This window comes from Dyadobacter sp. CY351 (assembly GCF_021502625.1).
Classification (GTDB): domain Bacteria; phylum Bacteroidota; class Bacteroidia; order Cytophagales; family Spirosomataceae; genus Dyadobacter; species Dyadobacter chenhuakuii.
Genome location: NZ_JAKFFU010000001.1, coordinates 461,372 through 503,760, shown reverse-complemented (window position 1 = coordinate 503,760; position 42,389 = coordinate 461,372). Strand labels below are relative to the sequence as shown.

The 42,389-nt window shown below is 45.8% G+C and carries 38 protein-coding genes and 1 tRNA gene (1 of these 39 cut by a window edge); 26 read left to right on the top strand and 13 right to left on the bottom strand.

The features are described 5' to 3' along the window. Positions 1-103 precede the first annotated feature (103 nt). The 3 genes from L0660_RS02125 to L0660_RS02115 all read right to left on the bottom strand — a co-directional run bounded on the left by L0660_RS02125 (position 104) and on the right by L0660_RS02115 (position 4,384). Positions 104-1,399, bottom strand: coding sequence for an adenylosuccinate synthase (locus L0660_RS02125; protein WP_235157364.1), 1,296 nt, complete (start codon positions 1,397-1,399; stop codon positions 104-106). 75 nt (positions 1,400-1,474) lie between these two features. Beyond that, positions 1,475-1,975, bottom strand: coding sequence for a Fur family transcriptional regulator (locus L0660_RS02120; protein ID WP_026630576.1), 501 nt, complete (start codon positions 1,973-1,975; stop codon positions 1,475-1,477). A gap of 117 nt (positions 1,976-2,092) precedes the next feature. Beyond that, a complete protein-coding gene (locus L0660_RS02115; RefSeq protein WP_233795332.1) occupies positions 2,093-4,384 on the bottom strand; it encodes a bifunctional (p)ppGpp synthetase/guanosine-3',5'-bis(diphosphate) 3'-pyrophosphohydrolase in 2,292 nt (763 codons plus the stop codon). A gap of 171 nt (positions 4,385-4,555) precedes the next feature. Between L0660_RS02115 and L0660_RS02110 the strand changes: the two genes are divergently transcribed. Further along, positions 4,556-4,637 (top strand) — tRNA-Leu (locus tag L0660_RS02110). A gap of 164 nt (positions 4,638-4,801) precedes the next feature. Next, positions 4,802-6,151, top strand: a complete 1,350-nt coding sequence (tig, locus tag L0660_RS02105) for a trigger factor (RefSeq protein WP_235157363.1) — start codon at positions 4,802-4,804, stop codon at positions 6,149-6,151. A gap of 56 nt (positions 6,152-6,207) precedes the next feature. On the opposite strand, the gene L0660_RS02100 is transcribed toward tig, so the two are convergent. Continuing rightward, complete coding sequence (locus tag L0660_RS02100; RefSeq protein WP_026630573.1) at positions 6,208-6,588, bottom strand: helix-turn-helix domain-containing protein; 381 nt, start codon at positions 6,586-6,588, stop codon at positions 6,208-6,210. Between the two features lie 247 nt (positions 6,589-6,835). On the opposite strand from L0660_RS02100, the gene L0660_RS02095 reads away from it, so the two are divergent. The 5 genes from L0660_RS02095 (at position 6,836) to L0660_RS02075 (ending at position 12,116) form a co-directional block, all read left to right on the top strand. Continuing rightward, on the top strand, positions 6,836-7,510 hold the full coding sequence (locus tag L0660_RS02095) for a ClpP family protease (RefSeq protein ID WP_026630572.1): 675 nt from the start codon (positions 6,836-6,838) through the stop codon (positions 7,508-7,510). 255 nt (positions 7,511-7,765) lie between these two features. Beyond that, a complete protein-coding gene (gene clpX / locus L0660_RS02090; RefSeq protein ID WP_233795329.1) occupies positions 7,766-9,010 on the top strand; it encodes an ATP-dependent Clp protease ATP-binding subunit ClpX in 1,245 nt (414 codons plus the stop codon). Positions 9,011-9,116: 106 nt separating this feature from the next. Continuing rightward, a complete protein-coding gene (locus tag L0660_RS02085; protein ID WP_235157357.1) occupies positions 9,117-9,893 on the top strand; it encodes an SDR family NAD(P)-dependent oxidoreductase in 777 nt (258 codons plus the stop codon). 134 nt (positions 9,894-10,027) lie between these two features. Continuing rightward, the gene (locus L0660_RS02080) at positions 10,028-10,987 is read left to right on the top strand and encodes a 1-phosphofructokinase family hexose kinase (RefSeq protein ID WP_233795327.1); all 960 of its coding nucleotides are present in this window, start codon (positions 10,028-10,030) and stop codon (positions 10,985-10,987) included. 67 nt (positions 10,988-11,054) lie between these two features. Further along, complete coding sequence (locus L0660_RS02075) at positions 11,055-12,116, top strand: 6-bladed beta-propeller (protein WP_235157355.1); 1,062 nt, start codon at positions 11,055-11,057, stop codon at positions 12,114-12,116. Positions 12,117-12,143: 27 nt separating this feature from the next. Here the strand turns inward: L0660_RS02075 and L0660_RS02070 are convergent, their stop codons facing one another. Then, positions 12,144-12,869 (bottom strand): hypothetical protein, encoded by a 726-nt coding sequence (locus tag L0660_RS02070; RefSeq protein ID WP_235157352.1) that lies wholly within the window; start codon positions 12,867-12,869, stop codon positions 12,144-12,146. A 207-nt stretch (positions 12,870-13,076) separates the two neighbouring features. On the opposite strand from L0660_RS02070, the gene L0660_RS02065 reads away from it, so the two are divergent. Both L0660_RS02065 and L0660_RS02060 read left to right on the top strand, forming a co-directional pair. Next, entirely contained in the window at positions 13,077-15,398 is a 2,322-nt protein-coding gene (locus L0660_RS02065) for a TonB-dependent receptor (protein ID WP_235157350.1), read from the top strand. Between the two features lie 43 nt (positions 15,399-15,441). After that, positions 15,442-15,990 (top strand): hypothetical protein, encoded by a 549-nt coding sequence (locus L0660_RS02060; protein WP_235157347.1) that lies wholly within the window; start codon positions 15,442-15,444, stop codon positions 15,988-15,990. On the opposite strand, the gene L0660_RS02055 is transcribed toward L0660_RS02060, so the two are convergent. Beyond that, positions 15,991-16,401 carry a Fur family transcriptional regulator gene (locus L0660_RS02055; RefSeq protein WP_026630564.1) on the bottom strand — a complete coding sequence of 137 codons (411 nt, stop codon included), beginning with the start codon at positions 16,399-16,401 and terminating at the stop codon, positions 15,991-15,993. It abuts the gene before it with no gap. Between the two features lie 251 nt (positions 16,402-16,652). Here L0660_RS02055 and L0660_RS02050 point away from each other — a divergent pair, with 251 nt between their 5' ends. Beyond that, positions 16,653-17,045 carry a MerC domain-containing protein gene (locus L0660_RS02050; RefSeq protein ID WP_235157345.1) on the top strand — a complete coding sequence of 131 codons (393 nt, stop codon included), beginning with the start codon at positions 16,653-16,655 and terminating at the stop codon, positions 17,043-17,045. Positions 17,046-17,047: 2 nt separating this feature from the next. On the opposite strand, the gene L0660_RS02045 is transcribed toward L0660_RS02050, so the two are convergent. Beyond that, positions 17,048-18,262 (bottom strand): serine hydrolase, encoded by a 1,215-nt coding sequence (locus L0660_RS02045; protein WP_235157343.1) that lies wholly within the window; start codon positions 18,260-18,262, stop codon positions 17,048-17,050. Positions 18,263-18,413: 151 nt separating this feature from the next. Between L0660_RS02045 and L0660_RS02040 the strand changes: the two genes are divergently transcribed. Then, a complete protein-coding gene (locus L0660_RS02040) occupies positions 18,414-20,132 on the top strand; it encodes an IlvD/Edd family dehydratase (RefSeq protein WP_235157341.1) in 1,719 nt (572 codons plus the stop codon). Positions 20,133-20,174: 42 nt separating this feature from the next. Then, complete coding sequence (locus L0660_RS02035; protein WP_235157338.1) at positions 20,175-20,972, top strand: SDR family NAD(P)-dependent oxidoreductase; 798 nt, start codon at positions 20,175-20,177, stop codon at positions 20,970-20,972. Here the strand turns inward: L0660_RS02035 and L0660_RS02030 are convergent. From L0660_RS02030 to L0660_RS02015, 4 genes are all read right to left on the bottom strand, one after another. After that, entirely contained in the window at positions 20,969-21,685 is a 717-nt protein-coding gene (locus tag L0660_RS02030) for a hypothetical protein (RefSeq protein ID WP_233795316.1), read from the bottom strand. The two genes, L0660_RS02035 and L0660_RS02030, sit on opposite strands and share 4 nt — an antisense overlap. 73 nt (positions 21,686-21,758) lie before the next feature. Beyond that, positions 21,759-22,343: a gliding motility lipoprotein GldD gene (gldD, locus tag L0660_RS02025; RefSeq protein ID WP_235157337.1), complete on the bottom strand. Its 585-nt coding sequence runs from the start codon at positions 22,341-22,343 to the stop codon at positions 21,759-21,761. 138 nt (positions 22,344-22,481) lie between these two features. Continuing rightward, complete coding sequence (gene glmS / locus L0660_RS02020) at positions 22,482-24,320, bottom strand: glutamine--fructose-6-phosphate transaminase (isomerizing) (protein ID WP_235157333.1); 1,839 nt, start codon at positions 24,318-24,320, stop codon at positions 22,482-22,484. Between the two features lie 221 nt (positions 24,321-24,541). After that, positions 24,542-25,348, bottom strand: a complete 807-nt coding sequence (locus L0660_RS02015; protein WP_026630556.1) for a glycogen/starch synthase — start codon at positions 25,346-25,348, stop codon at positions 24,542-24,544. A 205-nt stretch (positions 25,349-25,553) separates the two neighbouring features. On the opposite strand from L0660_RS02015, the gene panC reads away from it, so the two are divergent. Next, positions 25,554-26,396, top strand: a complete 843-nt coding sequence (gene panC / locus L0660_RS02010) for a pantoate--beta-alanine ligase (RefSeq protein WP_235157330.1) — start codon at positions 25,554-25,556, stop codon at positions 26,394-26,396. A gap of 252 nt (positions 26,397-26,648) precedes the next feature. Here panC and L0660_RS02005 read toward each other — a convergent pair whose 3' ends face one another. Then, on the bottom strand, positions 26,649-28,121 hold the full coding sequence (locus L0660_RS02005) for a Gfo/Idh/MocA family protein (protein ID WP_233795312.1): 1,473 nt from the start codon (positions 28,119-28,121) through the stop codon (positions 26,649-26,651). Positions 28,122-28,313: 192 nt separating this feature from the next. On the opposite strand from L0660_RS02005, the gene panD reads away from it, so the two are divergent. The 4 genes from panD (at position 28,314) to L0660_RS01985 (ending at position 31,007) form a co-directional block, all read left to right on the top strand. Continuing rightward, a complete protein-coding gene (gene panD / locus L0660_RS02000; protein WP_233795310.1) occupies positions 28,314-28,664 on the top strand; it encodes an aspartate 1-decarboxylase in 351 nt (116 codons plus the stop codon). A 46-nt stretch (positions 28,665-28,710) separates the two neighbouring features. Next, a complete protein-coding gene (locus tag L0660_RS01995; RefSeq protein ID WP_235157329.1) occupies positions 28,711-29,748 on the top strand; it encodes a lysylphosphatidylglycerol synthase transmembrane domain-containing protein in 1,038 nt (345 codons plus the stop codon). An 82-nt stretch (positions 29,749-29,830) separates the two neighbouring features. Continuing rightward, a complete protein-coding gene (gene rfaE2 / locus L0660_RS01990) occupies positions 29,831-30,319 on the top strand; it encodes a D-glycero-beta-D-manno-heptose 1-phosphate adenylyltransferase (RefSeq protein WP_235157327.1) in 489 nt (162 codons plus the stop codon). Between the two features lie 7 nt (positions 30,320-30,326). Then, entirely contained in the window at positions 30,327-31,007 is a 681-nt protein-coding gene (locus tag L0660_RS01985; protein ID WP_026630550.1) for a zinc metallopeptidase, read from the top strand. A gap of 63 nt (positions 31,008-31,070) precedes the next feature. Here L0660_RS01985 and L0660_RS01980 read toward each other — a convergent pair whose 3' ends face one another. Continuing rightward, complete coding sequence (locus L0660_RS01980; protein WP_235157323.1) at positions 31,071-32,240, bottom strand: FG-GAP and VCBS repeat-containing protein; 1,170 nt, start codon at positions 32,238-32,240, stop codon at positions 31,071-31,073. Positions 32,241-32,398: 158 nt separating this feature from the next. Between L0660_RS01980 and gcvT the strand changes: the two genes are divergently transcribed. From gcvT to L0660_RS01935, 9 genes are all read left to right on the top strand, one after another. Continuing rightward, on the top strand, positions 32,399-33,481 hold the full coding sequence (gcvT, locus tag L0660_RS01975; protein WP_235157316.1) for a glycine cleavage system aminomethyltransferase GcvT: 1,083 nt from the start codon (positions 32,399-32,401) through the stop codon (positions 33,479-33,481). A gap of 41 nt (positions 33,482-33,522) precedes the next feature. Further along, positions 33,523-34,233 carry a 2-phosphosulfolactate phosphatase gene (locus L0660_RS01970; protein ID WP_026630547.1) on the top strand — a complete coding sequence of 237 codons (711 nt, stop codon included), beginning with the start codon at positions 33,523-33,525 and terminating at the stop codon, positions 34,231-34,233. 22 nt (positions 34,234-34,255) lie between these two features. Next, positions 34,256-36,265 carry a hypothetical protein gene (locus L0660_RS01965; RefSeq protein ID WP_235157314.1) on the top strand — a complete coding sequence of 670 codons (2,010 nt, stop codon included), beginning with the start codon at positions 34,256-34,258 and terminating at the stop codon, positions 36,263-36,265. Positions 36,266-36,304: 39 nt separating this feature from the next. Then, complete coding sequence (locus L0660_RS01960; protein ID WP_235157311.1) at positions 36,305-38,122, top strand: T9SS type A sorting domain-containing protein; 1,818 nt, start codon at positions 36,305-36,307, stop codon at positions 38,120-38,122. A gap of 51 nt (positions 38,123-38,173) precedes the next feature. After that, a complete protein-coding gene (locus L0660_RS01955; protein WP_026630544.1) occupies positions 38,174-38,821 on the top strand; it encodes a uridine kinase in 648 nt (215 codons plus the stop codon). Between the two features lie 121 nt (positions 38,822-38,942). After that, positions 38,943-39,443 carry a hypothetical protein gene (locus L0660_RS01950; RefSeq protein WP_233795302.1) on the top strand — a complete coding sequence of 167 codons (501 nt, stop codon included), beginning with the start codon at positions 38,943-38,945 and terminating at the stop codon, positions 39,441-39,443. A gap of 83 nt (positions 39,444-39,526) precedes the next feature. Beyond that, on the top strand, positions 39,527-40,225 hold the full coding sequence (locus L0660_RS01945; RefSeq protein ID WP_235157308.1) for a hypothetical protein: 699 nt from the start codon (positions 39,527-39,529) through the stop codon (positions 40,223-40,225). Between the two features lie 108 nt (positions 40,226-40,333). Then, the gene (locus L0660_RS01940; protein ID WP_157486698.1) at positions 40,334-40,495 is read left to right on the top strand and encodes a lasso RiPP family leader peptide-containing protein; all 162 of its coding nucleotides are present in this window, start codon (positions 40,334-40,336) and stop codon (positions 40,493-40,495) included. Between the two features lie 172 nt (positions 40,496-40,667). Next, positions 40,668-42,389, top strand: the 5' portion of a protein-coding gene (locus L0660_RS01935) for an asparagine synthase-related protein (RefSeq protein WP_235157306.1). It continues 54 nt past the right edge of the window; only the first 1,722 of its 1,776 coding nucleotides appear in the window; the start codon lies at positions 40,668-40,670; its stop codon lies beyond the right edge, outside the window.

Here is a 42,389-nt window from a genome sequence, read left to right as displayed (position 1 = left end):
GGGGGGCGGGTTCGTGGGGCGGTCTCTTCTCACCTCTGCCCCCCTTCGGCTCCGCTCAGGCTGACAGGGCTGTATTCAAGCTGACAAGCTAGCAACTCTTATTCTAAACCGACAACGCCGAGGCTTCTCTGCTAATCAACGCCTCTCTATCCGGCCCGGTCGAGATAAAGGTAATCGGCAGCTTCAACTCTTCTTCCAAAAACTTCACATAAGCCAGCAACTCCTCTGGAATGGCATCGAAATCGTGGATTCCGTCTAATGACTGCTGCCATCCTTTGAAATCTTTGTAAACCGGCTCCACCGTTTCGTCACACAGGTCGTATGGCAAATGATCGGTTAATGTGCCGTCTGGCAGGCGGTAGTTGGTGCAGACGCGGATGTTGTCAAAAATAGTTAACACATCCACTTTCATCATAATCAATTGCGTAACGCCGTTGATCATGATCGCATATTTCAATGCAGGCAAATCAAGCCAGCCGCAGCGGCGTGGGCGTCCGGTTGTGGCGCCGAATTCGCGGCCTTCCTGACGCATTTTTTCACCTGTTTCTTCTAATAATTCTGTTGGGAATGGGCCGCTTCCCACGCGTGTGCAGTAAGCTTTGAAAATCCCGAAAACCTCTCCTACCTGGCTCGGCGCGATACCCAAACCTGTGCAGGCACCAGCCGTCATTGTAGTAGAGCTTGTTACAAAAGGATAAGAACCGAAATCGATATCCAGCAATGATCCTTGTGCGCCTTCTGCCAAAACAGTTTTCGAAGCTGCTAATGCTTCATTGACAACATATTCGCTATCAACCAGCGTGAATTGCTTCATGAATTCGATCGCACCGAAGAAGTTCTCTTCCGATTTTGGAAGCACTTCTGAGTAATCGAATGCATAAAAATCAAGGATGGTTTTATGTGCGTCAACCAGCCTTTTATATTTATCAGCAAAGTTTGGAGAAAGCACATCGCCTACGCGAAGGCCCAATCTTGCCACCTTATCCTGATAAGCAGGACCAATTCCTCTCAATGTTGAACCGATCTTGGAATCACCTTTCGAGCGCTCATAAGCAGCGTCAAGCAGCGAATGGGTAGGAACAATAATCGATGCTTTTTTAGAAACAAAAAGATTACTGATCAGGTCAAGATTGTATTTTCCAAGATTTTCAATTTCTCTTTTGAAGACGATCGGGTCCAAAACAACGCCGTTCCCGATAATGTTCTGGATATCGCTGCGGAAAATGCCCGATGGAATTTGGTGCAAAACGTGCTTGATCCCGTCAAACTCCAAGGTGTGTCCCGCATTAGGTCCTCCCTGAAAACGGGCTACAACCTGATAACGTGGCGCGAGAACGTCCACAATCTTACCTTTTCCCTCGTCTCCCCATTGAAGACCAAGTAATACGTCAACTTTCATTCAATTTATGATTACTGAAACTAATATGGTGTAAGGTTGGCCAGGCAAACGAATGCTGCCCGGCCCAATGTTTTATTATCTGTCTTCGTAAACCGCAGAAGTTTCCCGAACCTCGTTCCGGTTCTGGCAGTTTTCTTTGGTGCAGTTGCCGTAAAAAATAAGTGAGTGATGCATCACACTGAAATTCAGCATTTCACCCACCATATTCTGGATCGACTGAATGCGCGGGTCGCAGAATTCCATCACTTTATGGCAATCCGTGCAGATCAGGTGATCGTGCTGCTTGTTACCATAAGATTTTTCAAACTGCGCCAGATTTTTACCGAACTGATGCTTGGTAACCAGGTCACAATCCACGAGAACATCCAATGTATTGTAAACAGTCGCGCGGCTCACCCGGTAACGCTTGTTTTTCATGCTGATGTAAAGCTCGTCTACATCGAAGTGATCTTCCCTGGTGTAGATCTCTTCCAGGATCGCAAAACGCTCAGGCGTTTTGCGCAGTCCTTTATTTTCCAGGTAAGCCGTTAAGATTTTCTTTGCGGCTTCAAAATTCGGTTTGCTGGCTTGTGGCATATCTCTGATATTCTTGCGCGAAAATACGCTTTTTTACTTAAATCACAGTCACTTTCACAGTCTTAGTTCTGACCATCCAGTTTTATAACACCTTAGTATGTGAATGGTTCCTTGCGGCTATTTGCCGTTCAGGTTGGTGTCAAAACGCTGCACATTGTACACACCCTCCACCTGCTCTAACTTCCCGATCAGAATGTCCAAGTGCTTGGTATCCTGCACATAAAGCTTAATATCCCCATTAAAAACGCCATCCTTTGTGTCAATGGTCAGGCCTCTCATGTTAATGTGCAGCTCGTTGGAAATGATCCTGGTTACGTCGTTAACCAAGCCCACGCGGTCGGTTCCGGACAGATATAGACCTGCCAGGAACGCTTCATCCTTACCCGATTCCCACTTGGCCTTAATGATGCGGTTTCCGTGCTTGGACATCAGTTCCGCGGCATTCGGGCAGGTCGTCCTGTGAATCTTGATGCCTTCGTTAATCGTTACAAAACCAAAAACGTCATCTCCGGCGATCGGATTGCAGCATATGGCAAGTTTGTAATCGATTTTATCCATGTCGTCGCCGATCAGGAGCGTGTCGCTGTCTGCGCGGTCGCCATGAATGTGTTTGAGAAATTTGGTAAGCGTTTTGCCGTCGCCCGCATTTGTTGCCGGTGAGGGAGCCGCCGGATTGCTGTCCGTTGCTTTGCGCTCTTTTGCTTCCTTATCTCTTTTAAACCGCTTTAATTCATCCAGATGAATGTATCCTTTCCCGATCCGGTAGAAGAAATCACTTGTCGTTTTACATTCAAAAAATGCTCTCAATTGGTTCACCACCTCAGCCGTAAGCTCCATTCCGAGGATTTTCAGCTTTTTCTCGACCATCTGCCGCCCGTCTGTTTCATAACGGCGGTTGTCTTCTTTCAGAAAATCCTTGATCCTGGCCCTCGCTTTCGAAGTTACTACGATCCGCAGCCAGTCCTCATTCGGTTTCTGTTTGCTGGATGTAATAATTTCGATCTGATCCCCATTATTAAGCACATAACTAATCGGAACGAGGATCCCTCCTACTTTCGCGGCCATGCAATGCACGCCTACTTCCGAGTGTATATCAAATGCAAAATCCAGCGCCGTGGCACCGCTTTGCAGCACTTTAAGTTCTCCTTTTGGTGTAAAAACAAAAACCTCTTCATTGAATAAATTGCTCCTGAACTCATCCAGGAACTCAATAGCAGCGGTTTTATCCCCAAAACCATTCTCCAATGTCTCCCTCACCTGGGTGATCCATTGCTCAATGTTACCGCGGACTTTGGTATCATTGCCCTTGTATTTCCAGTGCGCCGCATATCCTTTTTCCGCAATTTCGTCCATCCGCGAAGTCCGGATCTGCACTTCCACCCACTGTCCGCTTTTGCTCATCACCGTCGAGTGGAGCGACTGATAACCATTGGCACGCGGCGTACTCAAAAAGTCTTTCAGACGATCCGGGTTGGGCTTATAATGGTCGGTAACAATGGAATACGCCTGCCAGCAAATCGCTTTTTCCCTGTCATTCTCCGCCGAAGATTCCAGAACAATGCGAATGGCAAAAAGATCATAAATTTCTTCAAAAGGCTTGTTCTGCTTTTTCATTTTGTTCCAAATCGAATAAATCGATTTGGGGCGGCCTTTCAGGATAAAATTTAATCCCGCAGATTCCAGATCCTGCGCAATCGGCTCCATAAACTTCGAGATGAACCGGTCACGGATGCCTTTGGTTTCTCTCAGTTTCCTGGCAATAGCACGGTATTCCTGGGGTTCGGTATATTTCAGGTAAAGCTCTTCCAGCTCCGACTTAATGCTGTAAAGTCCAAGCCGGTGCGCCAGGGGTGCGTAAATGAAAATGGTTTCGGAAGCAATTTTCAGCTGTTTGTCGCGCGGCATGCTATCCAGCGTCCGCATGTTATGCAGCCTGTCGGCAAGTTTCACGAGAATTACGCGCACATCGTCAGACAATGTGAGCAGCATTTTCCGGAAGTTTTCAGCTTGTTGGGAGCTGCCATATTCGAACCTTCCGGAAATTTTGGTTAGTCCGTCGATGATTTTTGCTACTTTTTTGCCAAAAAGCCGCTCAATGTCTTCGATACGCATATCCGTATCCTCCACTACATCGTGCAGCAAGGCGGCCACAATGCCCGTCGTACCCAATCCGATCTCTTCAACTACGATCTGGGCAACGGCAAGCGGGTGGTAAATATAGGGTTCTCCCGAGCGGCGACGCATGTCCTTATGCGCGTCCACGGAAGTGTAAAAGGCTTTTTTGATTAGTTTGGCATCATTATCCTTTAAGAAGGGCTTGGCTGTTCGTAATAACCTCCGGTATTTTTTGAGAATATCCTTCCGCTCCTGTTCCAGATCAATGGTGAGGGGTTCAACGAGTTGCTCCACTGCTATATTTTAATTGGTATGCTTCACCAAAATAACAAATTCCGGCGACATTTTTCAATTTAATTTTACCCAAAGATAAAATTTTCAAAAAAGTTTGCATCTATCTAAAAAATAAGAATACCTTTGCACTCCCAATTCGACAAAAGGTGTCGAAAACGGGAAAATAAGTGAGCGGGCGTGGCGGAACTGGTAGACGTGCTAGACTTAGGATCTAGTGCCGCAAGGCGTGGGGGTTCGATTCCCTCCGCCCGTACGATTAACAAGGGAATGACGGGGCGTCAGGATTCCTATCTCGATAAGAAAAATGAGCTGCTCCGAAGTAAAACCCGTCAAATGCCCTCAGGACTTAGTTTTGAGGGCATTTTTGTTTTTCTTTTCTATTTAATCTAAAAGTTTTACCCATAGCATAAGCGACACATGGAAGTTGTATTAGAACAAAATTCGCCGACATTAGCCTCTCTTAAAGTAACGTTGACGAAAGACGATTATCAGCCTAAAATTGATAAGACGATCAAGGATTACTCAAAAAAGGTTAACCTGAAAGGCTTTCGTCCTGGCAAAGTGCCATCCCATGTGATTCAGCGCATGTATGGTAAAAGCATTCTGGTTGACGAGGTGAACAACCTCTTGAGCACTGCCGTAAGCAGCTATATCAGAGAAAATAAATTGCAGGTTGTTGGCGACCCTGTTCCCAACCGCGAAAAAGCTGCCGAAGTTAATTGGGACAGCCCAAGCGAGCTGGAATTCATCTATGACCTGGGTGTTGCTACGGATTTCGAAATCAACTTCTCAGAGCTTCCAGCAGTAAAACGTTACACGATTAATGTTGACGATACAGAATTGTCTAAAACAATCGAAAACCTGCGTGAGCGCTTTGCAGAAAACATTCATCCGGAAGTGAGCGAAGAAGGTGATATGATCTTCGGAGAGCTGAAACAGGAATCTTCCGAATTCACAACCCGCACTGCGATCCCTACCAAACAAGTGAAAGCAGATGCACTGGCGAAGTTCATCGGTGTTAAGAAGGGTGACGAAGTCGTTTTCGACATTCAAAATACATTTGCCGACGAAGCAGCGATTGCACACGTTACCGGCAAGAAAAAAGAAGATGTAGCGACGCTTTCCGGCGACTATACATTGGTTGTTGAAGATGTAACGCGTTCAGCAGCATCGGAACTGAACCAGGATCTTTTTGACAAAGTTCTGGGACCAGGCCAGGTTGAAAACGAAGAGCAGTTCAACGAAAAGCTTCTGGAAATCATCAAAGGAAACTACGAGCGCGAAACAGAAGCATTGCTTCGTCGCGATATCGAGAATGCTTTGCTGGACAGCATTGCCATCGAACTTCCGGGCGATTTCTTGAAAGACTGGCTGGAGCGCACCAACGAAGGCAAATTCACCCGCGAGCAGATCGAAGAGCAATTCGAAGATTTTAAAAAATCATTGAAATTGAGCTTGATCAAAAATAAAGTGGCTGACAAAGAAAGTGTTAAAGTGGAATATCCTGAAATCCTTGAATTTACCCGCAATATGGTAAAAGGACAGTTTGGAATCTACGGAGACGATGACAACATGAAAGAAACCATTGACCGCGTGGCTCAGGGTTACCTTGCTGATAAAGAGCGTGACAACTACACACAGGTTTTCAATCAGGTTTTTGACAACAAAGTAATGGAGATCATCCGCAGCCAGGTTTCTACGGACGAGCAGACCATTGAAGTAAGCGAATTTGAAAAACTGGCGAAAGGCGAAGAAGTAGCCGCGTAACCAGTTCTGATAATATTTTTTTTTCACCGTTCATTGCATTTGCATGAACGGTGTTTTTATTTAAAACCAATGCGTTCGCGTTCTTCACCAATATGCCGAATGATCCCATCGCCGAACCATTGCTTGAATTTCATCTTCCATTGATCGAGCTCGTTCTGCATTCGGCGGTTTTCCGAGAGTAACCGTGTATTTTCCTGACGTAGCCACTCCGTTTCTGACATAGTTAAGCCGTCGAAGCCCAATAATTCCGGGAGCGGAACGTCGAGCAGTTTGGCAATGTTTTCGACTCTGGAAACAGAAAGCTCAGTCCGGCCACGCTCCAGATCGCCGTATGCCGTTGTGGAAAGGCCGAGCATATCAGCCATATTTTCCTGAGAAAGCCCTTTTTGCAGCCGGATCAGGCGAATTTTTTCAGACAAGTTTGATGTAACATTCATAGCCACCGCGTTTTTCATGCCGATTTATCATTTGTTATGCAATGTAATAAAGACCTTCTTCGCTGACTCTCGCAATTTTCGATAATTTATCGCTTGAATAGACAAGGATTATTCAATGAAATAATCAATTTTGTGAAATCCAAAGAATAAAGAGGCCGGATTATTAACAGAAACTAACAGATAGCGCTTTTTGTTCTTTTACTTATTTGCCCTTTAATATTACTTCAATTAAAATTTAAATTGATCGATGAACCACGGAAATGAATTTAGAAAATACGCCGTTCACCACCTTGGGATGAATGGTCTTACAGTTGACGGCTACGTAAACCACACAGTTGAAAATATGACGCGTTCAGTCATTGAAGAGCGTCCGATGAACTTCCGTGAAGTAGATGTTTTCTCGCGCCTGATGGCCGACCGCATTATTTTTATGGGAACCGGTGTTGATGACAACATTGCCAACATTATCGTTGCCCAGCTTTTGTTCCTTGAATCGGCTGATGCGAAAAAAGATATTTTAATGTATATCAACAGCCCGGGCGGTTCTGTGTATGCAGGTTTGGGAATTTATGACACGATGCAATATGTGCGTCCGGATGTGGCAACGGTTTGTACGAGCCTTGCAGCTTCTATGGGTGCAGTGCTTCTGGCAGGCGGCGCGGCAGGAAAAAGATCCGCACTTCCACACGCCCGTGTAATGATTCACCAGCCATCAGGCGGTGCGCAGGGAACGTCGGTTGACATTGAAATCACCACGCGTGAAATTGTTAAACTGCGTCACGAGTTGTACGAAATCCTGGCAAACCACACAGGTCAGACACCTGAGCAAATCGCTATCGATTCCGATCGCGATAAGTGGCTAAAAGCTTTGGAAGCAAAGGATTACGGCCTGATTGACGAAGTTTTGACAAGAGACAAATAAGGTCTGAATGCTTTTTCTTTAACCGCCCGGATAGGTCCCCTGTCCGGGCGGTTCTTATTATAAGGGCCGGGGCCGATTTGGTAACCCCGACAAAAAACCGGAAATTTGTAATATTGTCTCTACACAGGTCAACATCGGTAAGATTTTTTGAAACATTAATTTCAGTCTTCTTGTTAATGTGGCTCCTGGTTTGTAATCACACAGCAAGTTCAAGTTGGCGACAAACCTGCAATTATTTAAAATACAGCGAAATCAATGGCACAAGTTAGTTGTTCGTTCTGCGGACGTAAGAAAAACGAAGTAGATTTATTACTTTCCGGAATCGATGCACATATATGTAATCACTGCATCGCGCAGGGACATCAGGTAATAACAGAGGAGTTGGGATCCAAAGAAGATAAAAAGGAAAAAAAGACCAAGTTACCCAAGCTGAAACCCATTCCCCCGCAAGAAATTAAGCATTTCCTCGAACAATATGTGATTGGCCAGGACGAAGCAAAACGCTCATTGGCAGTTGCCGTTTACAATCATTACAAGCGCCTCAACCAGCCGACTTCCGAAGATGATGTTGTGATCGAAAAGTCGAACATTATAATGGTAGGCGAAACGGGAACCGGGAAAACCTATCTGGCCAAATCCATCGCACGCATTCTCCAAGTTCCTTTCTGCGTGGCGGATGCAACCGTTGTTACAGAAGCGGGTTATGTTGGTGAAGATGTTGAAACAATTTTGACCAGACTGCTGCAAGCGGCTGATTACAATGTGGAAGCTGCCGAGCGTGGGATTGTTTATATTGATGAAATCGATAAAATCGCGCGCAAATCGGATAATCCTTCTATTACACGGGATGTCAGCGGCGAAGGCGTTCAGCAGGCCCTTTTGAAATTACTGGAAGGCTCATCTGTGAATGTTCCACCACAAGGCGGACGCAAGCACCCCGACCAGAAAATGATCACTTTGAACACGGAAAACATCCTGTTCATTTGCGGCGGCGCATTCGATGGCATTGAAAGGCACATTGGAAAACGCATTAATACGCGCCCGATCGGCTTTTCAGGAGATAACCGCATTATCGAGATCTTCGATAAAGGAAATCTGATGCGTTATGTGACTGCTATGGACCTTAAATCATTCGGTCTGATTCCTGAATTGATCGGCCGTCTGCCGGTGTTGACGCATTTAAATCCATTGGATCGCGAAACATTGCGCAGGATTTTAACAGAGCCTAAAAATGCATTGGTAAAACAATATGCAAAATTATTCTCCATGGAGGGCATTACACTTCATGTTGAAGACGAAGTGCTGGACTTTATCGTTGACCAGGCTATGACTTACAAACTGGGAGCACGTGGTCTCCGCGCGATATGCGAGTCGATCATGACGGACGCGATGTTTGATCTGCCTTCCCAAAAAGATGTGAAAGAATTCACGCTTTCGCTGGATTACGCAAAAGACAAGTTCGAGAAATCTTCCATGTCATTACTTCGCTCTGTGGCCTAAACAAGCGATTGACAATATTGAAAACGCTCTGCTTTCCTCATCGGAATTCAGAGCGTTTTACTTTTTATGGCAATAGTCCTATTTTGCATTAAAATTAAATTCTGAAATGGAAAATTGGTTAGCAAATAAGTCTATTGTAATTATTGGAGGAACAACAGGGCTGGGCTTTTCTGCTGCTAAGGCTTTTGTGAGAAATGGTGCTAATGTGGTGGTCGTAGGCCGCAACCCGGAGAACTGTCTCGTGGCCGAGCTGCACCTGGGCAACACCGCCCGCGCCAAGCAAGGCGACGCCACTCATCCGCAAACCGCATTGGACGCCATTCAGCTTTGTATCCGGGAATTCGGCAGTTTTGATGGCTTATACCACGTTGCCGGCGGAAGTGGTGAAAAATTTGGCGACGGCCCTTTGCACGAACTCTCGCTCGAAGGCTGGAATAAGACACTGGACCTTAATTTAACTTCGCTCATGCTCTCAAACCAGGCTGCGATCCGCACATTTATGGGCATGAACAAAGGTGGCAGCATTCTTAATATGAGCTCCGTGCTGGCACATGCTCCGGCTTCACAGCATTTTGCCAATCATGCTTACGCCACAGCGAAATCAGCCGTCATTGGTTTTTCGAAATCCATCGCAGCTTCCTATGCCTCCAAAAATATCCGCGTGAATGTATTAACGCCCGGCATCATTGAGGGCGTTGAGAACAGCTCGGAAGCCTCAGACCGATACATCAGAAGCAAACAACCCCTCGATGGCGGCCGCTATGGCTTGGCAGGCGACCTGGATGGCGCTTCGGTTTACTTTATGTCTGATTATGCGCGCTTTACGACCGGGCAAATCTTCACCGTGGATGGTGGCTGGGAAATTACGGATGGCCAATTCTAGGCGTTATCTGGTCATACTTGTGTGAAGAAATTATGCAGGCTGTACCACAGATCGCTTTTTTGCTTTTATTCGCGTAAATTCGTTTAATAAGTTCTTTCGGACTTGTTGGTTTTTAACTTACGCAATAGAAATATATGGCAACCGGCCCCATTGTAACGCTTACAATTAATCCAGCCCTTGATAAAAGCTCAAATGTCTCACGCATTGTGCCTGACAATAAACTGCGCTGCGACGCCCCAAACTTTGAAGCGGGCGGCGGCGGTATCAATGTGGCCAAAGCGGTGCATAGGTTGGGCGGGAACCCCATCGCCATTTTTACGATAGGCGGGCCAACAGGCCAGCGTTTGCACAAGCTGGTGAAAGCGGAAGGCGTGGAAACAATGGTGATCGAAACCAAGCAATGGACCAGGGAAAACTTCCATGTGCTGGAAACGAGCACGGGATTTCAATATCGTTTCGGGATGCCGGGAACGGAAATGATGCCTACCGAAGTGCGGTCTATTTTGGAAACATTGGAAGAACTGGATCCAAAACCATCCTACATTATCGCCAGCGGAAGCCTGCCTCCCGGCGTTCCGGCGGACTTTTACGGACAAATTGCCAAGATCGCCAATCAGCAGGGCGCCAAATTTATCGCTGATACATCTGGCGATGCCCTTCGTTATGCGACAGAAGCAGGCATTTATTTATTAAAACCAAACATTGACGAGCTAAGTGAGCTGGTAGGCGTTGAAAAACTGGAACTGGACGAGGTGGACGACGCTGCCAGGGCATTGATCATCCGCGGTCAATGTGAAATTGTTGTCGTTTCAATGGGCGCAATGGGCGCAATGCTCGTTACGGAAGATCAGGTGGAACATATCCCGGCTCCTCCCGTGGAACCCAAAAGTACAGTCGGCGCGGGCGATAGCATGCTTGCGGGTATTATATGGACATTATCACAGGGGAAATCCGTGCGGGAAGCTGTGAGAATGGGCGTTGCCTGCGGAACCGCGGCCACGATGAACTCCGGAAGCGAACTGTTTAAGATGCAGGATGTAAACCGCCTCATGGATTGGCTGAACCGTTACGGCAAACGTTATTCTGCGAGTTGATTTTATGTAAAAAAGGTGAAATAGTAAGATTTCCTTGCATTCGCCTTTTGCATAGAAAACAATCGTTATGCCTGAACAACATACCCGCCGTGATTTTGCCAAATTAACAGCATTAACTGCCGCTGCCATTACATTCAAACCGTTCTATATTCTTCATGCCAAGCCAAAAGTGGATGGGGAAGTGATCGGCCACGGATCCTATAAATACAAAGTGCACCAAAGCTGGGGCAATCTGGATGCTGCCAAGTTTCCGGTTAACAATTGCCACGAAATGGTGCAGGACAGCAAAGGCAGGCTGATTATGGTTGGGGATGAGGTCAAAAACAACATTCTTATTTACGACAGATCGGGCAAATTGCTGGAAACCTGGGGACACGAATTTCCAGGCGGACATGGCCTCACGTTATGGAATGCAAACGGCGAAGAGTTCCTGTTTATCAGCGATCCCAACCTGGGTAAGGTCTTCAAAACAGATTTAAAAGGAAAAATACTGCTGACCATTGAACACCCCTCAAAAGTTGGCGCCTATAAAGAAGCCGATCCATTCAAACCCACAGAAACAGCCATCGGGCCCGACGGAACGATTTATGTTGCAGACGGTTACGGCTCGCAGTGGATTTTAAGATACAATCAGAAAGGTGAATTCATTGATAAATTTGGTGGATCGGGAGACGGCGACGCGCAGTTTTCAACAGCCCACGGCATAGCGATCGATTACCGTGACAAAGCGAACCCAACATTGCTCATCACCTCCCGCGCGCACAATGCTTTCAAAAGATTTACATTAGACGGAAAATACCTGAGCACATTGTTCCTGCCCGGCGCATTCGTTTGTCGTCCCGTATTTCACGGTGACACCCTTTTTGCCGGCGTCTGCTGGTCAAGGCTGCGTTATTTAAACCAGACACCAAACTCAGGTTTTGTGACTATTATTGATAAAAACAACAAGGTTATTTCCAATCCCGGCGGAACAGCACCAGTTTATCAAAAGGGCGAATTACAATTAATGTTGCAGGAAAAACCCATCTTCATGCATTGCCACGACGTGTGCGTAGACCAGGATGAGAATATTTATGTTTGCCAGTGGAACGCCAAGAAAACGTATCCGGTGAAACTGGAAAGAGTTTAGAATAAGCATTCGGGCTGATTCGCTTCCTCAGCGAATCAGCTTGATTGTAATCCCATTGATCACCATTGTGCCTACGGTTAAAATTCCATAGGCCGCGCCAACGGACATTTGCGGCACCAGCATTGCCACACCCACGAGGAATGCTACAAACCCATAACCTGCCAAAAGCAATCCGTAAAGAATCCGCACGGCAGCGTCAGATCCTTGCTGCGAATGTGTAAAAACGGCCAATGTGGAGGTCATGATCGGGAAAGGAGTCAAGATCCCGCTCCAGGTGGGCCCAAGATAATCCGCGGCCTGAGTTAGTACCACCACAAAAAACGTCGCAACGAGCATACGCAGCGGAATGTCGTAAACCGGCTGCTTCCTCACCTCCCCTTTTCCTTTTGGTTTTGGAAAAAAATACAAAACTGCCGTTAGCACAACGAGATTCAAAATCACGGCTGATACCAATGATATGGTGCTTCCCAATGATAAGATCGCCACGATGAAGAAAACCACGTAACTGATCATAACGGTAGGCAACCATGAAAGCCGGGACGAGAGGACGGAGTAAACCAATGCGAACAATATGGTCCCAACCGAGCCCAGCAATGCCGAAGTGATCGTGGAAGCAGCGAATAACGGGCCGTGTTCCAACGCGATAAAAAAGGAAATTGGCCCGGCAACCCATGGAAATCCGCCGATCCAGCCGCCTAAGCCTTCACCCCATTTTCTGACGGCAAGTGTAACGCCCGCAATCAGGGGAGGCATAAGCAATATTTTGGCAAGAAGGAGATCAGACAAAGCAACAGGGCATAAAATGTGACGCAAATTTACGTTTCAGCTATTAAATCGCCGTTAAAATCAGAAAATTGTTAAAGCTTTTATTTGCAACGCAGTTGCAAAACGCATATTTTTGCAACATTGTAACAGTTTAATGTTACGCAAACTTCTCTTTTAAGGCATAAAGTGCTGACAATGAAACGGATTGCCATTAGTCTCCTTCTCTTTTTTACCTCCTTCATTGCACATGCCCAAACCACGGATTGCGCTTGTTTTGTAAAGGGAGTGGTGAAGGATCAGCACACCGGGCAGCCGATCGTTGGTGCGACGGTTTTGGTGGTTGGACAAAACAGCGGTGTTTTTACAGATGAAAACGGGCGTTACGAGCTGCGGAATCTCTGCCCTGGCGCTTATACATTGGAATGCAGGATCATTGGTTACAATCCTTTCCGTGAAAAGCTGGATTTAACTGCTGGTCATGAAGAAAACTTCAATTTGCTGGAACAGGAAGTGCATTTAAAGGATGTTGAGATCACGGCACACAGGACCGATGCGCCAAGCTCGCAACCGTTATCGACCATTACAGGAGCCGATCTTGACAAAACGCGCGGGCAAAATCTGGCAGAAAGTTTGAAAGGAATGACCGGCGTTACATCCCTGCAAACGGGCTCTTCGATATCAAAACCTGTCATTCACGGCCTCCATAGCAACAGGATCCTGATCATGAACAATGGTGTGCGGCAGGAAGGCCAGCAATGGGGTTCCGAGCACGCACCCGAAATTGACCCTTTCATAGCGACCCGCTTATCGGTTGTAAAAGGCGCTGCGGGCGTGCGTTACGGCTCGGATGCGATCGGCGGCGTAATTCTCGTGGAACCGGAAGAGCTTCCTTTCGATAAAGCATTGAGCGGTGAAGTGAATGCAGTCGGTTTTACCAATGGCCGTCAAGGCGTTTTATCAGGAACATTGCAAGGCAGTATCAAGGGCTTCAAAGGCTTTGGATGGCGGGCGCAGGGAACTATTAAAAGAGGCGGGAACATTAGAACGTCTGATTATTTCTTGGATAATACGGGCATCAGCGAGAAAAACTTCTCATTGGCAGCGGGTTACCGCAACAAGGGCTTGGGAATTGACGTGTTTTACAGCCGTTTTGATACGAAAATCGGGATATTTTCCGGCTCCCACATTGGCAGCGTTACGGATTTACTGAATGTGATTGAAAACGGCGAGCCCTTTGTAAAATCGGGTTTCAGTTACAACATTGGCCGGCCTAACCAGAATGTGAGCCACGAGCTCATGAAGGCGGAGACACATTATCATTTTCAAAATGGCAACCGATTTCAATGGACCATTGCGCGGCAATTGAACGATAGGAACGAATTTGATCTGCACCGTCCAAGAAATGACTCCATAGCAGCCCTGAACCATCCCGAACTAACATTTAAACTGACCACATTAACCAATGATGTAGTCTGGGATCATAAGCCTATTGCCGGAAAACTTGCCGGGCAGCTCGGAATCAGCACATTATATCAGTTTAACCTGATGGATGGCAGGCCGCTGATCCCTAATTTCAATCAGTTCAACATTGGGTTTTTCTGGATGGAGCGATATGTGACCAATGGCTGGGAACTGGAAGCGGGCGCGCGTTACGATTATCGCTCGCTGACGTCTTTCCGGATCGTGAACCGTGAAAAAGTATCGCAGGATTTCACATTTGCCAATTTCTCGGGAACATTGGGAGCAACCCGAAATTTCTCTGAAAAATTCTCGGCAAGACTGAATTTTGGAACGGCATGGCGTGCGCCTAATGTAAGTGAACTGTTCAGCGACGGCGTGCATCATGGCGCGGCTGCTTTTGAGAAAGGCGATGCTACATTAAAGGCAGAAAAGGCGCTTAATAGCATTGCCAGCGTAAAATATGCCAGCCCGAAGTTTACAGCTGAAATCGGCGGTTACTACAACATTATCTCTGATTTTATTTATCTGAAACCACAAGCCGAACCCATTTTGACAGTTCGCGGCGCCTTTCCATATTTTAAATACACCCAAACAGACGCCAGTTTTAAAGGCGTAGACCTTTCGGCGACCTGGGAGTTTATGAAATACACCAGCGTTTCGAGCAAGTTGAGCTATCTGCGTGTTTACGACCGGCGGAACGACAATTATCTGGTATTAATTCCTGCAAACAGGATCGATAATCAGATCAAATATGAACTGCCGGAAGATGCAAAATGGCACAAAGCCTATTTTTCAGTTGGAAATTTATTTGTAGCACAGCAGAAGCGTGTGCCGCCGGCTAGTGACTTTCTGGCGCCTCCCAAGGCCTACTCGCTATGGAATGTACAAATGGGAACGACATTCAATATTTCCGAAAAACAGCAGCTCGAAGTCGGATTGTCTGTTCAAAATCTCTTCAATGTGGCTTACCGCGACTATCTGAATCGGTTCAGATACTACGCGGATGACATGGGCCGCAATGCATCGTTGCGCCTGAAATGGAAGTTTGGTGCGTGAGATTGCCTTTTTACTCAATTACATAAATACTTTACCTATGAAAATGAACCGTAAATTTTCCTGGATGTTGCTTTTGGCTGCAACCGTTTCCTTTACCCAATGCAAAGATGCCGGCGATGATGTCCAGATCGACGACGAAAACGAATTGATCACTTCTGTGACATTGAAATTTACAGAAGATGGAACGACCAATGTTCAATCATTTTCGTATAAAGATGCAGATGGGGACGGTGGGAATGCTCCAACTCAATTCGATACCATCGCATTAAAACCTAACAAAACGTATACGGTGGCCATTGAGTTACTGGACGAAAGCAAAACGCCTGCGGATAACATTACGGAGGAAGTTGCTGAGGAGTCGGACGAGCATTTATTTGTGTACACGCCTTCACCATCCGCATTGCTTACTTATACTTATGGTGATAAGGATGAGAATAATTTCCCAATCGGGCTAACCGGAAAAGCAGTAACTACAGCCGCAGGATTAGGAAAGTTGAAGGTTCAGCTGCGTCACCAGCCGGACACTAAGAATGGCACGCCAGGACCTGGAAGCGACGATGTAAATCTTGATTTTAACCTGAAAGTGCAGTAATTAACCGCACTTCGGGCAAACTCCCTGGATCAACAAGTTGAAATTTTCGGGGTGATAACCCTTTGGCAGCTGAACGGCAGGAATGTGTAGATTCTCAAGACAATTGGTTTCTCCACATTCACTGCATTTAAAGTGGATATGGTCGTGGTGATGTTTTTCCTCCGAGCAATTGTGCGAGCATAATGCATAGCGCAATCCCTCATCGTCCAGCACCTTATGAATGATGCCTTTTTCAAGAAAGGTTTTCAATGTTCGGTAAATGGTCACCCGATCATAGTTTTCGCCAAGCGCCCCTTCCAGATCTCCATGGGACAACGCATTTTTCTTACTTATAAATGTCGAAAGCACATCTTCACGGCATGTTGTCGTCCGCAGATGATGCCCTTTCAATGTTTCTCTTAACTGATCCATTGTTTCCAATAATTGATTTTTGGAATTCTGTTACGGTTTATTCCATACCGGGAATTCCATACCGGGTACTCCATACCGGGAATACTTTTTATAAAACCTTTCCCATCAAAGTTAAGTTCTAAGTGTAACAATTTCAAAAGGGATTTGGGTAGTGCAAAAAATGAAGAACCGACTGATCACAAAAATAATTGTGCAACTCTGTTGCAAGTGATGCCAGATAGGTTTATTTTTGCAACATTATTGTATATAGCATGAAAGCAGAACACTCACATAGCAAAGCAGATTATATCGGAATCCTGGGTTCTGTGTTGTGCATCGTGCATTGCCTGCTGATGCCTGCACTGGCATTCGGCACCACGATGTCTTCGCATCACCACCACGCCGGATTGGTTTCCCTTGATTATCTTTTTATTCTGATTAACGGCGTTGCCGTCTTTTACGCAACGAAAAACCATAAATCAATTGCTGTAAGAACGATCTTATGGGGAGCATTGGCGTTATTTTCAGTATCGTTGATTTTCGAAGCAGCGCATCCTGTATTCACCTGGCTGGGTTACATTGGCTCGGGATTGCTGATCGTAGGACATTTGACCAATCTGTACATCTGCCAGATCGCTCCCAAAATGAAGTGGAAAGTTTCTTAGCTTTATTTGTCGTATTCAACTTCAAACCGGCTCAGATCGGGCCTGTTAGCCCTTTTCCGGTTTACCTCATACTCAAAAATAGTCTTACCAAGATTGGTCATAAAGGGAAACCCAACCGTGTCGTAATCATACTTATCGTCATTGAAGACCTGGTCTTCGTTGCAATAGATAACGGCAGTCAGCATAAATTCAATTCCCTTCTCAAAATCTGCGATATAGGCATTATCCAGCAGGAAGCCATACGCATCACCTACCTTATTAAAAAGCCGGATATGCCTTGGTAACCGCGTTTTAGTCGCCCCAAACAGCAGAAATTTCGCATAACCGTCGTAGTAATCGTCCGTATAATGTTCCGGAAAGCTTGTTTCAACCGGGAATTGGGACATATACTGATACATAAAACGGTAATCATCGGGAGTAAGATTAAACCGCTGGCTGGCGGGCACTTGCTCCGGGAAGAATAGGGTTTTCAATAACCGATGCTGATCTTCCAATGCAAAGTAGTTTTTTGCTGAAAAGTCAAAAGGCTCATTCACCAGCACATTGTCCTTCATGTAACCCTTCCCTATCAGAATTGGCGTCGGCGATTTCAGTTCTTTTGCCGCATATTTCGCCGGCTGCTCAAAAACCACCTTGCCATCCTTTTCGAACCGGATCGGATTGGTATATCTGTTGTTTTCAGGGCCTATGGGTGAATCCAGCCGGTGCGTGATCCTTACATTGGTGAAGCCCTTTTTATGCAAAGAATCGTTGAACTCCTCCTGTCCGATAAACTCGTACAGCCGGTTAAATGCATCATTGTCGCTTACCAGGAGGATTTTCTTGGCATAATGTGCAACAGATGGTAATTTATTTTCAGAAGTTGAATCTGATTTTACAGCAATCTGCTCGGGTCGCTCTGCTCCTGTCAACATGGGCGTATCCTTATCAATGCCCAGTTTATTCAGCTTTTCAAAAGCCAGCGCAACAGCCGGAAGCTTGACGGTGCTCGCCGGATAAAAGTATTTTGAATTATCAACCTGATAGCGGTGGGTGGTGAAATGCGGCTCGTTTTTGCGGTTTCTGTCAATCTTTGTGTAAAGGATCTGGATCTGGTATTTATCCGGATCTTTAAGGAGCTCGGCAAATCTTTCCGGATGCTTTTTCAGTAATTTTTCAATGAAGTTATCGGCTTGAAATTGTGCGGTTGAAGGTAACGAAACCAATGGTAAGAGCAAGTATAGCAACAATTTATAACCTCGTAACAAAATCATGGAAATCCCTGGGCACGTGTAAAACGAAGATACAATATTTATTTTAAAGGGTTAATGGAATTATATTTTACTGCCAACGGCCTTTACTTATTTGAATATAAACATGGGCGAAATAATGGAGGAAAATAAATTGCGCAGCCGCGGATGGTTCGGAAAGTCCGGTAAGGATGGATTTATATACAGGGCCTGGATGAAAAATCAGGGTTACCCGGCAGATGAATTCGACGGACGACCGGTGATCGGAATTTGCAATACATTTTCGGAATTAACGCCTTGTAATGGTCATTTTCGGGAACTGGCAGAGTCTGTAAAACGGGGCGTATGGGAAGCAGGCGGCTTCCCGGTTGAATTTCCCGTTATGTCTCTGGGCGAAACATTGATGAAACCCACGGCCATGCTCTACCGCAACCTGGCGAGCATGGATGTGGAAGAATCGATCCGCGCCAACCCGGTTGACGGCGTTGTGCTGCTTTGCGGCTGTGACAAAACCACGCCATCACTTGTCATGGGCGCTGCCAGCGTGAACATTCCCACAATCGTCGTTTCAGGCGGGCCAATGCTCACAGGTCGTTACAGGGGCAAAAGCATTGGCACGAGTGACATCTGGCGGTTCAGTGAAATGTACCGCAAAGGTGAACTTTCACAGGAAGAGTTTACGACCTCCGAAGCTTGCATGTGCCGCAGCAACGGACATTGTGCCGTAATGGGAACAGCTTCTACAATGGCTTGTATGGTGGAGTCGCTGGGCCTTACCTTGCCCGAAAATGCGGCTATCCCGGCAGCGGATTCGCGCAGAAAAGTGCTTGCTCATCTGTCGGGCCGCAGGATTGTGCAGATGGTGCACGAGGATCTGCGCCTGTCCCAGATATTGACGAAAGAAGCTTTTGAAAACGCTATTATGCTTAATGCGGCCATTGGCGGCTCGACGAATTTTGTCATACACCTTCTTGCCATTGCAGGTCGGATCGGTGTTGATCTTTCGCTGGATGACTTCAATGCGCTTTGCGCGAAAGTGCCCCTACTGCTTAATTTGCAGCCTTCCGGCGGCTATTTTATGGAAGACTTTTACTATGCAGGCGGCTTACCGGTTGTAATAAAAGAAATGCTCGGGTTGCTGCATCAGAATGTGATCACAGCGAACGGGAAAACAATGGCGGAGAACTGTGCCACGGCCGAATGCTTCGATCCGGAAGTGATCGCTACGCTGGCAGAGCCCGTTAAAGACCTTACCGGATTGGCTGTTGTGCGTGGTAATCTTTGCGTTAATGGTGCCGTGATCAAACCCTCGGCATCGCTGAAACCGGAACTGATGCAACACCGCGGACGGGCAATCGTATTTGAAGATATTGACGATTATAAAGCACGCCTCGACGATCCGGACCTGGATGTGGATGAAAACAGTATTCTGGTTCTTAAAAATGTAGGCCCGAAAGGCTATCCCGGAATGCCGGAAGTAGGAAATATGTCGTTACCGAAAAAACTGCTTGCTCAGGGGGTGATCGATATGGTGCGGATTTCGGATGGACGCATGAGCGGGACCGGATTTGGAACGGTTGTTTTGCACATTTCACCCGAAGCGGCCGTGGGCGGAACGCTCGCATTGGTCAGGGACGGCGACTACATTGAGCTGGACGTTGAAAACAGGAAACTCAATCTGGAAGTGTCGGACGAGGAGCTTGCAGAACGCGCTAAATCCTGGAAACCGCTGGAAATGGGCTATAACCGGGGTTATGTGAATTTGCATATCAATCACGTCATGCAGGCGCACGAAGGTGCTGATCTCGATTTCCTGGTTGGAGGATCGGGAGATAAAGTAACAAGAGATTCGCATTAAGTCGGGACTGAGCAGAGCCCTTTCAAAATCTTAACATGTATAATGAGCAGCCAATTATTTGATAATCAAGTAGCGATCGTAACGGGAGCGGGACAGGGAATCGGGTTTGAGATAGCAAAACAACTCGCGTCACAAGGAGCTTGCGTGATTTTGAATGACTTTGACGAGGACCTCGCCAAAGAAGCTGCGAGTAAAATACGGAATATGGAAGGTGAATGTGTTGCATTTGCAGGCGACGCTTCCAAAGTTGAGGTGATCGATGGAATGGTGGAAGAGGCTGTTAAATGCTTTGGAAAACTTTCTATTGTGGTTGCAAATGCAGGCATTACGCTCTTCGGCGACTTTTTTACTTATCCGGAAGAAAATTTAAGAAAGGTCCTGGAAGTGAATCTGATGGGATCTTTCTTACTTACACAAGCTGCAGCCCGTCAAATGCGTGCGCAAAAAGCCGGTGGCAGAATATTGCTGATGTCTTCGGTTGTAGGCCATCAGGCGCACCAGTTTCTGGGTGCATATGCGATGACGAAGGCAGGATTGGAAATGTTGGCAAAAAATCTTGTGCTGGAATTATCCCCGCACGGCATCACCATTAACACAGTGGCCCCCGGCGCAACATTGACCGAAAGGACACTGGCCGAAGATCCGACTTATCCAAAAATGTGGTCTGCGATCACACCTATGGGCCGCCCGGCGATTTGTGAAGACATTGCTAATGCTGCTTTATTCCTGCTATCCCCGCATTCCGGGCACATTACAGGGCAAAGCCTCGTCGTAGATGGCGGCTGGACTTCGGTAAGCCCCCTACCCGACCTGAGTAACCTGCATGTAAATAAGGATTAATCTTCCATTCCCTGGGAAAACAGCTGTGCTTCCAGGTCATCAATGTTTCCATCCGGCGAAACGAAAAGTTCGCGCGGCTTGGAGGAGGCGACGGGAACAACCGTCATGAACGTGCGATACTGCGCATCTGAAATGATTTTCAATGTCAATGCTCTTTTCAGCACCATCGGGAATGGGACTTTGAAGAAATTGGCGATGTCAGCAGCCAGGAAATCAGGTATTTTTGAAATGTCATTTCTGAAAAAGCTTTCTACTTCTTCAAAAGGAAGCAAGGCTTCAAATATCAATCGCTCAGAACGCGCTGCCAGTGAGGTTGTATTCGTATATAGTGTATGCAAACCCAGTGACACGGTCAGCAAATGAATGTGATAATTACGTTCATTTATCTCCGAAGCTGCATTGACAAACACCCATCCTTTTTGACGATATATTGCAGAAAATCCTTTAAAATTCGGATCAACATTATGCAGTTGGGCGATTTTAATTCCCTCAGGATATGGAAGTTTATGGCCGATCTGATGTACAATGTCCTGCGCATAAGAAATGTCTGCAACCGCGCCCGCAGGCTCGATCATCCAATCCCCATTCACTAATCCCTCAAAAAGCGCATCAGCCAACCGCTGGCTCTCCACCTGACCAAGATGCAGGACGATCCGGTTACCACGCACCGAAAAATCGAGAAGTAGCTGGTTCTTGGGTTGCTTTTTAGCCATAGTGTTTCAGTTGTTGAGGTCCGAACTTCAAAGATACAGCCTTGCACATTCAGCAACAAAGCCTTTCAGATTTTTATCTCCAGTTCAATGTGTTCAAAAGCTGGATCATGTCCTTTTGCAAATAATCTATGACGGGAGCCAGCGAATCGTTTTTTGTGGCAGTGGGAAAGTATATGGCGCCGCGCATGAAGTGTTTTGTACTGTCCGTAGTATAAAACTGGTAAGGGCTGGGCACGTCGCCTTCGATTTTAAACAAAATGGCCGTTTTCCCGGTCTTACTTAAAACCCGCTGTTCCTGAATGGCCGAAGCGCGAATCTGGTGCTTGCTGGCCAGCTTATAGGAATCGTCAATATATGCTTTCAGCAGTGCAGGATTATTCCCGACGTCTTTGTAGGTGATTTGAATGTTGGCTTTGAATTGAGGATAATTGATGAAGATCCAATGCTTGCCTGCCGTTGCAAATGTATCAGGAACAGCCTCTGCGTATTTAGAAAATTCAAATGTATAGGGATGCTCCTGCGTCAGTTTTTGATAAGTATGCGGCGGCAGATCCACCCTGTTGAAACCCTTGGGTTTGGGGACATAACTGGCTTCTTTTTTACTGCATGCGGCTGATATAATGCATATGACAGAGAAAAGCAGTATTTTTTTATACATTGAAATGATCTCTTTTATAAAACTGAACGCGCAAACTTAACGAAAACAACATTACATTATTTCCTGCAAAAGTTTATGCAAAATAAAAAGCGAAACTGCCCTTGAGACAACTTCGCTTTTTAAGATTATAATCAAATATTACTCTACTGTCACTGATTTCGCAAGATTCCGGGGCTGATCCACATTCCTGCCGCGCATAACGGCAATGTAATAAGAAAGCAGTTGCAACGGGATTACAGAAACCAGAGGCGTGAGTAATTCGTGCACTTTGGGCACCTCGATCACAAAATCCACCATGCCCGGGATAAGCGTATCGCCCTCAGTAACAATGGCGATAACCCTTCCCTTCCGTGCCTTCACTTCCTGAATGTTGGAAACGATTTTCTCGTAAGAACCATCTTTCGTTGCCAGGAAAACCACCGGCATATCCTCATCAATGAGCGCGATAGGCCCGTGCTTCATTTCTGCGGCGGGGTAACCTTCGGCGTGGATATAGGAAATCTCTTTCAATTTGAGAGCGCCTTCCAGTGCTACCGGGAAATTCAAACCTCTTCCCAGATAAATAAAGTTGCGTGCATAGGTGAATATAAATGCGATTTCCTTGATCTTATTAGCATTCTCAAACACCTTTTCCACCTTTGCCGGAATCGTTTCCAGCTCAATGAGCAGTTGGCGGTAAGTTTCTTCGGATATCGTGCCTTTGCGCTTCGCAGTAGCAATAGCGATCAAAGTCAGCACTGTCACCTGAGCCGTAAATGCTTTTGTACTCGCCACCCCTATTTCAGGGCCGGCGTGCGTGTAAGCGCCTGCATGCGTTGCGCGCGCAATGGAAGAACCCACCACATTGCAAACACCGAATATCGTCGCGCCTTTTGACTTAGCCAGCTCAATGGCAGCCAATGTATCCGCAGTCTCACCGGATTGTGAAATGGCGATAACAATGTCCTTTTCATTGATAACCGGGTTTCGGTAACGGAATTCGGAAGCATATTCGACCTCTACGTTCACTCTCGCCAATTCTTCGAAAAGATATTCCGCTACAAGACCTGCATGCCATGAAGTGCCGCAGCCTACGATCACAATGCGGTCTGCTTCGGCCAGTTTATCCAGATAATTTGCCAGCCCGCCTAATTGCAAATGTGCATCGTCCGCACGCAATCTTCCGCGCATACTGTCGGCAATGGAACGCGGCTGTTCAAAAATTTCTTTGATCATGAAATGGTCATAACCACCTTTTTCGATGGTTTCAAGCTCCATTTCCAGCTTTTGGATATAAGGAATCGTTTCCGTGTTATCCAGATTTTGAATGCTTAACCGGCCGTCACTGATCACAGCAACTTCATAATCATCCAGGTAAACCACATCTTTAGTATACTCGATGATCGGCGTGGCGTCGGAAGCGAAGAAAAATTCATCTTCCCCGATGCCAATTACCAGCGGGCTCCCTTTTCTGGCAGCAATAAGTTGTCCCGGATGATCCAGCGACATCACCACTATCGCATAAGCGCCTACGACTTCTTTCAGCGCGTGTTTCACGGCAGATTCCAACGAACCGCCCGTCTCCTGCTGAATGTCTTCTATAAAATGAATGAGAACTTCTGTATCTGTATCGCTGAGAAACTTATGCCCTTTTGTGACCAGATTTTGTTTGATCGAAGCATAATTCTCTATAATGCCGTTGTGAATGATGGAAAGCCGGCGGTTATTGGAGTAATGCGGGTGTGCATTTACGTCATTTGGCTCTCCGTGTGTGGCCCAGCGCGTGTGCCCGATGCCGATTGTGGCGGTTAAATGTTTGGAAGCAAGCTCACTTTCGAGGTCGGACACCTTGCCTTTTTTCTTATAAATATCCAATTTGGCATTTTCCAGCAAGGCAATTCCCGAGCTGTCATAACCCCGATATTCTAGTCTTTTAAGACCTTTGAGAATTAGGGGATAAGCTTCTCTGCTTCCTACGTAAGCTACAATTCCACACATATTTTAAGAATTTAAATTGAGTGTATGTTAAATGATACGGTGCAAATAAATAGCAATCAGGAATGCTTAACAAGCTATATTATAATTAATTACTAAAAATTATCCAATTTCATAAGAGTGCTCGAACACATCGTAAATATCCTATTCCGTGATTTTTACGATTAGTACAAAAAAAATGGCGACCATTATGGCCGCCATCATTTTCAGTGATATATCCGGGATCAGTTCATCAGATCCGTATAAAGATTGTAATATGATTCCGAGAACTTCTCATCCTGTTCGTCAAGCTCAACACGTTTCGGCGCATTGTTGAAAATCTGGTTCAGACTTTCGCTGCAATGATCGTCCGCCTTCAAAACCGCGTCCGCATATGCACAGCCAATTTTAACAAATCCTTCAAAGTCGTTAGAGCGCAAATGAGCCAAAGCTTCATCGCTTACATCCATTGCTTTCGCCTTGTTATGTAAATCTGCGTCAAATTTATAGTCAAAAGCATTGTTATGCACCGTAAACACACTTTTCGTATCCTTAAACATTGGATCGTTGCGGTAAGTAGTTTTCAGATACAATGGAATCAAAGCAGTCATCCAGTCGTTGCAATGCACCACGTCAGGAGCCCAACCCAATTTTTTTACCGTTTCCAATACACCTTTGCAGAAGAAGATCGCGCGCTCGTCATTGTCATCGTAAAAGTTATTCTCCTTATCAAAGAACACCGATTTGCGGTGAAAATAATCATCATTGTCAATAAAATAGACTTGCAACTTCGCATTAGGGATAGAAGCCACTTTGATAATCAAAGGCTTTTCTTCATCTCCTACGGTAATATTTATTCCTGACAGTCGAACTACTTCATGAAGCCGGTTTTTGCGTTCATTGATAAGACCAAAACGGGGAACAAGAATTCTGATTTCTGCACCTCGTTCCTGCATTGCCTGAGGAAGTTTCCTTACGTAATCGGCAACATCGGTGGTTTGGAGGAAAGGATTGATTTCACTGGCTACATACAAAATTCGTAGTTTCTCCATAGATGTTTCAGCAGTTTGTGAAAAAAAGTTTTGCAAAATTATACAAAAAAAATGGCAAAATCAAAAAATATTCCAAACTAAATGTCATATTGCGCTCAGTTTGGGAATTCCCATTCCAAATTTTTTCATCGCCCACGGATAGTTGCTCACATGAAAGAAAAGCATCCGCTGCGGTTTGATTACTCCCTCTGATTCCACTTTTTCAATGGAAGTATTTACTTCAATCAAAGGCCTGCGCAGTTTACTCGATCAACAACTTTCAGAGCAAAAAACCATTGGGCTAATTCCCACCATGGGCGCATTGCACGAAGGCCACATTTCACTCGTTGACGCTTCCATTAAAGATAACGACGTCACAGTCGCCAGCATTTTCGTCAATCCGACCCAGTTTAATAACCCCGAAGATCTGCTGAAATATCCGCGTACGTTAGAAGCAGATTGTGCTATGCTGGAACAAGCAGGCTGCACAGCCGTCTTCGCGCCATCCGTGGAGGAAATGTATCCTGAAAAATCGTCCTTACTGATCAACTTCGGCACATTGGAAAGCGTGATGGAAGGGGCTTCAAGACCGGGTCACTTTAATGGTGTAGGCATAGTCGTTTCCAAGCTCTTCCACATCGTAAGCCCGCACCGCGCTTATTTTGGACAAAAGGATTTACAGCAAGTTTCCATCATCAAAAGGTTGGTCTCAGACCTTGCGTTTAACCTGGAACTGATCGTCTGCCCCACTATTAGAGAAACGGATGGCCTGGCCATGTCCTCCCGCAACCGCAGGCTTAATGACGCTGAACGCAACATTGCTCCGCATATTTATCGGATATTGGAAGAAGCGAAGCAAAGTTTGCTGGCAGGAAAGGACATTACAGAAACCGTTTCCGCTGCTAGCAATGCATTTAATGCTATTCCGGAGTTTAAGCTAGATTACTTTGAAGTGGCGGATGTAAAGACATTGCAGCCGATTCCCAGCCTCAGCGCTGCCGGAACAAATGCTATTTGCGTGGCTGCGTTTTTAGGGCCGGTGAGGTTGATTGATAATGTTGTGTTTTAGAAGGCCTGTCAGCAGCTACCAAGCCCTGTCAGCCTGAGCGGAGACGAAGGCGCGCTACTTCTGGGTAACGCGCCTTCGTCTCCGCTCAGGCTGACAGGGCTTGGTTGGCTCAGGCTGGCAGGGTTTGGTTGGCTCCGTCTGGCAGGGCTTGGTTAACTCAGGCTGACAGGGCTTGGTTAACTCAGGCTGACAGGGCTTGGTCAACTCAGGCTGACCGGGTCAGCCCAGCCGACATAAACGCTTCCTCCGCCCTTACGACAACTTCCAGTCCCCTCTGTACTTCCTCTTCACAAACTGGTTAGCCTCGTCAAAGTTGGTGATCTTCATATTATTACCATCCCAAAGCAACTTCTTCCGACCTGGATAGTCAAATCCTTTGCCGTCTGCTTTCGCTGTGCGGAGGTTGTAGCTGCGGATTCCGAGGTTACCCATGATGACGGTTTCGGTCAATGGTCCGGCGTAGTCGAATGATGAGGTTAACGCTTTGTGTTCTTTGCTATTGAAACCGGCTTTGCAGGCGTCGGTCCAGGAGACGTGGTGACCGAATTCTGGCATTGGTGTGTATTTGTTTCCAAAATCACCTTGCTTGTATTCGAGCTTCGTGCCGTCGTTCAGGTAAACTTTTGGGTTAATACCATAAGTCCCGCAAGTCATAACGCCTTTTTGACCTATTAACAAAACACCATTGCTGCTGTCTGGCTCGCCTAGCGGATCGTTGGCAGGGATAATGTCCGGATGGAAAGGACGCAGGCCGCCGTCGTGCCAGGTTAATGTTACTTCGGATTTGTTGATCTTGTTCGCAGGGAATTTAAGCTGAACCCTCGATGATGGCGGGCAGCCTTCGGGAATGTATTCGGGCGTCCAGTCTTTAATGAAAACTTGTCCTACGCTGCATTCCAGTTCGGTTGGATAGCCTAGTCCCAATGTGCGGAAAGCAGGGTCGATCAGGTGGCAGCCCATGTCGCCTAATGCGCCTGTTCCGAAATTCCACCAGCCTCTCCATTTGAATGGATGCCACGCCGGATTATAATCAACCCATTCAGCCGATCCTACCCAAAGTTCCCAGTCAATGTCAGCAGGAACGGGGAATTTTTCGGTTGGAACGGGAATTCCTTGCGGCCACACCGGACGGTTGGTCCAAACGTGCGCTTCGTGCACATTACCGATCAGACCTTTGGAAAACCATTCTTTCATCTGCGTTTGCGCAGGGTTGGAAGCGCCCTGGTTACCCATTTGGGTTACCACTTTATATTTACGGGCTGCTTCTGTAAGCATCCGCGCTTCATAAATGTCGTGCGTCAACGGCTTTTGCACATATACGTGCTTGCCGCGCTGCATGGCCGCCATCGCGATTATGGCGTGCATATGGTCGGTTGTGGAAACGGTTACGGCGTCGATGTCCTTTTCCATTTCATCAAACATTTTCCTGAAATCCTTGTATTTTTTCGCAGTCGGATGCAGCTCAAAATTCTTTTTGGCCTGGTTCCAATCCACGTCGCAAAGTGCTACCAGATTTTCGGCACCTTTATTCCAAGCATTATTTGTATCTGAAAAACCCTTTCCGCCAACCCCTATTCCCGCAATGTTCAATTTGTCACTTGGTGCCACGAAGCCTTTGCCCAGCACGTGCCGTGGGACAATAAAAAAGCTTCCAATCGCTGCTGCCGTCGTTTTTTGCAAAAACTCCCGGCGCTTCACATCCTTCGGTTTATTTTCTGAACGCATCTGATTTGATAGTGAAAAGATAAAGTGGATAATATTGTTTAAAGCATACTTGTTATAATAATTACTTGCAGTGTCCGCATTTGTGAACGGGAACCGTAACCATAACGCCGATGTTTTGAAGGCTGTATATTATTCCCTTAACTTTGGGGTGAATAAGGACATTAATAAATTCCCGACTTACATTACCTGGTAATGCAAATAACACTCATGAAATCGAAGATTCACCGGGTTAAGGTGACTCAGGCGGAGTTGAATTACGTAGGCAGCATCACCATCGACGAAGATCTTATCGACGCTGCCGGATTGGTTGAAAATGAACAAGTTCACATTGTCAATAACAATAACGGGGAGCGCTTTGTGACGTACGTTATCAAGGGCGAAAGAGGGTCCGGAATGATCTGCCTGAATGGCGCCGCGGCACGCAGGGTTCAGATCGGCGACATCATCATTATCATTGCATACGGCTCCATGAGCCAGGAAGAGGCCAAGACATTCAAGCCAATGGTCGTGTTTCCGGATCATAATAATCATCTTGTGGTGTAGGCCAAACTTCTTTTCTTTGCGGGTTCTCAAAATTCTTTAAACAGCTATGAAAAGCGCTTTACGTTACATCATTTCGCTTGCGCTGGCAGGCGGCCTGATCTGGTTTGTCTTTAAAGACATCAACTTCGCAGAAATGCTGGACAGGTTTGCCAAATCGGACTGGCGATGGATTGCATTATCCTGCTTTTTGCTGCTTTGCGCACACGTAACGAGAGCCTGGCGCTGGGGCATGCTGATGGAGCCGCTGGGTCACAAACCCGGGCTTTTCAATAGTTCTATTTCCGTATTAACCGGTTATTTTGCCAATTACATTGTGCCCAGAATGGGCGAAGTGACGCGCTGCGGCACGCTATACAGGCTGGAACGCATTCCCGTCAACCTCAGCTTCGGGACCGTTGTTGCGGAACGTATATTCGACGTGCTGATCCTGCTCATCATGATCGGTTTGAATTTTATTCTGGAATTTGACCGGCTCAGTAAATTCTTCACTGATTTTTTTCAAAGTAAAGTTTCAGGCGGCGAGGGCGGCAGCACAGGGACTGGAATCCTGGCGGGGATTTTGGTTACGGGCATGGTTGTGGTGGTTGCCGCGGGCATTGCGGTTTATAAAAATGTCGCCTTAAGGGACCGTTTGCAGCAGAATGCATTGATCCAGAAGATCGTTACGTTCGCAAAAGGAATGCTTGATGGTTTTTTGAGCATCCGTAAATTGAAGAATCCGGGATTGTTTATTCTTAGCACGATCGGCATCTGGGTTTTCTATTACTTCGTGTCCTACGTGCTGTTTTTCTGCATTCCCGAAACTTCCAACCTCGGACCATTGGCTGGCTTGACATTGTTGGTTGTAGGCGCCATTGGTATGACCGCACCCACACAGGGCGGAATAGGAGCTTATCATTTGCTGGTTGGTAATGTGATGATTTTGTACGGATTATCTCAAAACGATGGCATTACATTGGCTACGTTTATTCATGGAGCGCAAATGATTTTTATGCTTATTATCGGCGCACTGGCATTCCTATACGTTTTAGTTCAAAACAAAAAATCGGTTTCCGAAAACAATCAGGTTGCGATTGAAAATTAATGGCTGTTTTGTAGTCCGGTTATATCAAAAGCGCGTATGACATCGTACTAACCTTACAAAAATCCTTACACCGATTCATTCCATGAACCTCACCGAAAGCAAGATTTTAAGACTCGAAGAAGCCATTCCAACCATTGAAGACTGGCAACGCGCCGGACAAAAGGTTGTTTTTACAAATGGCTGCTTCGACATTGTTCACTTAGGACATATAGACTATCTCGAAAAAGCGCGTGCATTGGGCGACAGGCTTGTTTTAGGCCTGAACACTGATGCCTCCGTAAGCCGCCTCAAAGGATCATTAAGACCCGTCGTCAATGAGTATGCAAGAGCAAGATTAATGGCAGCGCTTTCCTTCATTGATGCTGTCATTTTGTTCGACGAACCGACGCCTAGTCAGTTGATTGAAGCTGTAAAACCTGACATTTTGGTCAAAGGAGACGATTATACCGTTGAAACTATTGCTGGCGCGGATTTTGTTTTGGGTAAAGGAGGTGAGGTAAAAACGATCGCTCTTGTAAAGGGTTACTCGACTACCGCACTGATTGAGAAAATAAAACAAGGATATAACTAACACAAATATGGCTGGTGCATATGTAATTGGTATTTTGGTGATGCTTATTAGCCTTTATGTGCAATGGCGTCTCAAAAGTAAATTTGAAGAATACTCGCAAGTAGGGCTGAGTAATGGAATGAGCGGAAAAGAAATCGCTGAAACCATGCTGCGCGAAAGCGGAATATATGATGTTCGGGTGTTGTCAGTCGAAGGACGCCTAACCGACCATTATAATCCTCAGGATAAAACCGTTAACCTGAGCCCTGACGTTTATCACGGAAGAAGTGTCTCCGCTGCCGCTGTCGCTTCCCACGAATGCGGGCACGCAGTGCAGCACGCAACTGCTTATAAATGGTTACAGTTCAGGTCTCAAATGGTGCCGTTTTTGAGCATTGCCTCGTCTTACATGCAATGGATCATCCTGGGCGGAATCGTTTTGTTAAACACAACGCCGATTCCATTGGCAATCGGCGTAGCATTATTTGCCGCAACAACAATATTCAGTTTTATCACATTGCCTGTTGAATACGACGCAAGTAACAGAGCACTTGCCTGGATTAAGAACAACAGGATTGTGAATGAGAGAGAATATGTTATGTCTGCCGATGCATTGAAATGGGCTGCCAGGACTTATCTGGTTGCTGCAATTGGTTCATTAGCAACATTGCTTTATTATGTAAGCTTGTTAATGGGAAGACGGGACTAAGGGAAGTTACTAGTCAACACCAACAACTAAAAAGGTCTGAGAGACAAGCTCTCAGACCTTTTTTCATTTCTTCTTCTGATTCCAATACACAACAACATTATGCGTCGATCTTCCCGATGCCAGGATATCCAGATCCCCATCGCCATCCAGATCCGCAGCCGTAATGTCTTCACAAGCGATTTTGATTTTATCATCGAGCGCATATTCCTGCCACTTTTTTCCTTCGGGATCTGATCCTACGAAAATTCTTACGCCTGTTTCACCGGTAACATTCGGGTTGCGCCAGCCCATTACGACCTGGTCGCGGCCCTGGCCGAAGAAATCGGCGCAGACTAATGCGTGGCCTTCTTTGATTTTGTCTGTTAAAACTGTTCTGTTGTCTTTGGAATAAACGACTAATGTGTTGCCATGCATGGGCTCGATGGTGGCGGTGAAAAGCTGGTTTTTGCCCAGACTTCCTGTTCTAACCTCTCCTACTCCCGTTTGCGGAACCATCCAGGTGCCTGATGGCGCCAAACCTTCGGCTCCGTCCAGAAAAACTTGCACACCTTCTTTACCAGCAACAGCTAAGCCTAGCATTCTGCCGGGCACTTCCATAGGGTGCATATTATGCGTCATGTGCATGCCGGTTTCTACCAGATCAAATCCCCAGATTCCTGTTTTATTTTGAGGAACATCAAATGCAATAAGTTTTACGCCAGCGCCTTCGCCACCCGAATTTCCTTCACCGTGTAAGGGAAGCACGGCAAGCTGGAATGTGCCGTCGGCTTTCTTCAACCATTGCATGCGGTGAATGGTCACTTCGTGATGCAGGCGGACTGGCTCCCAAAGCTGCGTCCTGTCACTGGGGGCAGATAAATAGTAAACCGCTCCCGATTGTTTCAAATTCTTTGTTTCCGAAGGGTTCCACTGCGCACCAACGGCCACTTCTACTTTTCCATCGCCATCAATGTCCCTCGCAGCAATGCATACATTATCCTGCTCGGTCAGGTCTCTCGCAATGACATAACGCGTCCATTTTTCAGCCTTTTTACCTGGATTTTTATACCAAACAATTTCCTTTTTATCTGCCAGTAAAATATCCGGCTTGCCGTCTCCGTCCACGTCGCCGGACGTGACGCCATAACCTATACTGATCTTATCATCAATAACCTCCCCTACAAAAGTCGCTGTCTGAGCAACCGTTTTCGCTGCAACCAATGTGAGGGCAAAAAGTAAAAATTTTCTCTTCATAGTCTCCGTTTCGGGGCAGTTGCCCTTCTAATTATTTAAGCATATTTTTTCCCAATATACTTCAAAAGTGCGCAACAGCATTTGAAAAAAGACTTTTTTGTGTCGCTTTGATCGGCTTTACCTACTTTTGTAAATTATTGTGAACCAATTTACCATTCATGAAAACTGTCCCATTACACCAGGTCCATATTGATTTGGGTGCCAAAATGGTCCCATTTGCAGGTTTTGAAATGCCTGTGCGTTATTCCTCGGATCTGGATGAACACCACACTGTAAGAAATAACGTCGGCGTATTTGATGTGTCCCATATGGGCGAATTCAGCATTAAGGGGCCGAAGGCTTTGGATTTGATACAAAAAGTTACGTCCAACGATGCTGCTGCTTTGTTTGATGGAAAAGTGCAGTACAGTTATTTGCCTAATGGAAAAGGCGGTGTGGTCGACGATTTATTGGTTTACAGAATAAAAGAAGACGAATATTTCCTGGTTGTGAACGCGTCCAACATTGAAAAGGACTGGAACTGGATCCAAAGCCACAATGCAGAAGGCGTTACGATGGAAAATCTTTCCGATGACTTGTGCCTGTTTGCAGTCCAGGGGCCGAATGCGACGCCAACTTTGCAAAAGCTTACTGCGGTAGATCTGAGTGCAATGGATTATTATACATTCAAAATCGGTGAAATGGCTGGGATTCCGGATGTGATCATCTCGGCAACAGGTTACACCGGTGCAGGCGGATTTGAAATATATGTTAAAAACGCCGACGCAGTAAACATGTGGAAAGCCATATTTGCGGCCGGAGCGGAATTTGGAATAAAACCTGTGGGACTAGGCGCCCGTGATACATTGCGACTTGAAAAAGGCTTCTGCCTTTACGGAAACGACATTGACGATAACACTTCACCGCTGGAAGCTGGCTTAGGCTGGGTTACCAAATTCACCAAAGACTTTATCGACGCAAAGGAATTGAAAGAGCAGAAAGAAGCGGGTTTGCAGAAAAAACTGGTGGGCTTTGAAATGATCGACCGGGGAATCCCACGCGGACATTATGAGCTTTGCGATGAATCCGGCACCAGATTGGGCGAAGTGACTTCGGGAACACAATCACCCACATTACAAAAAGGAATTGGCCTGGGCTACGTCCCAGCCGCATTTGCCAAGCCTGAAACGGAAATTTTCGTAAAAGTGCGCGACAGGTTGTTGAAAGCCAAAGTTGTCAAACTGCCTTTTGTAAAAAACTAATTAACTCCCCCCAATTTACTCCATAGTATCGATTGCATTTTATGAAACAACTTGATGTTTGCCTTACACCCGACCTGCTTCATTTACACAAACTGGATAATTCAATTGTAGTTGTAGCAGACGTTTTCAGGGCTACTTCGTGCATGGTTACCGGCCTCGCTTATGGTGTCAAGAGCATTACGCCTGTTGCCAGTATTGAAGAATGTAAATTGTTACAGGATAAGGGTTTCATTGCAGCTGCGGAACGCGACGCACGGAAAGTAGAAGGTTTTGATCTGGACAATTCGCCTTTCAGTTATATGAATGAGCGGCTGATCGGCTCGCAGATCGCAATGACAACCACAAACGGAACGTTATCAATCGCTAAGGCAAAGGCATCGGCAGTGAAAGTAATGATCGGATCGTTCCTGAACCTGGGTGCATTGACGAATCATTTGCGTTCGGAGCCTTATGACATCCTGGTGCTTTGCGCAGGCTGGAAAGGACGGCCCAACCTGGAAGATACATTGTTTGCAGGTGCGCTTGCCGACGCGCTGAAAGACCAGTTTATGCTTTTGGAAGATGGCACATTGATGGCGCAGCGACTTTACGACCAGAGCCGTAACAACTTACTGGCCAGCGTTTCCAATTCATCCCACGTGCGCAGGCTGCAGCGTTTGGGAATCCAGAAAGATATATCTTATTGCTTGCAAAAAGACCTTTATGATGTTGTGCCTGTTTTGCGCGGAAGCACTTTGGTAGCAATGAATTAAGTTAAATACTAACAACTTTTACATGTTCAGATTCGTCTTTATTATCTTTTGCGGGTTGTTGATTTTTTCAAATCAGGCCAATGCCCAGCGAAGAACCAGCACACCTAAAAGACAAATTTTTGCGCCAAAGAAAAAGCCACCTGTCCCTACCAGGCCAGCCGTAACGCCCAAAGCTGACACGGCCATCGCGCCACGGGCAACGCAGGCAGCGCCCGTAACTGCTCCCACCGCGGACACAACAGCAATTCGCGACGCTGTCCGGGACACCATTATTACGCCGGATAGCAGCAATGTTGAAATCTCTTCGGACACGCTCACGGAGAAAGAAGCAGAAGAAAGGCTTGCTAAAACAGAACCGGCCGCAGACAGCGTACGGTCCTTCAAAATCATCATTGACAATATTTCTTATCTGTCCGTTTGTCCGGGAACAACCATTAACATCCCATTTAAAACGGTCGGGCCTTATGACGAAGGCAACACATTCATTGCACATCTGATTGACGCGAGTGGCAAATCGGTTCCTATCTCGCTGCCGGTGAGTAAAAGTCCGGTTAAGGCAGTAATTCCATCTTACAAAATAGGCGGCGAGGTTTACCGGATACAAATTGTAGCTTCTATCCCGGTGGTAAGGAGCCAGGAAGTGCCTATCCGCCTGCTACAAATGGCCAGCGCGAGACTGGAAGTGATCGACGGAACTCAGTCTGTGCGCATTATGCCGGGTCAGGAAGTTAATCTTAAAGTGAATTTTACGGGTGCTGCGCCATGGTCGTTTCTTATGTCGGACAGCACAGTTGTATATCAGACAATGTCTAATCCACATTATCTTACTGTAAAACCAAACGATGTAAAAGCTTACAGACTAACCGGCGTTGCCAATGCGTGTGGAAGTGGGAATGTTTCAGGAGAAGCCATTGTGAATGTGAATAACAATCCCGAGCCGAAACTGGAATTGAAAGAAGTGGAAAAAATTGCAAAGCTTTGCAGCGGCATTCCATTCCAGGTTCCTTTCAATGCAACAGGGAAATATAAGGATGGAAACAAATTTGTGGTGCAGATCGCAGAACGGACGGGTGCTTTCAAAACCATTTCCACGCCGGACACAACGGGTTACATTACCACCCAGATCCCAACCGATTACAAGCCTGGCGAGTACAAACTGCGCGTTGTTTCTTCTGCTCCCTACCTGGTAAGCCAGACAACCAACATTACCATTGTTTCGCCTACTGTTGCCACTTTGCAGCGGGATTCCCTCAGACTGGGCGAAAATGAAACAGGAGAACTGACACTAAAATTTACCGGCGGCGGCCCCTGGTTTGTGCTGCTTTCCGACGGCACATATGAGAATAACATTCAGGAATCGCCTTACAAAGTGAAGGTTAAGCCTGTTTTTGACACAAATTATCAGATCACTTCCGCGGGAGGTTTGTGCGGAGTAGGTAAATTTTCAGGATCTGCAAAAGTTTCGGTGAAGAGCCCTCCTGCCAGCATTACATTGGAAAAGCTGCCTCAGAATATGGTCTGCGCCGGTTCTACCATTGAAATACCATACAAAACAGAAGGCCGTTACAATCCTAACAACAAATTCAGTGTCCAGATTACGGACAAATCGGGCCGGTTTGTGAGCCTGCCGACCACCGTAACGGCTGCAACGATGAAAGTAAAACTGAGCAGTGCAGCGCAAGGCGATACGATCAGGACGCAGAAAATAAGGATCATTTCCTCATCGCCTGCCGTGTCAAGCGCCATTGAAGAGCTGGATATTGTCGCGCCTGACAAGGCAATTGCAGAAGTTTCGGGCAAAGGCACCATTACGGCCGGAAGAACCACACGCATTCAATTGAAATTCAAAAACGGATTACCGCCCTGGTCGTTCACATTATCGGACGGAACCGCCATCAACGGCACTTTCCTGAACCCATATCTGATTTCCGTTTCTCCCAAGACGACGACGGAATACACGATCAGCTCGCTGAAAAGTGGCTGCGGCACGGGAACAGGAAAAGGATCGGCATTGGTTACGGTTTCCAATTAACACGCAAAAGGCAGCTTATCGCCGTAAAAGGATGTGATCATGAAGCGGCTGGTTTTATTTGTGCTTCTTTGCGGCGCGCTGTCCCGGATTAGTTGGGGGCAAAATGTGGCGTTGGGCCAGTGGGAAACGCATTTCAACTATCTTTCCGCAAAGCACATTGTACAGGTTAATGATCATATTTTCTGCGCCTCGCATAATGGCCTTTTCAGCATTCATACTGCTGACAAACAAGTCAAAATCTGGTCAAAATCGGATGGCCTGACCAGCACCGGCATTGCAAGTTTGGCTTTCGACGAAGAGCAGAATCTTTTGCTTTTAGCTTATCGGGATGGCCATGTTGATCTGGTGTATCTGAATGAATCTGCTCAGGCAGAACAAATTAAACCCTGGCCTGTTTTTTCTCAAAATCCCGATTTACCAGAAAACAAGGACATTAAGCGCATCATTATCCGGGAAAATCTGGCTTATCTCTGCACCAGCTTTGGTATTGTGGTTTTGGACACCAAAAATCAACAAGTTGATGAAACTTACCGCTACATAGGCCCCAACGGAATGCAAGTTTCAGTCATTGACATTGCATTTGCTTCGGACTCGCTTTACGCCATAACACCGCAAGGAATGATCGGCACATCCATGTCGCCCGCTGTTAACCGCCAGTATTTTGCCAATTGGAAAGTCATTGCTACGCCGGCAAAAATAGTGGCCGTTGCGTCAAATGCTTCTCAGTTATATATAGGTTGTGCAGGGAAGGGTTTGTATTTAAAAGAAAAAGGGAACTGGAAGTCCGTCTTATCATCAGGCAGTCAGGCTTATTTTATATCTGCATCCGAAAGCGGACTTACTGTCACATTAGATGATAAGGTCGTTTTATTGGATCCAAAAAACGGCGTAAGCACTTTTACAAGCCCTTTATTTAAGTCACCTAAGGAGTCTGTCCATACAAATAGTGAGAAAATCTGGGTGGCCGATTCGAAAAACGGCCTGCTCCACAACGTAGGTCAAGCATTTCAATCTTTCACACCATTGCAGGCTGACACCACCATTGTAGATAAGAAAGACTCTGTCATTACGGATCTGAACGGTTTGATCTGGACACGGCTTCCTGATTATCTGGGAGGAGGAATTTTGGTAAAAAATGTGCAAAACCAGCAACGCGTACTTTCTACGAACGTTGGCAATGGGAGCCTGCCCTCTTCCATCATTAATAATCTGGCCATGGATTTGGATGGAAACATTTGGTTTGCGAGCGACAGGGGGATCGGGTATTTTGTATCAGAAAATATCCTGAATGCAGCCAGGGTTGATGCGGTTTTGCCAATATACGGTCAGAGGAAGCTTTTTGCCAACGAGAAATGTACAGCCCTTGCCATTGAGCCGGGTAACCGAAAGTGGATCGGAACGCGGAATGGCCTTTATCTTTTTAATGCCGATGGCACGGAGCTTGTCCAAAAATTCACATCAGCAGACAGTCCTTTGCCATCAGATTCAATCCGTGCTTTGGAATTTGATTCAGAAACGGGCAATTTGTTTATTGATACCCCGAATGGAATGGTGTCTTACCGCAGCAATGCGACAACCTCAGCTGAAAATTTTTCGAATGTTAAAATTTTCCCAAATCCGGTTCATCCTGGTTATGGCGGGTTTGTTGGAGTAACAGGTTTGAAAAATGAATCCATTGTAAAAATCACCGAACTTTCCGGCCGCCTGATCTATGAAACAAAATCACAAGGTGGCACTGCGACCTGGAATTTGAATGATTATACGGGCAAGCGTGCCAGAGGAGGGATTTATATGATCCTGGTAGTAACGCCAGATGGCAGTGAAACATTTGCCGGAAAATTGGCAGTAATTGATTAATAATTAAAACAGAAATGCGATTTACGCCCTCGTAAATCAATAAATCTAACTATGACAACCCCAGAATTTGCACCCTATATTGTAGGCATCACCGGCGGAAGTGCTTCGGGAAAGACATTCTTCATGAAAAGCCTGATCGATTCGTTTGAGAAAGAAGAGATTACCCGCATTTCCCAGGACAATTATTACCGCCCCATTCACGAGATCCCCCGGGACGAAAACGGCGTCGAAAACTTTGATTTGCCCGAAACCATTGACCACCATTTATTTGCCGAACACATTGCCGTGCTGCGGGCAGGGCGGGAAGTGCATCAGAAAGAGTACACATTCAACAATCCATTGATCAAACCCGAAATTTTGGTCTTCGAACCACGGCCAATCATCATTGTAGAAGGTATTTTTGTCTTCTACTTCCCGGAAATAGCCAGATTGATCGATTTAAAAATTTTTGTAGATGCAAAGGAGCACGTTAAAATAAAACGCAGAATTATTCGTGATAATAACGAGCGCGGTTACGACCTGGACGATGTGCTCTACCGCTGGGAACATCACGTAGCGCCAACTTATGATAAATTTATATTGCCCCTGCGCTCCGAGGCGGATATGATCATCAACAACAACACCCGCTTCGACACCGGCCTGGAAGTGTTAAAAGGTTTTTTAAAAGGAAAGCTGGCAGAGAGGAAAAATAATCTCTAAATTGCAATGCATATACGTCGGGCTGCGTTAAATACATCACGTGCTGATATAGAGTCCCGCGTTGGTACAATTTTTTTAGACACCAAAGGAATCATTTTTACCAATTCTACTAAGTTCCAATATGAAAACCACCTTGCTAACACCAAACTTATCTAATCATTTAGGCAAAATGAAAGCGTTGCTATTTATCTTCTTGTTTTCATTTGTGCTTTTAGGATGCAAAGAAGACGATGTTGATCCGGATCTGACAAAGGATTTTGTCGGAACCTGGAAGGGCGAAGTAAAACAAGAGAAAGGATACGAATATAGCTCCGACTGGGAAATTTCGAAGGCGTCTGAGAATGCTGTAAAGGTTGTGTCCACTTACAGGTTTGTCTCCAAAGACCCGAAATACACGTCGCAGACTGTTGTTACTCCCATAGAAAACATCACGCTTTCAACCACTTTGGCAAATAGCGTAGTCTTAAATTTAACTGATGAAGAAATCGTACCAGGTGATGTCCTGATGATTAAAGGGGTCGGAATCGTTTCTGGAAAAACACTAACGTTCTCTTCTACCGCAACGTCTAAAAAGACTGGCAGGGTAGAAACTCCACCAGTTCAAATATTCACAAAACAGTAGAATAACGCTGGTAGTGAAGTATTAGCATATGTTTCACTACCAGCTATTGCTTAAATGTTTGCCACAACACTATAATACACTCTATGAAAAAACATTTAAACTGGGTTATAGTGCCCATGATTATACTTCTCGCTTCCTGCGAAAAGTCAGATCGCCCCTCCGTTGACCCCTATCAATATGTGCCAACGTCCTTGGGCCAGTTTGTAATTTCAGATATTGAAGAGCAGATTTATTCTGCCGGTAAAGATCAACCGGTAGTTAAAAAATGGCAGGAAAAAGACCAGGTTATAAAAAAATCGGTTGATAGTGAATCGATTACTACGCTTATTTTTTCGAGATCATTGCGAACTTCCGAAACAGCGCCCTGGGAAAAATTAAAGGAATACAGCGTTAAAATATATCCGGATAAGGTTCTAACTACTGTTGACAATAGAACGGATATGAATTTGATTTTTCCTCTCAACGGACAAACTGAGTGGAATGGAAACACTTATCACAGTGCAGACCCGCAGAAATACCATTACGAATCTCTTAATAAGCCTGCAACAGTCTCTAAACTTTCGTTTGACAATTCAATAACGGTTGTCGAACGTGAGGACTCCTCAGCAATCAATCAATATATAGGCATCAAAAAGTATGCACTTGGAGTTGGCCTGATTTTTGATGATCAAATAGCCTATGAGTATTGTCAAACTGAAGAATGCTTCGCAAGTGACATCAAAAAAATTGAGTCAGGCTACCATAGAGTTAAAATGGTATCTCAGTTTGGTACAGTTAAGTAAGATTTACAACAGACATTAGCAGCTTATACTTTTTTTTATTATCTTTTTGAAAATTGACAAAAATACTTACCTTTACAACGGACTATTAAAAAATCTAACAAAACAGTTATGAAAACAGTTAATATGCACTCTACACAGACGAAAAAAAATTATGCTAAGCCTAGCCTTAACAAGCTTGGAAGTGTAAGTAAACTGACGAAGGGTAAGTTGGGAAGCGGATTCGACGGATCAGGACAACCAGCCTTCCGCGATGATTTGGGAGAGAGCTAGTCAAGGCATGGCTTCTACCATTTCTTAGTCGGTGTTACTAGAAGGAATTATCCATTATCATAAAAATGTCGACTTGATTCAACATTTTTATGATAATGGATTTTTTTTTGATAATTGGTTTGTTGCGGAAAAGGGCTTAAAGTCTCGCACTGATAGTTACTATTCCTTTTTTATGGGTTACCAGGATGAAGTCAAGGCGGATTTTGTCACAAACTCAGCTGCACCTTCTGCAAACTCTTACAACGATAACATCCGCAGTCTTTCTGACTCTCAGGTTGCAATTGCAGCATGGTTTGATGAATCCACCAAAAGCTTTTCATTGTTTAGGGAGCTATTCGGAAAAATCCCCCTGTTCTACATTCACATCCCGGATACATTTTTTGCATTTTCAACCAGCCTTACGCGCTTAATTGCGTTAAAAGACGTTCAACCACATCTCGCGGTTGATCAAAGTAGAATCCCTGCCTACATCTCTTTAAACGGTCACGATTACACATCCAACGCATCTTCAACATTTTTCTCCAAGATTAAAAGTGTACTGCCTGGTCACTTATTAACGGTAAACAGCCAAAATGTAAGCACGAGGCCACATGTACAGCTCAACCCCGGTAAATGGGCGCACCTTACGTCAACGGAGTATAACGAAGAACTGGCTCGACTGTTCAAGGGTTCGGTTTCCTATGCTTCGAAAGATTGCTCCATTTTAGGCTCTCACCTGAGTGGCGGACTGGATTCTTCCTCTGTTAGCTCGGCGCTGAGATATCTATATCCGGATAAGGCAATTCACACTTTTCACATTCCCTCAACGAGCAAAGAGGCTGACGAACGGGAGTATGCCGAGGCCGTTGCAAATCATATCAGTTCAAAGCAACATTTTATCGATCCGGCCAATGACAATTTAGCATCATTACAACTTGCTACTGAGCTATATGGCCAGCCAGAGAATGGATTTCTTTCGCCAGCAACGAATCACAAAACGCTTAAAACGGCGCAAAGCTTAGGCTGCGACGTTCTGCTTAATGGCTTTGGAGGGGATTCGGTCATTGGGGATGGATCAGAGTTGGTTATTCAGTCATTCCATCAAAAAGATTACGAACTATTCCAGGAGCTACTTAAAAAGAGAGTCAATTATTTTTCACGGCAGCGCTTGCATCCTTCCTGGGATGAATATGATTTTGATAAAAAGTATCATCTGGTTCTACAGAACGCCCTATACAGAAGGTTTTCTGCTTCGTCCGGCTCGGTTTCGAAACTGCTGCAATTATATCGGGAAGTGTCCCCTCATTTAAATATTTCATTAAGTTACTTCTTCGGCAGGGCGCTGAAAAGTCTGCTGCTTCGCACGGCTGACATGAATACAAAGCGCCCGGGCTCTATTATCCGAAGCGATCTCCGCGCTGATCCTGGCTCAGTGGAACCAAACTTTCCGCAATCCCTGCGAGGCGATCTTCCAGCGAATTTTCAGGAATTGCTGAATGATGTATTCCATCCACAAGTCATCAGGACGCAAGAACAAGACTTCGTTTTGAGTTGCCACTATGGCGTAAGTAACCGGGCGCCTTTCATGGACAAAGAGCTTTTTGAGCTCAATATGGCCATCCCCAATATTCTCAAATTCGGAGATGGCATCGGCCGTGCTCATTTCAGAGAATCGATGAAAGGAATCCTGATCGATAAGGTCAGGACCCGGGGCAATAAAGCCACTGTCAGTTCGAGTGAGGGAGAAAAAATGGCGCTGGACCTGTACCGTGAATCACAAGATTTCCTTGATGATTCGCAGGAAGTATGGATGTATGTAGACAGAGCTAAGTTTCAGGAGCAAGTTAAAATTGCGCAAAACAGCAAAATCCCGTTCGCGCAAAAAACCACTACATACGCTCTCATTACGCGCACC

Bases quoted from the DNA above. Each gene is read 5' to 3' on its own strand.
- L0660_RS01970 (WP_026630547.1), top strand. From the start codon at position 33,523: ATGAAACAACTTGATGTTTGCCTTACACCCGACCTGCTTCATTTACAC.
- L0660_RS01960 (WP_235157311.1), top strand. From the start codon at position 36,305: ATGAAGCGGCTGGTTTTATTTGTGCTTCTTTGCGGCGCGCTGTCCCGG.
- L0660_RS02070 (WP_235157352.1), bottom strand. From the start codon at position 12,869: ATGCCTCCCCTGATTGCGGGCGTTACACTTGCCGTCAGAAAATGGGGT.
- L0660_RS01985 (WP_026630550.1), top strand. From the start codon at position 30,327: ATGGCTGGTGCATATGTAATTGGTATTTTGGTGATGCTTATTAGCCTT.
- L0660_RS02095 (WP_026630572.1), top strand. From the start codon at position 6,836: ATGAACCACGGAAATGAATTTAGAAAATACGCCGTTCACCACCTTGGG.
- panC (WP_235157330.1), top strand. From the start codon at position 25,554: ATGGAAGTATTTACTTCAATCAAAGGCCTGCGCAGTTTACTCGATCAA.
- L0660_RS02030 (WP_233795316.1), bottom strand. From the start codon at position 21,685: ATGGCTAAAAAGCAACCCAAGAACCAGCTACTTCTCGATTTTTCGGTG.
- L0660_RS01980 (WP_235157323.1), bottom strand. From the start codon at position 32,240: ATGAAGAGAAAATTTTTACTTTTTGCCCTCACATTGGTTGCAGCGAAA.
- panD (WP_233795310.1), top strand. From the start codon at position 28,314: ATGCAAATAACACTCATGAAATCGAAGATTCACCGGGTTAAGGTGACT.
- gcvT (WP_235157316.1), top strand. From the start codon at position 32,399: ATGAAAACTGTCCCATTACACCAGGTCCATATTGATTTGGGTGCCAAA.
- L0660_RS01940 (WP_157486698.1), top strand. From the start codon at position 40,334: ATGAAAACAGTTAATATGCACTCTACACAGACGAAAAAAAATTATGCT.
- L0660_RS02125 (WP_235157364.1), bottom strand. From the start codon at position 1,399: ATGAAAGTTGACGTATTACTTGGTCTTCAATGGGGAGACGAGGGAAAA.
- L0660_RS02005 (WP_233795312.1), bottom strand. From the start codon at position 28,121: ATGCGTTCAGAAAATAAACCGAAGGATGTGAAGCGCCGGGAGTTTTTG.
- L0660_RS02075 (WP_235157355.1), top strand. From the start codon at position 11,055: ATGCCTGAACAACATACCCGCCGTGATTTTGCCAAATTAACAGCATTA.
- L0660_RS01965 (WP_235157314.1), top strand. From the start codon at position 34,256: ATGTTCAGATTCGTCTTTATTATCTTTTGCGGGTTGTTGATTTTTTCA.
- L0660_RS02035 (WP_235157338.1), top strand. From the start codon at position 20,175: ATGAGCAGCCAATTATTTGATAATCAAGTAGCGATCGTAACGGGAGCG.
- L0660_RS02080 (WP_233795327.1), top strand. From the start codon at position 10,028: ATGGCAACCGGCCCCATTGTAACGCTTACAATTAATCCAGCCCTTGAT.
- L0660_RS02120 (WP_026630576.1), bottom strand. From the start codon at position 1,975: ATGCCACAAGCCAGCAAACCGAATTTTGAAGCCGCAAAGAAAATCTTA.
- L0660_RS01955 (WP_026630544.1), top strand. From the start codon at position 38,174: ATGACAACCCCAGAATTTGCACCCTATATTGTAGGCATCACCGGCGGA.
- gldD (WP_235157337.1), bottom strand. From the start codon at position 22,343: ATGTATAAAAAAATACTGCTTTTCTCTGTCATATGCATTATATCAGCC.
- L0660_RS02040 (WP_235157341.1), top strand. From the start codon at position 18,414: ATGGAGGAAAATAAATTGCGCAGCCGCGGATGGTTCGGAAAGTCCGGT.
- L0660_RS01945 (WP_235157308.1), top strand. From the start codon at position 39,527: ATGAAAAAACATTTAAACTGGGTTATAGTGCCCATGATTATACTTCTC.
- L0660_RS02060 (WP_235157347.1), top strand. From the start codon at position 15,442: ATGAACCGTAAATTTTCCTGGATGTTGCTTTTGGCTGCAACCGTTTCC.
- glmS (WP_235157333.1), bottom strand. From the start codon at position 24,320: ATGTGTGGAATTGTAGCTTACGTAGGAAGCAGAGAAGCTTATCCCCTA.
- L0660_RS02085 (WP_235157357.1), top strand. From the start codon at position 9,117: ATGGAAAATTGGTTAGCAAATAAGTCTATTGTAATTATTGGAGGAACA.
- L0660_RS02065 (WP_235157350.1), top strand. From the start codon at position 13,077: ATGAAACGGATTGCCATTAGTCTCCTTCTCTTTTTTACCTCCTTCATT.
- L0660_RS02055 (WP_026630564.1), bottom strand. From the start codon at position 16,401: ATGGATCAGTTAAGAGAAACATTGAAAGGGCATCATCTGCGGACGACA.
- L0660_RS02050 (WP_235157345.1), top strand. From the start codon at position 16,653: ATGAAAGCAGAACACTCACATAGCAAAGCAGATTATATCGGAATCCTG.
- L0660_RS01950 (WP_233795302.1), top strand. From the start codon at position 38,943: ATGAAAACCACCTTGCTAACACCAAACTTATCTAATCATTTAGGCAAA.
- L0660_RS02015 (WP_026630556.1), bottom strand. From the start codon at position 25,348: ATGGAGAAACTACGAATTTTGTATGTAGCCAGTGAAATCAATCCTTTC.
- L0660_RS02100 (WP_026630573.1), bottom strand. From the start codon at position 6,588: ATGAATGTTACATCAAACTTGTCTGAAAAAATTCGCCTGATCCGGCTG.
- clpX (WP_233795329.1), top strand. From the start codon at position 7,766: ATGGCACAAGTTAGTTGTTCGTTCTGCGGACGTAAGAAAAACGAAGTA.
- tig (WP_235157363.1), top strand. From the start codon at position 4,802: ATGGAAGTTGTATTAGAACAAAATTCGCCGACATTAGCCTCTCTTAAA.
- L0660_RS01995 (WP_235157329.1), top strand. From the start codon at position 28,711: ATGAAAAGCGCTTTACGTTACATCATTTCGCTTGCGCTGGCAGGCGGC.
- rfaE2 (WP_235157327.1), top strand. From the start codon at position 29,831: ATGAACCTCACCGAAAGCAAGATTTTAAGACTCGAAGAAGCCATTCCA.